The organism is Clostridium porci, from assembly GCF_009696375.1.
GTDB lineage: Bacteria > Bacillota > Clostridia > Lachnospirales > Lachnospiraceae > Enterocloster > Enterocloster porci.
On record NZ_VUMD01000021.1, the window covers coordinates 1 to 54,292 of the forward strand.

A 54,292-nucleotide genomic window follows, 5' to 3' on the forward strand; every position below is an offset into this window, starting at 1 on the left:
ACCTATCGGGTTATCAGTTGTTGCTCATCCCTGCCGAGATAAGCCCGACGCTTTTAGCATCACATGGCCATAAGTCTATGAAGTATTACCCTCATAGCGTGATGTTTGTGCGTCAACGTGTCGCACCAAAGATGTTCTCCACTTCCCGGCTGGAGAGCAGGTCCTTCACATTCTGGGTGATGCCGGTGGGGATGCCTCCCCATTTGCGGAACCGTTTCCAAATCTCCACGGAGTAGGCCGCCGTCTGCTCCTCCTTCAGGAGCAGATGGAACTCGTCCATGAAATACCGGGTGGCCTTGCCCGCGCTGCGGTTCTGGGTCACGCGCCCCCACACCTGATCCTGCACCACCAGCATCCCGATCTTCTTCATCTGCTTGCCCAGGTCCTTGATGTCAAAGCAGACGATGCGGTTGGTGATGTCCACATTAGTGCGGTGGTTGAAGATGTTCAGGGAGCCGGTGACATAAATTTCAAGGGCGGTCGCCACATGGCGGGCCTCCTTCTCCTCCTGCTTTAAGAGCGCCTCGTAGAGGTCCTGCAAGAGGGGCATATTCTCCGGCCTGGGGTCCTCGAAATACTTCTGGTATATCTGGTGGACGCAGCGGTCGATGACCGTTTTCTCCACCGGCTGGAGGCCCTCCTTGCCGCCTACCACCAGCTCGCACAGGGAGAGGATGAAGTCGGCTTTCAGGGCCACGGGGTTGTCCTCCTCGGAGTAGTTCAGGTTGATGTCCATCGGGTTGACATACTGGCTGCTGGACGGGCTGATCCTGATGATCTGCCCGCCGAACCGCTCCACCAGCGGCGCGTACTCCGCCTCCGGGTCGCAGATGATGACATCATCGTCCGACACAAGGAAGGCGTTGGCGATCTCCCGCTTGGCGGCGAAGGACTTGCCGGAGCCGGGAGTGCCAAGGATCAGCCCGTTGGGGTTTTTAAGAGCCTTCCTGTCCACCATAATGAGGTTGTTGGAAAGGGCGTTCAGGCCGTAGTAGAGGGACTCCTTCCGGTCCTGAAACAGCTCCTGCGTGGTGAACGGGATGAAGATGGCGGTGGAGCTGGTGGTAAGGCCCCGCTGTATCTCGATGAGGTTCTGCGCCAGCGGCAGGGAGGACATCAGCCCCTGCTCCTGCTGGAAGTCCAGCCGCCGCAGGACGCAGTTGTGCTTCTGGGCGATGCTCTGGGACTGGAACACATTGGTCTCCAGCTCCTGCTCGGTGCGCCCGGTGTTCATCACCAGGAACGTCACCATGAACATCCGCTCGTTCTGGCTCTGCAATTCCTTCAGCAGCGCCTTGGCGTCCCTGCCGTAGGTGGCGAGGTCGGAGGGGATGATGTCGATGTCGTACCCGGCGCGGACGGCCTTCTTCTGTTCCTCGATCTTGCTGCGGTCCAGCTCCGTGATGGTGTGCTTCACCGTCTTGATGGCCTTGTTCTGGTCGATGGACTGGATGTGCATGGTGACGATCTGGCTGGAGTCGATGTCCAGGATGTCCGCCAGCATACGGTCGCTGATGTCCGAGGCCGTGATGGACAAAAACGACATGGCCCCGTACATATCCCCCGCCTGGAAGGTGCGCCGGCCGTTGAAGGCAAAGGCGGCGGGTGCGATGAAGTCCTTCACGGAAAGCCCGGACTCCACCAGCCACTTCCACTCGAAGGCGAAGGGGTCACGGTCCCCCATGTGGAACATGGAGTGCATCAGGCGCAGGCGCTCCTTCCCGTTCAGCACAGCGGCGGTCACGCCGATGCGCTTGAAGTTGTTGAGCAGGTCCGTCTCCACATGGTCCAGCCGGGGCTTCGCCTGCCGCATGGAGGCCGCCTCGATGCCGAAGGTCAGGTACTTCGCCTTTGTCAGGCCGTTGTTGCCCCTGGCAAGCTGGCTTTTCAGCATCTGGCTGTACTCCGCCCGGACGCTGTCAAAGGCGTCCCCCGCAGGCGGGATGCGGACGGACTTCTCGAAGCTCTCCGCGTCGGTCGCCATGTTCATGAAGGACAGCTCAAAGTGGATGGAACTGTCGAAGAAGTTGAGGAAGCTGCACCACTCCTCGAAGATGGCCGTCTTGTCCTCCTGCTGGGCCAGCTGGTAGTTGATGTCGTTGAACTGGACGGTCTTGGTGTAGTAGTTGTCCGTCACACGGCAGATGCCGTCCGGGAACATCCTCTGGAACGGGATGGACTGCTGGGCGGTGCGGGGAGTGCCGTCATCCCTGCGGGCCTTCTCGATGATGGCCCTAATCTGTTTTTTCTCCGCTTTTGTCAGGCTTGCGGGGAGAGCGATCGGCTCCGCTTTCCCGCGCCCGCCTTTCTGCGTTTTGAACAATGGCCTGTACCTCCTTTTCCACTTGGTCCTGCCGCATGAGGGCAGAGTAATAGTTGTTGGTCGCATAGGGACGGACCTTCGGGCGGATGAACTTCGCCTGGATGAAATGCCGCGCCACCGCCTCCAGCGGCTGGCCGTCCTTCTCGTACATGGCGAGGAAGAACAGCGGGAGCATGAGGACGATCATCCCCATGACGGCGAGGCTGGTGTTGCCGGAGCGTTTCATCAGGAAGAACGCAGGGACGCCGATGAGCGCCGCCGCGCCGAAGCAGACGAGCTGCCGCTTCGTCAGCCCAAAGAACACCTTGGTCTTTACCCGCGTCAGGTCGCGGGGGATGGAAATATACGCTGCCATGATGACCTCCTTTCCCGGTCAATGGGCGTTCAGTACGCTTCGGGCAAGGCCCCCGGTCTTGAACAGGGTGAACACCAGCAGGACCGTGTACCCCACCACGCCCCAGAGGGAGCCGACTATATCCGAAGTGAACGAGATGGACTGTATCAGCACAGCGTAGATGCCGACACAGATGATGATGAGGAAGCCCTGGAAGCCCAGGGCGAACAGGGAGCGGAGGTAGTTCTGCCCGGTCTGGCTCTGTTCCCGGTTCCCGAAGGTAGAGAGCGGGATGGGCGCGAGGCTTGTCATCAAATACACCTCTATCATACGGCCGTAGACGATGACGAAGATCACGATGGAGAGTATCCAGAGGGTGAGCTGTATCACAAAGCTCATCAGGTAGATGCCCAAAAGCGTACCCACGCCGTAGGTCGAGAGCGTGGCCTCCATCGCGGCGATGGCCTCATCGCTGACCGATGTGGACGCGCCGATGATGCCCCCGCTCTGGGAGATCACGCTCTGGCAGACATCAAAGACCGCCATCACGATGTTGAAGCAGTTGGAGATGAGCGTGACAGCCACGAAGGTCTTGAATATCCACTTGAAGATGATCCATGTCTCGAAGTTCGAGAGGTTGTTATGCTCAATGATGAGCTGGATCAGCTCGTAACAGGCAATGAAGGTGAGGATCAGCCCCGCTATGGGGATGATGACGGTCTCCGATACGCTGCGTATCATGGAGAAGATGCCAGGGGAGAAGCTCGCCGGGGTCATGCCCACATCCATGGCGATCTCCCCCACGCGGGAGTTGACCGAATCGAAAACACCTGTGAGGTTGCCCATGATCCCGCTGATCAGAAGCTCTTTGAGCCATTCCGCGATTGCGTCAAGAATACTGCCCAAATCAAATACCTTGTCCTTTCATCTGGTGGGGCAGGGCGGCAGGGCGCCGCCCCGCCCTGGTTACAGCGGGCCTTGTCCTGCCTCCGTGTCAGGCGGTGAACAGCCCGGAGAGCAGGGGGACCAAGGTGATACCGATGAGGGCGACGCCTCCGCCCGCCATCAACTGTTTCATGCCCTGGCTCTTGGCTCCGGGGTTGTCGTTGCCGTAGCCCTCCAGAAGGTTGATCGCGCCCCACACGCCGAGGCCGGCGCCCAGCGCCACAACGAGGGTCTGCAGCACATTGATCGCACTGTTGAAAAATGCCATATTTTTGTCCTCCTTAAAGTCGGTGGGCGGGAGATGCCCCCGCCCGGAAACAGGTCTGCTTGGTTACGAAAACACGGGATTCCCCCGGTTTTATGCGGCTTTCCCAGTCTGGCCCGCTGAATGGATGCCTGCCATTGTAAGGGTGGGGGCAGCTCCATTTCCGGCAGGCCAGGGGGAGAACCGCCGCCCTTATGGGCGGGATGCCAGCGTCAGGCGGTGAACAGGCCGGAGAGCAGGGGAACGAGGGTGATGCCGATGAGGGCGACGCCTCCGCCCGCCATCAACTGCTTCATGCCCTGGCTCTTGGCTCCGGGGTTGTCGTTGCCGTAGCCCTCCAGAAGGTTGATCGCGCCCCACACGCCGAGGCCGGCGCCCAGCGCCACAACGAGGGTCTGCAAAACACCGATCGCACTGTTGAAAAATGCCATAACTTTGTCCTCCTTCAAGACAGTGGGCGGAGCCTTTGCCCCGCCCGGTTCGTGGAATGGTTTTGATGGTGCAAAAGGGCGCCCGCCGTCCCGCACAGTCAGCCCGCCTGTTGGATGCCTGCCGTAAGGTGAGTGGGGGCAGCTTCATTACAGGCGGGCGCTGTTCCGTGCAGGGAGGGAACGCCCGGACATGGAAAAAGCCCCGCAGAGGGGGCTTTACGGCGTGACGCTCATCCGTCCGCGTCGATCACTTCAAATTCGTCCTTCGCCCGCAGCTTCAGCCGGTGGTCCAGGAACTTCTCGATGTCGAAGCGGTTCTTCTCGTCACAGTCCGCCGTGTACTGGAAATTGGGGTGCTTCGTCAAGTCGTACTTGTCCGACAAAAACGGCCTCACGCCCCGGATCTGGAGGATGCACTTGCCGCCGTCCAGCACCGCCAGCTCGTCCACGCTGGCAAGCTCATGGCCCGTCCGCTGGTAGTTCACGCTGTGGGACTCCTGGCTGCCCTTGCTCACCCCGGTGTTGAACATATCTATGGTCTCCTTGCCCAGGGCGGCGGAAAGCTCCTTCAAGGTGGTCGGCTCACTGCCGCCGAGGAAGATGCGGGTGTCCATGTTGCCGATGATGGTGTCGGCGTTGTCCTTGTAGATCGCCTTTAGCTGGCTCTGCGCCTGCAAGACCAGGCAGGCCGATATTTCCCGGCTTCGGATGGTCGCCACCAGCTTCTCCAGGTTCGGTATCTGCCCGATGTTGGCGCACTCGTCAATGAGGCAGCGCACATGGACCGGGAGCCGCCCGTGGTACTGGTCGTCCGCCTTCTCGCACAGCAGGTTGAAAAGCTGGGTGTAGATCATGCTGATGAGGAAATTGAAGGTGCTGTCCGTGTCGCTCATGATGAGGAACAGGGCGGTCTTCCGGTCCCCCAGGGTGTCCAGCTCCAGCTCGTCATACCGGGTGATCTCCCGCAGTTCGGCGATGTCAAAGGGAGCCAGCCGAGCGCCGCAGGAGATGAGGATGGATTTTGCTGTCTTGCCGGCCGCCAGCTTATAGAGCCGGTATTGGCGGACAGCGAAGTGGTCCGGCTCTTTCTTTTCCAGCGCCTCAAACATCTGGTCGATAGGGTTCTGGAACGTCTCATCGTCCTCCCGGACTTCCATAGCGTTCAGGAAGGTGATGAGCGTCCCGAAGTTCTGCTCCTCCACGGGCGCGATATAGTGGATATAGGCGATGAGCGCCGTGTAAAGGAGCTTCTCGGCTTTCTCCCAGAACTGGTCCCCGCCCTTGCCCTCGCCCTGCGTGTTCACCATCAGCGTTGTCACCAGCTTCAGGATGTCCTTCTCCGAGTGGATATAGGCGAAGGGGTTGTAGTGCATCGACTTCTTGAAATTGATCGTGTTAAAAATCTTGATGCGGTACTTGTTCCGCACCAGGACGGCCCCGCATTCCTCGACGATCCCCCCTTTTGGATCAGTGATGACATACGAACTATGGCACTGTAAAAGGTTGGGCTTGAGCCAGAACCTGGTCTTGCCGCTACCGGAGCCGCCAACGATCAGCACGTTCTTGTTCCGGGCGGTCTTGGGGTCCTTGGGACGGCTGTTCATGGTGAGGCTCTCCGTCCGTGTCAGGATGACATTGTTCTCAAACACGGGGTCCGCGAACGGCTCGATGTCCTTCGGGCCGCCCCATCTGGCGCTCCCGTATTCCTCCCCGTGGCGGTATTTCTTGGCGTTCTTGCTCCGCACATACACCACCAGCCGGAACGCCGCGCCGATGGCAAGCCCGATGCACAGGTCGAAGGGGTGGAAGCTGGGCATGGGGTTCCCCCACGCCGTACCCATCGAGGTGAAAAAGCCGAGGAGCTTTGTGGAGATGTCCGTACCCTCCGCGATACGCCACGCTTCCCCGATATTGGAGCAGAACAGCCCGATGATGGCATAGGGGATGTTCAGGATGATGAGTTTCTTTGTTTTCTGGTTCATCGCTCACGCTCCTGGTTCTTCTCCCGCACCTTGGAGGGGATGGACTTGGCAAGCTCCTTCAGGTGCGCCAGGGCTTTCAGGACGCTGGGCCGCTTCTCTTTCTGGGACAGCTTCACGGAATACTCCTTGAAGGCGGCGGTCAGCACATCGGCGTCCTTTGCCTTGAAGAACACCATAAAGCGGGGCGGCTCCTGGGACACATCCTTTCGGATGGCATAGTCCACGCCGTACTTGTTCAGCACCCGCTCAAAGTCCTTGATGCCGCTCTTTGCGATGTCGATCTGCTGCGCCCCCTGGTCCTTGCGGATCAGCTTCTCCACGGTCATCTTTCCGTGGTCGCCCTCCGCCGCCCTGCCGGCCTTCACCCGCGCCCGGTGCTGGCAGTATTTTCGGAACGCCGCCACCAGTGTCCGCCCGGTCAGCTTGCTGGTGCTTATCATCAGGTTTACGGTCCTGTTCTCTACTTCCTCCTGCAAATCTCATTCCCCCTTTCTGCGGAAACGGCACTGGCACTGGAGGTATGCGCCGGGGTCTCAGATGTGGAACGCCGGGAAGTCCTTCCCATCGGCGTAGAGGGTCACGGTATGGTCGGCAAAGTAGACCACGGCGGCGATCACATCCTCCGCAGAGAGGGAAACGCCGTCCCCGTCCTCATCGTACTTGTAGACGATCACGGGGCCGAGCAGATACCGCTCCCTGCCCAGGTTCAGGACGCGACGCCCGTCAAAGACGATAGCCAGCCCCGCCACATCCAGGGCATCGTCCGACACGACCTCCAGGCAGTCGTACTTGCCTTTGCTCTCGATCTCGTCCCAGCACTGGGTCTCCTGCATGACCTCCGGGGTCTTGTCCGGGCGCATCACCATCACGATGGAGTCCGCCTCGGCCTCCGTGACGGCGGCCTCCTCCGCCGCGTCGTGCAGATAGTCCTCCAGGGAGTCCACCAGCTTTTTGTAGCCGGGCCTGTCCGCCCTGTCGGGCATGGACAGGTTGATGTTCACATCACCGTTGAAGTGAAAGTGGATACTGTTCATAAGCGTAAAACTCCTTTTTTTCATAAAAAATGCGCCCCGCAAAAGGGGGCGTGTCACCGCTGCTGGTCCCGCTGCCGCCGCCTCTGCCACTGCTCCAGCAGGCGGAGGATGGTATCGCTCATCTGCCTGGGCGTGTAGGACTTGGGGAAGAACTTCTGGAGGTCGCTGGTCCTGAAAGCGATCTGCCCCAGGTCGTCCTTCTTCACCTCGTCCATGATGCTGCACATATCGTCCAGGGTGCAGCCGCTCTCCTGGCTCTTTTTCTTCATGCGCTGGGCCTGCGACACAGAGGGTGCGGCCTGGGCGTAGTCCATCGCCTCCAGGAAGTTCCGCTGTTCCTCCGGCTTCAGGTAGGACAGCTCCACGGCGGGCGTCATGGAGATTTTCTTCTCGTCCACCATATCCAGGATTTCGGGGATCAGTTCTGTCAGGCGGATAAAGCGGCGCACAGAGTCCTTGCTCGTACCGGCTTGTTCCGCGATGATGTCCCTGGATTTTTTCCCGTCCAACTTGTGCGCGTCTTGCTCACAAGTTAGGTCGGTCCGGCTCCCCTGATGCTTCAAAGCCTCCAGCTTCATCTTGTAGGCTTTTGCCCTCTCGCTGGGCAGGATGTTCTCCCGCTGGAGGTTGGAGTCCACCATCATGATGACGGCGGCGTCATCGTCCAGTTCCCGGACAATGACGGGGATGGTGTCCAGCCCTGCCAGTTCTGCGGCGTGGTGGCGGCGGTGGCCGGAGATGATCTCATACCCGCCGTCCTGGTCCGGGCGCACGATGAGGGGATTGGCAACGCCCATCTGCCGGATGCTCTCTACGGTCTCCGTCATAGCATCGTCATCCAGCACCTTGAAGGGATGCCCTTCAAAGGGGTGCAGTTGGGAGAGGGGCATCCGCTGGACGGTCTCCGTCACGGCCTCAGCCGGTGCCTCCGCCTCTTTTTTCTTTGCTCTTGGCATTTGTGTTCACCTCGCTTTCTCAATGTGGGTTTATGGGAAAAAGAAAAAAGGCGTGTACCCCAGCCCCCCAGCGGGGCAGGATACACGCCTATGTACCAGTCTGCGGACGCAAAAAAAGAGCGGATACCGACCGCTGGATTTCTCCAACGGCGATACCCGCTCTATGAAGTCTTGCTTTGTTTGATTGTGGGCGTTCTACCCTCCTTGCGCCGCCCTGCGCTCTTGTTATCCTCTGTTTTGGGTCAAAAAACAGAACCAACACCACAAAACCCGCATTTTTAGGGGCTTTCTGCGTTTAGTTCTAAAATAACACAATCATCCTTGACAATGACTGTGCCGACAAGCCCCGCTTCAATGTCTGCAAGCGTAGACTGAAAGCCAGGTCTTTGGAAATTTGCCCCAGAATAACCGTTGTCCGTGTACCAGCGCAGGTTCGTAAAGCCATTCTGTTTTGCGTAGGTTTCAAGGATACGCTTCTGAGATGAGATTTGTCAAGGGTGTTTTCTCTTTAGAAATACAGCTATTTTTTCGAATTATATTACAGCGATAGCAAACACAATATTTGAGTTTTTATAACAATAGTGCTATACTGTGGGTAGTTATGATTTTCCTTGAATGGAGGCATAGGAATGAAAGTAAGCTATAAAAAACTCTGGAAAATGCTAATTGATCAAGATATGAAAAAAAGAGATTTAGAAAAAGCTGCTGGAATTAGTCATTATACTATCAATAAATTAAATCACGGCGACAATGTAACCACGGATGTTTTAGGAAAAATTTGCATGGCATTGAATTGCACAATAGATGACATCATGGAATTTGTTGACGAATAAGTTTGAAAATAAAAATGGGCTTTCTTAAAAAGCAATCTGTTTTGTAAAAGAATCCTCAAGTATAGGAGTTGAAGATATGTCATACCAAAGCGAAGCAGCTCTTGAACAGCAATTTATAGAGCAACTAAATAAACAGGGATACAATCCTGTGTCTATTCCTGATTACGATGCACTACTCGAAAATTTCAAAATACAATTTGCAACCTTCAATGCGGCAAAGCTCGACCATCCTTTAACAGACAAAGAATGGGAGCGTGTATTCAACATCATGCTTGGAAAATCTGTTTTCCAGAGCGCAAAAATACTTCGAGATAAGTTCGTGCTGGAGCGTGAGGACGGAACGAAAGTGTACCTCTCCTTCTTCGATGCCGACCACACAAAGAACATTTTTCAAGTAACCAACCAGACAACCGTTGTTGGGAAGTATGTCAATCGTTATGATGTGACGATCCTTGTCAATGGACTTCCTCTCATTCAAGTGGAGTTGAAGCGGCGTGGCATAGATATTCGAGAAGCTGTCAACCAAGTGATGCGCTATAAAAAGCATTCCTACAATGGACTGTACCACTTCATTCAGCTTTTCGTTGTGTCCAATGGCGTTGATACAAAATACTTTGCCAACTCCGACAGAGATATGCTTCACAGTCTTGCCTTCTTCTGGACGGACTTCAACAATGTGCGTATCACCAATCTGAAAGAGTTCTCTATCTCCTTCCTTGCCAGAGACCATATTATCAAGATGCTGACGAGATACACCATCCTGAATGACACGGACAAGCTGCTCATGGTGATGCGTCCCTATCAGGTGTATGCAGTAGAGGCTCTTGTCCGGCAAGCCACTCTCACTAACCGCAACGCCTATGTTTGGCATACAACCGGCGCAGGAAAGACGCTGACTTCCTTTAAGACAGCACAAATCCTCGCAGCCAACCCCAATATCAAAAAGGTTATCTTCCTTGTTGACCGGAAGGATTTGGACTCCCAAACCACAGAAGAGTTCAACAAATTTGAAGCTGGTTCTGTTGATGCCACCGATAGAACTGATGTCCTTGTAAAACAGATGCAGGACAAAAACCGACAGCTCATCGTCACAACGATGCAGAAGATGGCGAACGCTGTGAAGCGTCCTCAATACGCAAAAGTTATGGATTCCTATAAGGACGAGAAAGTTGTCTTCATCATCGATGAGTGCCACCGCAGTCAGTTCGGAGATATGCACAAGGACATCGTGCGGCATTTCCAGAAGGCACAATTCTTCGGCTTTACCGGCACACCCCGTTTCGAAGTGAACGGGAAAACAGAGGGAAAAATCACACAGACCACAGAAATGCTGTTTGGGGAATGCGTACATAATTATCTCATCAAGGATGCTATCTTCGACAACAATGTTCTTGGTTTCCATATTGAGTATATCAAGACGATGGAGGGTGATTTCGACTGGGACGATCCCACAATGGCAGATGGGATTGATGTAGGCGAACTCTATATGTCCGAGGAACGGATGTCGATGATCGCAAACCACATTGTCCAAAACCATAAGGCGAAGACAAGAAACGGTCAATACACCGCCATCTTTGCTGTCTCTTCGATTGAAGCTCTGGTTAAATACTATGACATCTTCAAGAAGATCAATCATGACCTGAATATCAGCGGTATCTTCTCCTATGGACAGAACGAAGAAGCAGAAGGTAAAGATGAGCATAGTCGGGACGCTCTGGAACGGATCATCAAAGACTATAACGAGATGTACAGCACCAATTTCTCGACGGACACCTTCTCAGCCTATCATAAGGACATTTCAGACCGTGTGAAGGGAAAGAAAACCAAGTCTCTGGACATCCTTCTTGTAGTAAATATGTTCCTGACCGGCTTTGACAGCAAGCAGTTATCCGTTCTTTATGTGGACAAGGATTTGAAATACCATGACCTACTGCAAGCCTATTCACGAACCAACCGTGTTGAAAAGGAAACGAAACCCTTTGGTATTATCATCTGCTACCGCAATCTGAAAAAGAGGACAGATGACGCTCTTACCCTATTTTCTCAGAGCCATGATACTTCTGGTATTGTTGTTCCCGACTATCCCTATTTCGTCGAGAAGTACAATGAAATGGTTACCCGTTTGAAAGAAATAGCGAAAACTCCAGCGGATATTGACACCATGCAGAACGAGGATGACCAGAAACTTTTCGTTGAGACATTCCGGGAGCTGACCAAGTATTTGCAATCACTTCAAACCTTCATTGAGTTCAGCTTCGACCATGACTCTCTCATCATGAGTGAGCAGGAATATCAGGACTATAAGAGCAAGTATCTGATGCTTTACGCAAAGCAAAAGAAAGATCGTGAAGTTGTTTCCGTCCTGAACGATGTGGATTTCTGTATTGAGCTGATGGAAAGTGACCGAATCAATGTTGCCTATATCATGAACCTTATCCGCAACATTCACTTCGATGATGCCAAACAGAAGGACTATGATATTAAGCACATCAAGGAAGAACTGGGAAGAACCGATAATCCGCAGTTACTCCGCAAGGTGGAGATTCTGCAAGCTTTCTTGGATCGTGTTGTCGTTGGGCTGGAAAGTGCAGATGAGATCGACGCTGCCTACAATGACTTTGAAAATGAGGCAAAGCGTGAAGAAATTGTCGCCTTTGCTCATACAGAAGAAATTGATCCAACTATGCTGACCGACTTCATCTCGGAATATGAGTTTTCCGGCACGATGGATGCCGGTAACATCCGTGACCGTATCGAAAAACCAATGCCGCTGCTGAAAAAACGCTCTCTGGTGAACAGAATTGTAGACTTTATCCGGCAGCACACCGAAAAATTTCAATAAGGAGAATGTAAAATGGACAACAGTATTCAGGCGCACCAAAAAGAGCTTTGCAATAAGCTTTGGGCGATGGCAAACGCACTCCGGGGTAATATGGAGGCGTATGAGTTTAAGAACTACATCTTGGGCATGATTTTCTACTATTATCTGTCTGACCGTACAGAGAAGTACATGGCGAATCTTCTGAAAGACGATGGCATCAGCTATGAAGACGCATGGGCTGATGAGGAATACAAGGAAGCCGTTGTAGAAGAAGCTCTTCGTGACTTGGGCTTCATCATTGAGCCGCAATTCCTGTTCCGCAAGATGGTCAAGATGGTTGAGAACCGTTCTTTTGACATTGAGTTTTTGCAAAAAGCAATCAATGCCCTTATGGAGTCCACACTTGGCAATGATTCTCAAGAGGACTTCGACGGGCTGTTTTCTGATATGCAGCTCGACTCTACTAAACTGGGGCATACCGTCAAAGACAGAAGTGCTGTCATGGCAAAAATCATTGCCTCTCTGGACGAAATCAACTTCGGAGTAGAAGACACAAAGATTGATGTTCTTGGCAATGCCTATGAGTATCTGATCGGGCAATTCGCTGCAACAGCCGGTAAGAAGGCTGGCGAATTCTACACTCCTTCAGGTCCTGCCGAGTTGCTGTGCCGTCTGGCTTGTCTTGGACTAACGGATGTCAAGGACGCAGCCGATCCCACTTGTGGCTCGGGCTCTCTTCTGCTGCGCCTCAAAAACTATGCAAATGTGCGTAACTACTATGGTCAGGAGCTTACTTCCACCACCTACAACCTTGCCCGAATGAATATGATCCTTCGTGGCATTCCTTACCGCAATTTCAATATCTACAACGGTGACACTTTGGAGCATGACTACTTCGGTGACATGAAGTTCCGTGTTCAGGTTGCCAATCCTCCGTATTCTGCAAAATGGTCTGGCGATCTGAGTTTCATGGAAGATCCCCGGTTCAACGAATACGGCAAGCTTGCCCCGAAGAGCAAGGCTGACTTTGCTTTTGTGCAGCACATGGTACATCACATGGACGAGGACGGACGAGCTGTTGTGCTGCTGCCTCATGGTGTCTTGTTCCGTGGAGCTGCCGAGGAAGTAATTCGCAAGCATCTCATTCAGAAATTGAATGTGCTGGATGCCGTGATCGGTCTCCCTGCGAACCTCTTCTTCGGCACAGGTATTCCGGTGTGTGTCCTTGTTCTCAAGAGAGAGCGCAACGGAAATTCCGACAACATTCTGTTCATTGATGCTTCCAATGATTTTGAAGCTGGCAAGAACCAGAATATTCTCCGTGAGTGCGACATTGATAAGATTGTCGAGACCTATGAGCGCCGTGAAGATGTGGACAAGTATGCTCATGTTGCAACCATGCAGGAGATTGAAGAGAACGGTTTCAACCTCAATATTCCCCGATATGTTGATACCTTTGAGCCGGAAGAAGAAATTGACCTGAACGAAGTAGCTGCAGAGATCCGCAAACTGCAAAGTGAAATCAAGGAGATTGATGCAAAGCTGAAACCGTTTTTTGACGAACTGGGACTTGATTTCCCGTTTGAAGTGGAGGGCAAATAATTATGGCAAATGTATCCTCAAGTAACGGTCTCGAAAAGCGTCCGAAGCTCAGGTTTCCGGGCTTTGATGAGCCGTGGATGACACGGAAATTGGGTGAAATGGGTACATTCATAAAAGGTGCGCCATTATCCAAAGCTGACATTTCTGATGAAGGGACTCCCTTTATTTTGTACGGGGAACTATATACAACTTATTCAGAAGTCACTAATTCTGTAAAAAGAAAAACAGATAAAACCGTTGAACATCAGTTTTATAGTAAAATAGGAGATGTAATAATGCCTACCTCCGGCGAAACGCCGGAAGATATAGCAACTGCGTCATGTATTATGATACCTGATGTAATCCTCGCAGGGGATCTTCTTATTTACAGAACCGAGCAGATTGATGGTAGATTTGTTAGTTTTTGTGTAAAAAACAAAGTAAACAAACAAATTTCAAGTGTCGCTCAGGGAAAGTCTGTTGTTCATGTTCGGGCAGAAGAATTATCAAAAATTAGCGTTACATTTCCGGCTTTAGATGAACAACAAAAAATACTAAGCCTTCTTGAAAGTATTGACAGGCGAATTGCAACACAACAGAAACTAATCGAAACTCTCAAGAAGTATAAAAGAGGACTAAATCGAAGGCTTCTTTCTCAGATTGAAGAAAGCTATAACTGCAAACTCGGATCGGTTTGCAAAATTATAGGAGGCGGAACACCCGACACCTTACACGGCGAATATTGGGGAAACTCCGTAGAGTGGTTTACACCTTCGGAAATCGGAAAAACGAAATATGTAAATAGCAGTGTTCGCAAATTAAGCAACGAGGGTCTAAGTAATTCATCTGCAAAACTTCTCCCTGCCGGAACAGTGCTATTAACAACTCGTGCGACATTAGGCGAGATGTCTATTGCAGAAAAAGAGTGTTCTACCAATCAGGGCTTTCAGTCGCTGATACCCCTCACGAGCCGAGTTTCTTCCGAGTACCTGTATTATATGCAAATCATTATTAAGCCTTGGTGTGAGAAATACTCATCAGGAAACACATTTCGTGAAATAAGCAAGTCGGCTTTGTCAGAGTGTATTATTCCTGTCCCAGAAAAGCCACAGCAGGACAAGATTGTAAAGTTACTAAGCACAGTTGATACACTAATTGCTTCCGAGGAAAAAGAGGCTTCTCTCTTGGTTCAACTGAAGAGCAGCCTCTTACAGCAGCTCTTCATATAAAGAGCTGCTGAATAATGCCTCTGCGCTGCTCAAAAAGCAAATTGAGTTCTTTCTGCGTATGCTCAATTCTTCTGTCCATTGATGCCAAATGGCTACTTATTTTCAGTTGGACATCAAGAACAGGGGCTTTAATTATTAGCTTCTCAAACTCCGATTTACTCAGAATAGGAAGGGTTTGCATTGAGACCTTGCTTCGGTATTCTGGAAAGAAGTTCTCAAAAGCATAATAAATGAACTCATGATCGAAGCCTTCCGAAACAACAAGAGCGTTGATTTGCTGATTTGTAATCATACCGGTTGTTGCAATACCAAGTTTTCCAATAAGTCCGATACAAGTTACGATAACAGAATTGGGTGGTAGTGGTCTACCTAAAGCAAATCCCTTCGGTGATACTCTCTTTTCGGTGGACGAGATATACTTTTCTTCTCCAACATCCCCCGGTGAACAGAATAAGAGTTCACCGTCATAATTACTTCTATCATTAGTTGGGGGCGTACTTCCGGTTATGACTTTGCCTATTTGTGATATGGAGTAGTGCGTCCATTGCTGTGTTCTATCATCGGAAAAATAGTGCATTAACAGTCCTCTTTTATACTTCTTGAGGGCTTCTATTATCTTACTTTGAATTGCAGCCCTTTGATCCAGCAGATACAAGAGAGAACTGATTTTTTCCTGTTCTTCAAGGGAGTTTGGTGCTGAGATTTCGGTTTTTGAAATGTTCCCTTTACTCACGGATAAAACCTTAATACCCTGCATAAGTGGTATAAGCTGCTTATGATAGCATGGTGTGTTCATGTAATATCCGAGATACTTCGGAGCAAATGGAATTATAGGTCTGCATGGAATTGTATGAAGTCCAGCCTCAATCTTGCTTCCCAAAACATTATATATCTCGGTGGTTTTCCCAACGGTCTCATCTTCGGCTGTGTCTGCAATAACAACATCTCCATCTTGAAGATGGACATAGTTTGGACTCTCGTTTCCGGGTACAATGTAAGGAATTGTTTGGTCAGAAGCATCAAGAACGCTTCCGTATTTTATTAGAACATCGCCGTAATGGATATTTAATACCTTCCCGGCTGTATCAAGTTCAGATCGTGAAAGAGTATTGTTTTGCAAAAAAGAGAATACAGCGCTAAACTTGCGGTTCTCCCACGGCTCATCAAAGCCCGGAAACCTGAGCTTCGGACGCTTTTCGAGACCGTTACTTGAGGTCTTTTTTCCAACTGAATAGTGGCAAGAACATAAAGCAAAATCCCTTGCAGTAGCAGAGCGTTTCCGCTATTGCAAGGGATTTTCGTCTTTCATATAGCTTTTCTGCGTACTTAGTCAGAAGTATAAAAGAGGTGTCATGAGAGCTATTTTTAGAGATAAGGCCATCCTTTTTTCTGAAACAACAAAATGGAAATCTGTTCGCTTAGGTGACGAATGCACCTTCTTTTCGGGAGGTACACCAAAATCAACCGACAGCAGTTTTTATGGTGGTGCAATTCCGTTTATTCGTTCCGGCGAGATTCACAGTGATAAAACAGAACTCTTTTTGACCGATGACGGTTTGAAGTATTCCTCTGCGAAGATGGTTTCAAAAGGTGATTTGATAATTGCCTTATATGGTGCAACAAGTGGAGAAGTCGATATATCGAAGATTGATGGAGCGATCAATCAAGCGATTTTATGTATTCGCCCTTCTTGGATAAACAAGGTTTATCTAAAGTACCTTCTCGAAGACAGAAAGGACGATATACTAAACACCTATTTGCAAGGTGGACAAGGCAACCTATCAGCCGAAATAATTAAAAATCTGATTTTTGATATACCAGATGAAGGCTCACAATTAGTGGTTGTCGATTTCCTTAACACAATGGATCGGCGTATCAACAGTTCAATCATGCTAATGGAGAATCTTATTACACTCCGTTCCGGTCTGATGCAGCAGCTCTTCATATAAAGAGCTGTTGCAACAATGCCTTCTTCATAGTAAGAAAAATATCCAGCTCATAAACTGCTCGCTTGATATAAGAGTCAAAAGCAGTGAGCATGTCCGCAATCTTTTTCTGCTCTTCTAAAGGGGGAATGTCCACCCCCATTGACTTTATTGTATCGGCTGTAACCCCTTTGATGGATGTTCCTTGTGTTTTCATGGCTTCAAGTTTCATCCTAAATGCAATTTGATATGCCATGTAGTGTGTGTTCCCTGTGATAGAAGTTATGTTGGTAAAATCTTGACTTGTACAGAGACTTTCAGGTATTATTGCAACTTTTCCCACGCCTACTCGTGAGACAATAGCTATTGTTCCTTCGGGGCATAGTTTTGTGGCTGAATTATCAATCGCCTTTTTTGTTATTCTTCGAGTCACGGAAATATCGTCTATCCACTCTTCTTGTATGTCAGATGATGAAATCCAGCCGATCTCACCATCCCAATAAGAAGAAACATCCTTTGAGGGTGTTCCCCCTCCGCAAAACGAAGCAATATCATGAAGAGCTGACTTTTCCCAAGAAGGCTTCCGGTTTTTGATAAAAACAAGCTTATGCAATCCTCTTTTATACTTCTTGAGGTTATCTACGAGGGACTGCTGCGTCTCGATGCGACGATCCAATGCGATAAGGAAGTCTGCAATCTTTCTTTGCTCATCGGTGTTTTCTGGCAGATAATGTTTTGTGTCAAAGAACTCTTCGGTTGGAACATTCAACAGACCATGATTTCTTGCACCTTCGGCAGAGATCATGTATATTTCCCTATACCATTTCAGAGAGTCGAAATAGGCTTTGATGAAGTCGCTTTCGTGCCTTTTGAGTGCAAAACAGATGTAAAGCGTTGATAAAGCCCCCATCGGATAACGATCCAGCCGTTTGATAGAGCCAAAGTCATACCCCACGGAATAGCTCTTGTTGTAAGCAAACTCGCCATTTTTGAGCAGATAGTACCCACTCATGTCTTTACTCGCAACCGTCTTATTGAAGTAGCTTACCTGATCAACAAGACCATCTTTTGAGGAAATAGTTAAAGGAAGATCAGTTTCGTTTTTGCTGTTCTTCCGTGTTACACGATCTGCGAAGTCAGATAATCTCTCGGCTCTCCACGGCTCGTCAAAGCCCGGAAAGCGAAGCTTCGGACGCTTTTCGAGACCGTTACTTGAGGTTTATAATGCCCTGATTATTTCTCCATCAGATAATATCTGTGGAGGTGGTCAATATGACTAATAATACACAATTTAAGACGCTGTTGAACACTTGGCTAAATCAAAAGAAGCCGATGATCACACCGTCAACCCATGCCAGCTTCACGCTAATAGCCGAAAACCACTTGATACCGCACTTCGGCAAACGGAAGATTGGCAGCATCACCGAGCAGGACATTCAAAGCTACATATCGTATCTCTATGAATCCGGGCGGTTGGACAAGTCTGGTGGTCTCACAGTGAAGACCATTCGAGATGTAATTCTGGTATTTCGTCTCGCTATGGAGTATGCCTACAAGGAACGGGCGATACCACTGCTCAACTGGGACTTGATAGAGTACCCAAAAGAACTGGGTGTCAAGAAAGTGGTATCGCTCTCCAAAGATCAGGAGCAAGCTCTTATTCAGTGTATCTACATGAACCTGAATAGGAAGACTGCTGGCATTCTCATTGCACTGTTTACTGGGGTGCGAATCGGTGAACTTTGCGGCTTGCAAATGAAGGACATTTCGCTGACGGATAAAACCATCAGCATCAACAAAACCGTCCAGCGCATCTATGACAAGAAAAAGGGTGAATCCTATCTGCACATAGGACCGCCGAAGACCAAGACATCAGCTCGAACAATTCCCGTACCGTCATTGCTGATGAACATTATCAAGAAGTTCTATACTGAGAACCCCAACCATTACTTCTTGACCGGTAAGACCAAGCCAACCGAACCTCGCACATACAGGCAGTTCTTTTCCCGTTTTCTTAAACGAAATAGGCTGCAAAAGGTAAAGTTCCACGAGATCCGGCACACTTTCGCAGTACGGGCAATCGAAATACCGGAGTTTGACATCAAATCTCTCTCCGAGATTTTGGGGCATAAGAATGTGTCCTTTACGCTGAATGTCTATGGCAGCGCAAATCTCCAACAGAAAGTCAAGTGCATGAACTTATTAAATGATCTTCTGTAAAAATCAGCGGGCGGGAACGGGATTTTACCGTTCCTGCTCGTGTTTCTTTGAAGTTTTTTTACGCTCTGCTGTCTGCTTCTGTTTTTTCTGCAAATGCTCACGAACAGATTGTACCTCTGTTTTTTCTTCCAATAATTCAGAAACATCACGTTTGCTGTCAAACAGGATAAGCGGATCAAATTTTTCTCCATATGCCGCTTTGATCTTGGAAGTGGCAGATTGAATCTTCTCCCCCTGTAAGGCGATCCGCTGTTCTGCGAGTTCCATTGAATCCACATTTTTTGCCTGCTCCCTTAATTCCGAGAACTGCTTTAAGGCATCTTCCAACTCGGCAGCATATTTTTCTTCCTGCTTTGTCAGCCGCTTCAAATTTTCCTCCATAGCCGCAACACTCTTTTTGACTTCGGCGATTCCAGTATCCTCACTACAATCAAATGAGCTGAGGAGCATCGTCTTTTCGGATTTCAGTTCTTCCAAGTCTTCTGTCAGTTCGGCAATCTGTTTTGCCAAATCATTATGAGCAACAAACTGATAAAATGGTGTCGCTTTCTTTTCTGCAAGCAGCGTTTTCCGTTCTTTAGTCTTATTTTTAATCTGCTGTACCAGTAAGGCATATCGCTCCAGATCGGGCTTCAACACATTCAGGCTTTCCGATAATTTGTGTTTTCCAAAACCGGCATAGCGGATTTGATAGCGGAAAATAACCATGTTCGCCCGTAAGGACTCCATTGCTTCCGCAAGCGCAGGAACAGATACTTTGACTGCCTGAATCAGCTTCTTGACCGTTGCTTTCAGCTCACGGAGTAGCGCATTGTCTGCCTTAATCTGACGGTTCAACTCACAGCGATCAGAAACAATACCCTTTTTCTCCAATGCTCTTGCAACCACACCCTCGTGAATGGTGGGCTGCTCGGTCAAGCCCCGATCTGCATGACTGCGGTGGTCGATGCGTTCTTCGTGTCCAGCAGTCTCCAAATGGTGATTCGTCACATCAGCCCATGCTGCTCTCCATAAAACAAGTTGTTCTTCGCTATTCCAACGCTCGGCAATGGGATTCTGTCTGCCGAACTTGGTGCTTTTCGGATGCTTGCTGGCTCGTTCATAGCCGTGATTCTCCGCTTCGGAGGGTGGCAGATATACCTTCTTGCGACCGACCTTATACTGGTATTGCTTTTCCCATCCCTCTGTCTGTGCTATCTTAAACTCATCCGCAGTAAAACCTTGTTCCTCTCCATTTTTCACACAGAGATATTCTTTCTGCGTCTTATATTGCCAGTTCCCTTTTTCATCTAACGGGCGCACTGTCAGCATGATATGGGCATGGGGATTGTGACCGGGAGGGTGTGGATCGTGAATTGCCACATCTGCACACATCCCATCAGCTACAAAGGTGCCAGAAATAAAATCGGACAGTAGCTTTTCCCACTGTGCTTCGCTCAACTCAATCGGTAGAGCAACCACAAATTCACGGGCAAGGCGGCTGTCTTTTGTTTTTTCATTTTCTTCTACGGCGTTCCAAAGCACGCCCCGCTCTTTCCATTCTGACGGAGCGAACTCTGGTAGGAATACTTCCTGCCAGACCAGTCCTTTCTTGCGGGTGTAGTCATGCTGCACCCCATCATAATCATTGAGGATTTTAGAACAACTCAGATAAGCGGAAGCTGCAACAGCACTTCTTCCTGTACCACGGCTGACTACTTTTGCTTCCAGATGATAGATTGCCATTTGTTTTCACCGTCCTTTCTTTCTGTTTCTCTGTCGAAAAGAGAAAAGGGGTATCGCCGAAAATGCGATACCCATAACTGCGTAAAAGCTGCCGGTGGCAGGTTTTCGCAGGCCGGCGGCGGGATGGGGTGGCAATATGCCACCTCATCGTTTTGCTGATAGCGCAAAATATAGAGCCGACTGCACAGGGAATGTTCGCTTGCGACATTGCCTGCCCCCTCTGGAGAACTGTCTGGAAGACAGTTCGTGAGGAGCGCACGAGCCTGACCAATGGGAGGGATACCACCGCCTGCTTTGCAGGTGGTGAGTAAGTGCGCCCCTTCGGGAAAAAGAAAAAGCGACCGATAGCTGGTCGCTCATAAAAATCATCGGATTGGTTTGAATACTTCGCATAAAAAATCCTCCAACTGTTCCAAAGTCATCTGTGTTGTCTGCGGTAATGCTTTCTCTAAAATCGCACCTTCCTGAATCAGCCGCCGTGTCCGTGCTTTTCGCTCTTTCTGCCGGTCACGCATCTCGGCTTCTTCCAATCGGTGCTTCGCCTGCAAAAGCTTCTTTTCATTTTCTGTCATAAATTTTATTGCTTTCTGCCGTATCCGGCTGAAAACGCAAAAAAGGCGGCTCATGAGATTTTATTCTCACAAGTCGCCTTCAGCGTCATTTATTATGCTGTTTTCTGTTTTTGCTCATTTTCTTTAACAGGCGGGGTATCAAGCAATACAGGTTCTTTCTTTTTTATTTGCTTCGCAGCATTGCGTTCTTTCTGCATCCTGCGGTTTGCGTTTGCTCTGCAATCATCACAGCAGTATTTTACATCTTTCCGTGTAGCGGTAAAAGTTTTTCCGCAGTTCTCACAGACACATTCCCGCTTTCGTTTTTCCGTCGCTTCCTGCCGATAAAATTTAGTACGGCACTTCGGACTGCAAAACAGAGTATTTGACCGCTTGGATTCAAATTCTTCACCGCAGCATTTACAGATTAGCTTAAATGGATGACCAACTGTGTGTTCACCAGCCTTGATTTTTTGGTAGCGTTCCCGACTCTTGATGCGGTGTCTGCGAAGCTGTTCCTGCCGCTTGATCTCCTCCGGTGTCAGCTCCGGTTCGGGCAGTTCAAACCGTCCGATAAATTTCAAATAAATCTCAACCTCCTGCACCCGATCCCCGTCAATCTTTTCCGGGGCGTGGACAATGATTTTTTCAATAAACTCATTGATCATTGGAGTAGTCAGTTCGGAAAAATCGGTGTACTTCTTTGCCAGTGAAAGGAACTGCGCCGCACGGTCAGTATCTTCCTCAAAAGAGGACAGATGCGATTCTGCATCCGATACAGATGTGACAAGAGTTTTCTGCTCCGCTTCGTATTCTGCAAGCAGAGTATCAAAGCGTTCATCGGTAATGCGCCCAATGGCAAAAGATTCGTAGAGCTTTTTGATAATGGTATCAAGCTCGGCAATACGCTTACGGTCTTTGTTCAACTTGCGTTTGGTATCCTTTGCGACTTCCGCCTGTCTGATTTGAGAAGCAGAACGCACCTTTTTCATAAACTCATCCTGATTGGCGATGGCAAAGGTGCTGGCTGTTCGGATGGTTTCCAAAACAAGCTCTCTGACCGCTTTTGTCCGAATATAGTGACCGCTGCAAGCATGAGTGCGCTTTTGATGTGCCAGCGTGTAGGTGGAGCAATCGTAAAAATCAGAGGGATAGGGATTGTTCTCCGTACCGCCTTTGGAACGGTGATTGGTCATTTTCGCTCCGCAGTCAGCACAGAACAGAAGTCCAGTCAGCGGATTGGTTTCGCCAAGCGTATCGTGGCGTCTCGGTGTCTTTCGCAGTTTCTGTGCAAGCTCCCACGTTTCCTTATCTACAATCGCTTCATGGGTGTTCTCAAAGATCAGCCAGTCCTCCTGCGGATTCATAACTGGATTTTTGTCCTTGTAGGACTGCTTGTGAGAACGGAAGTTGACCGTATGCCCCATATATTCGGGCTTGGAGAGAATCTGCCCAACGATATAACCACTCCAGTTATAAGGGTTGGGAAATTCCTCTTTGCTTTTCCAAACGCCACGCCCCTGCTTTGCGGCGTAGACCGCAGGAGTTTCCACCTTATCGTCATAGAGGATACGGGCGATGTCATAAGGACCGTTTCCCTCGATGGTCAGCCGGAAAATACGGCGGACAACCGCAGCGGCTTCCTCGTCGATATACCAACTGTACTTATCTCCCGGCATTTTCTTGTAGCCATAAATGGCACAGTTGGTGGTAGGCTTGCCGGATTCGCCTTTCACACGGATTGCTGTTTTCTGCTTGCGGCTCAAATCACGAAGATACCACTCGTTCATAATGTTGAGGAACGGGGCAAACTCATTGCTGTTCTGATCGTCGCTGTCCACGCTGTTGGCAATCGCCACAAAGTGAACATGATGCTGACGGAAGAATACCTCCGTGTAAAAGCCTGTTTGCAGATAATCACGCCCCGCCCTGCTCATATCTTTTACAATGACATGAGCAACTTTGCCTGCTTCAATGTCTGCAATAAGCTGTTTCCAAGCGGGACGCTCAAAATTCCCTCCACTCCAACCGTCATCGGTATAGTGCTGACAGTTCGTATAACCTTTCTGATGGGCATAGCTTTCAAGGTATTTTTTCTGATTGACAATACTGTTGCTATCACCAGTCTGGTCATCATCACGGGACAGCCTTTCATATAAAGCTGTGATTTTTCCTTCAGTCTGTTTTACGCTCATGATGCGCTCCTTTTAGACTGTCGGCTCATTTGTGGTGAATCTATTATACCACAAGTTCCGCCAGTTGTAACCGTTTCATTGTGAATCATCCGTAAAATTTTATCCTCCATTGTTTCTTTCTCTGTATCGCTGAATACTACTTTAACTTTATAGGTGGTGCCGCCAATGCGGCGAGTCATATAAGAAAAATTACTGTTCTCGTTTTTTGCCATAGGCAGTTACCTCCGTGTTGAAATGTTCATTGTTTTTTCGTATAATAGGTTTAGTTCCGGCATGGTGTAACCATTTGCGTGGTTAAAATCGAGCAAAAGGTATTAACACTCTGCCAATACAGAAATGCCCTCAAAAAAGTCTTGCGGCACAAGGCTTTCCGAGGGCAAAAGCGTTACATCTGTTGTTGTTTTTCTCGGTACTTACGCACCCTTGCTGCGGTCTGCTTACGGCGAGCTTCTTCGGCGCAGTGCTGTGAGCAGTACACCCGTTTTCCGTCAGTTTGGAACGGCTTGCCGCATTGTTTGCAATGAGTGGTCGGTGTTTGCGTGAATACGGCTTCCAACCCTGCATCTTCCGGCAGGACAGACTTGCGGAAATATCTGCATAGTGCGCTGTTGGTAAAGCAGATTCCCAACATTGGACAGTCACAGTCCAATGGCAGGCAGCCGTACTCTTTGTCGTAGTTGGCGCAGAGAGAAGTAACCAGCTTCTTGATCCGCTGCTTCTCCCTGCCCGTCAGCTCACGATAATTGTTTGACATAGGCGGTTTCCTCCTTTCATTCAGTGTCGAAAGTAATCTATTAACAGACAAAATAGATTACCTCCTCACTTATAGGAGAAATACAGGGTACTTAGCGGAACTGTTTTTACGGAGAATCCAAGAAATTTTCAAAAATATTTTTGAAGGGAGGTGTCTGCGGTGTTCGACGATCCCGAACGATATGAACATGACGGCTTTTATGAAGAAGATACTGACTATGAAGATGAATATGAAACGGACGACTCCGATTACATAGTCGATGACGAAGAAGATGAAAATGCCCTTTGGGACGATGAGGAAGAAGCCGAATTATCCGAACAAGCCCTGCGACAGATTGCAAAAGAAGAACAGCTCATCGAAGAACTGGAAGCTGACGCTGAGGAACATCCCTTTGAGGATGGTACCGACGAGGAAGAACCAGAGCGTAAGAAACTCAAACGAGAGCTGCGGGCAGAAGCCCTGGCACGATTGGAGGATTCCGCCAGAACACAGCGGGAGTTTGAAAATGTGATTGCATGGTGGGACAGGCTGGATGCCAACCGGGAGCGTAGGGAACGCTATCATGAACTCAGCAGAAGCGGTGATGATGTTCCGCTTGACTATGGTGCATCTGCCAATGAACTCTTTTTCCCGGATATGCTAAACGACGTACTGGAAAAGCAGTTACGAAAGGGAGATTTCATTGACGCCATTTTCTACTGTCCTTACGACATCCATGAACTTGTAACGGAAGAATACCTATCCAAAATCCTCTGGGAATTGAATGAGGAACACAAGGAGCTGCTCTTTCTCTGCGCTGTCCGGCTGTTTAGCTCAACAAGGATCGCTAAAATACGGAAGCAAAGCGACCGGAACATCCGCAAGGTGCGTGGCACAATGCTCAAAAAGATACGAAAAAAGCTGCTTCCTGCACTTTTGGATAAGGCAGAAAAGCAGCAGCCAATGACCTTATTGGAAAAAGATTTTTTAGAAGAAAATATGACGGAGATTGATTCTGAAGAAAAGAAATCGTATAATTGGTAATATAAATTGAAGTTATTTGGATTACAATACATGACGGAGGGTTTTATATATGAAGAACCTTTTTGAACGCACCAGTTCTAACTGGGTGCGGTATAGTGAATATGAATGGAGGGCGGCAGAGGACGGAACTCTGTATCTCACGCCCACCAAGACGGCGCAACCGAGTATTTATGATCCACTGGCAGAGTATCAGAAAATTGTATTGGATGCCATCAACATAGGACGCATGGGTATGAGCAAAAAGCCGGATGCCGAAATTCAGAAGGTTATCCAGCAATTTGCGGTGAAATACGGCTTGTTTGGACTGATGACTGCGCTGCCTACCACACCAAACTTTATGGAATATGAGGCGGTGTACCTGCCGAAAAATCACTTCATCAAAGAAGAAACTATGTCCACTGAAAAATATCTGGCACTGTTCTTTCCATTTGACAAATTGGATGTGATCAAGCGTGGGATCGAGTCCATGTGGAACATCCAGAATGACCGTGTTATGATGGCACTGGCTTTGACCATGACAGATAAGCCGATGGCTGTCAACATGAGCTTTCAGCGGGAATATGCGGAGCGATATGAATGGATGAAACAGCAGTTCATTGACTGGGCGTTTACCTATATCAACAGTTTCCTTTATTATGAGGATTATGATACGCTGAACGATGAAACCCGGCAGATGATGCAGCAGAGCATGGCAGCTTTTGGCGGCATCGCTCCAACCTATCATATAGCTCTTTTGGATAAGCCGACCATCGTTTGGGATTTTCATTCCCTGCTGCTGGGCGTACAGATGATGTTCAGTTTTATGCTGACAGACAGCGAAAACCCGATCAAGCTTTGCAGACATTGTACCAAAGCTTTTGTCGCAAGCAGACCAAGTGCTGTATTTTGCAGCCCCCAGTGCAAGAATAAGCATAATGTTTACAAAAGCAGAGCGAGAAACAAAAGTGAAGAATAGGAAGGGAATGGATATGAACGAAGAATATGGGCTAACTCCTTATGAAACAAGGGAAATCCTGTTTTATAAAACTGATAATGGTGAAGTTCGGGTTGAAATTCTTTTATATCAGGAAAACTTGTGGCTGACGCAGGCAAAGATGGCAGAATTATTTGAAGTGCAAAAGGCGGCTATTTCAAAACATTTGAAAAATATTTTTGCATCCGGTGAATTGCAGGAAGAAGCAGTTGTTTCCAAAATGGAAACAACTGCGGCAGACGGCAAGCGGTACAATACAAGCTATTACAATCTGGATGCCATTATTGCTGTCGGATACCGTGTTAATTCTAAAAAGGCTACGATGTTCCGCATTTGGGCAAATCGAGTATTAAAAGAATTTATTATTAAAGGCTATGTGATGGACGATGCACGACTGCGAGAACCAGAAAACCTCTTTGGTAAGGACTATTTTGAGGAACAGTTGGAGCGTATTCGTGATATTCGCTCCAGCGAACGCCGTTTTTATCAAAAAATCACGGACATTTACTCTCAGTGCAGTGCTGACTATGATATGAACAGTCCTGTTACAAAAGAGTTTTTTGCCACAGTACAGAATAAGCTTCATTACGCTGTCACTCATCATACGGCGGCTGAGATTGTTTATGGACGAGCCGATAGCACAAAACCAAACATGGGCTTGACAACTTGGAAAAATGCTCCGCAGGGGCGTATTCGCAAGTCGGATGTTTCAATCGCCAAAAACTACTTAAACGAAGAAGAAATGATAAATCTGAATGAGATCGTGACAATGTATCTGGACTATGCCGAAAGACAGGCACGGCGGGGAAATATCATGTATATGCAGGATTGGGTTAATCGTTTGGATGCGTTCCTCCAGTTCAACGAAGAAGATATTTTACATGACAAAGGCAAAGTGACCGCTGCCATCGCAAAGGCGTTTGCAGAAATTGAATTTGAAAAATTCCGTGTTTTGCAGGACAGGACATATCAGAGTGATTTCGACCGTCTTGTGGCAAATATCGAAGAAAACAGTAAACAAACAAAATAAATCAGGAAACCCCACGCTTCCGATTTTATTGTCAGAAGTGTGGGGCTTTTGTATCAGGTTTACAGAACATATACCAATTCGTGCAGAACGATTTCTTCCGCACGGTTACGGATACTGTTCATACGGCGCACCCATTCTATTTGATCAGCCGCTTTGAGCGCTTCAGTTACGCCTTCCTGCTTTGCCATAGCGGAAACGATGTTTTCAATGCGCTCGTTGCAGGCTTGATCGATTTCAGCTAAATGCTTGAACAGTGTTCCCTCCAGCACATAGTTGTTGTAGAGGATTTTACGGTACTCTTTCAGATAGCTGCGGCGCATACGCCCGTATTTGCCTATCTGATATTCGCCGTCATCCGGCAAAGTAATGTTGGGAATGAAATAATCGCCCACTTGACGGTATGTACCGCCCATTTCTTCAAAGATAGTTTTCATAAAATTCAGCTCCTTTTGTGTTGATTTCCAGCGGTTATAAGGCTTTTTGACTCCTTTCTTACAACTGCTTTTCAATTTACCACAAATGAGCCGCAGTCATATGTATTAGATGGCAGAAACCACCCTTTACATATTAACTCTTGATTGGAAATGGAATTGCTCTCGCCTTGCAGCTCGTCCTCGTGGGAAAGTCTAGGGTAAAGGGCTGTGATTTTTGGGGTGGTCTGTCTCAACATAAAATCCTCCGTTTCCGACAGCCAGTCCACTATTCCGTACTTCGGTTGCACCACATGGGCGGCTGTCTGTATAGCGGTTTTTGCTTCTTTACGTCCCGTCAAAATGACGGTTTTTCTGACAGGTTTATCGTTCCTGTTTGGGATAGAAAATTTTATAAATCCGTGTTATACTCCATGTATCAGATAAAATTGAGAGTAGGGATAGCACATGGAAATCAAAAAAATAAATTATGACTTCTCCGTATGCAAGGTGACAGATTTTTCATTAGTTGACTTTGAAAGCGAATATTGTTTTGCCGGAAAAACGGACGAAGAAAATTCCTTAGTCTGTATCACGGAAAATATACCTGATAATGTGATTGAGCATGAGGACGGTTGGAAAGCGTTCCGTATTCAAGGCATTTTAGACTTTTCACTAATCGGGATTCTTTCAAAGCTGTCAACACTATTAGCGGAAAACTGTATAGGCGTTTTTGCAATATCAACCTTCAACACCGACTATATTCTGACGAAAAAGGACAATTACGAAAAGGCAATCAATGTTCTTTCATCTGCTGGCTACAAAATAGTCTGATATGGAATATGCCTGTTTCCAGCGGTCACACTCCCCGGCATGACCGCTTTTCCATGCCCCGGCTCATGCGCTGAACGGGGGCAGGTGTCCGGCGGCGGCTTCCGCTTCCAGCATTTTCATCATCTTGTCGGCGGCGGTGTCGGTTGAGTCCTGCTTGAAAAAAACGGAAACCACAAGGACAGTGTTACCTATCCTCGTTCCGGTCACGCAATCCGGGCGGCGGGCTGCCCGGTTTTTCTTCTAGGTGTCGGTCATAGGTAAATCTCCTTTCCGTTCAGCAGCGTTTTAAGGCGTTTCATTTTCGCCTGTGCAGTGGCTTTCCTGAAATTCTCCCCGGTCACGCACACGGGGTAGCACATTTCAAGCAGGCGGTCATAAATGCGGGCGTGGGCGGTGTCCTCCGGGTGCTGCAAGTCCTCCAGCGTCAAATTCGTTGTGACAATTAGCGGCTTCTTGCTGCGGTATCGGCTGTCAATCACGTTGTAAACCTGTTCCAGCCCGTACTCCGTCCCCCGCTCCATTCCAAAATCGTCCAGAATGAGCAGCGGGAAGCTGCAAAGGCGGGAAATGTATTCGTTGCGGTCTTTGAAGCTGGCGGCAAGGTCATTGAGTATCAGTGCAAAGTTCGTCATGCACACGGGGATTTCCCGCTCCATGAGGGCGTTTGCTATGCACCCGGCAAGGTAGCTCTTGCCTGTGCCTACCTGTCCCCACAAAAGCAATCCATAGTTCCCGCCGCTCATCTGCTCCCAACGCTCCACATAGTTTTTCGCTTTCATCATCTGCGGGCATTTTCCGTTGTCGTTGGCAAATGTCCATTCCCGCATGGCGAGGTCTGTAAATCCCCGGCGTTTCAATCGCTCCGCTTCCTCCCGGTGTCTGCGGTTTTCCTCGGCGGCTTCCCGTTCCTTGCGGGCTGCCCGCTGGCAGTCACATTCCCTTGGGTGTCGGTCACGCCCAAAAAGACGCTTACCCTCCGGGAAATAGGCTTCTTTTGGCTAGCGGCACTTCCCGCAGTATAAAAGCCCGTCCTCCCCGGTGTAGTCCTCCGGCGTGGCGGCGGTGTCGGTCATGTTCAAAATCCTATCGGTAAAAGTATCAGTCATAAGCTCTCGCCCTCCTTGAACGAATAGTCTGGTATGCCTTTCTTCGGCGGTTTCTTGTCTGCGTCCTCCTGAGCCCACTTGTAAATCGTGGCTGCGTGGCTCTGGTAGTTCTTCCCGCTGGAAGCGATATGGCAGGATAGGCGGTCAATGTAATACTCCCACCTGTCGGGGTATTCCGCTTTCAGTTCCGCAAGCTCCGTGTCGGAAAGAAATACGTTTTTGTATCTGCCAAAGGCGGCGGGCGGCAGCACTTTCACATAAAGGCGGCTCGGTGCGGAAAAGCCCCGGCGTTCCCTCTCCAAAAGCCCCGCCCGCCTGTCCGCTGGTCTGTCCATGTGGGAAAGTAGCGGCACTTCCGCAATCCGCAAGGAATTGATAATGACATGCACATGAATGTTGCCGCTCCCGTTATGCCCGTCCGGGTGGGTGTAGACAAGGGCCTGGCGTCCGGGGAAATGCTCGGCACAAAATTTCTCGCCTAACTCCTGCGCCCAGCCAACGGTCAATCCGTTGTCGGGGCCGTCACGGGGGTCAAAGCTGATGATGTAGTGGTGGCTCTTTACGTCCTCCCGTTTCTAGTTTTTCCCGTATCGGAGATTTGCCCGCATACAGGCGATTGCAAAGTCCTCCCCCTCGCAATTCAGAGAAGAAATGCGGTAGTCTGCCCTCAGTATTAGCCGCCCGTCTGCGTCAAGGGTGGGCTTCATGGTAAACTTGTCATGCTCGGATAAGAGGTACTTTTCAGCGTCCCCGTAGTTCGCATTTTTAGAGCTGATATGTTTGAGTATCGCCAATGGCTTCACCTACTTTCTGCAAGACTTCAAACTTGAGAGCGGCAAACTCGGCGTATTCCTCGTCCGTCATGCGGGTTTTGATTACCCAGCTGCGGTGGGGCGTGTTGTATTTCTTTCGCATGGTCGCTGACCTCCTTTCTATTTCCCACACAAAAGTAGCATTCCGGCGGGCGCGGTTTTTAGCGGCGCCAGCCGCCATAGCAGGGTTTGGAGAAGGTACTCCCCAACAAGTTTCCCGCAGGGGCAAAATGAGCGGATAAGCGAATTTTGGTACTGTGATAGAAACTTGCTCTTAGAAACTGCCGGACTGCGCTGTGTGGGGCTGCTTTCAATGCCTTTAATGCCGCAAGCGGGGATTTTGCCAACTTTGCGGCAGCTTTTTCACACACTATCCGCCGAAAAAGGGGCGTTTTGTTGCGTCCTGCTTCCTCTTTCCCAACAATAGAGCGCATGTAAAAGGGATTTTTGTCCGCTTATGAAAAATATTTTTCCTTTCACTTCCTACAAAACCGGAAAAGCGGAAATTGGCGATAATTTTCAAAATTTTTTCTCTTTGTTCTATGATACAGGCAGAAAAGGGAAACTCAAAAAATGGGCGCAAAAAAAGCAGCAAATCTTCTTCAGACTTACTGCTTTTCATGCCACTGTGATGGAAGATAGGTATTTAATTTTTAACCCCCAGAAATGGTTTTACTCCATATAATCTCATATTAAGGTATTAGCAATATTTTAAATCATCCATTATTCTTAAGAAACAATCCTTCATGGTTTACTAATTGCTCAAATAATATAATCCTATCTTTAGGTAGGTTATAAATAGTAACAGAAAATCCGCCACCAATACTCACCAAAAATTCAGGATTAGAAAATAAAATTTGTACAGATGAAAAATCTTTTAAAATTACTTGTCGTATTGCATTTGCTATTTTTTCTGGTGTACTATTTCTAATATCTACATCAAAAGAAAATTCTTCTTGATCTGATATTATTTTGTCTGGTGCAGTTAGATATATTTGACACGGATACAAATATATAACTTTCAAAGTAATTCTAACAATTTTTTCGGCAAATTCTGAAAGATATTTATATTCAAAGTAGTCTTCTAATTCTAAAAAATTAGGATTATTGGTGTTATACGGAACATAATCTATGAAGTAATAGCTTTTACTTTCTTGCAATAAATCTATCAATTCATACATAGTTTAATTCCTACTTTCCCAAAATCTCTCCATTTTCTCCTAAAGAGGCAACTCTGTTACCAGATTTATCTTTTAATTTCCATTTTCTTCCACCATGTCCCGCATTATCTTTATCAATCATCCAACCACCTTTTTCTTTATAGGCAGTTTTTCCACTAACTTTCTGGTCAAATTGCCCTAAATCAACATCTCCATTTTCATCACGAATTCTTGAAGGAATTTTAGCTCGTACTTCTGCGATTTCTCTTGCTGTAGAATCACTAAGCCAATTTGTAATAGTATCATATAGCCATGAACCAGCTGCAACTGCTACACCTGCAACTACAATCGCTCCCGTAGCAGCAATCGCAATTTGACCGATTCCAGGAATAAAATATATACCTGCTGCGATTGCAGCCCTCGTCTGCGGTGTTTCAATTTTAACGGCTTTATTAAGTAATGATTCAAATTCAGCTTTAGTATAATAAACACCATTTATTGTTACACCATCATTAGTAATAATGACATTTCCAGCAACATCACTTGCATTCTCTACATTTGTATATTTAGAATTACTTTCTGCAAAAGCAGTAGCACTTGTACTTGCTACCATTACACAAACTAATATACCCGCAAGATACTTTTTGTAATTTTTCTTTTTCATAGACAAATCCCCTTTCATAAGAAATGTCTGGTATAAACATAAGCATTAAATGTTTTGCTACATTTTACTATATTTCAAAAAATATTTCAATATTTTTCGTCCTTTTTGTTAGCACTTTTGACTATAGTAAACTTGCCGTTTTATTATCATTTGGGGAATAGTAGGCGGCTGTCTGTCAAATTCTTATGTAATACTTTACCGCACATGAGCATTAGCCCCAGGGTTATCATTTCCGTATCCCTCCATGAGGTTGATACCGCCCCAGATACCAAGACCGGCTCCCAGAGCCACAACAAGGGTCTGCAATACATCTACTGCGCTGTTGAAAAATTCCATAAATTTAATCCTCCTAATTTTTTTCGTTATCGTTGTCAGGTTCTATTTTCAGTTCGTACATCTCAAAAGGTTCCTCCGGCTTTACCACCGCAGGGCGCCGTTTCATGTACCGTTCCACATCAAATTCATTCTTCTTGTCGGCGTCGGCAAGGTACTTGTAATTCTTATGGGCTGTAATATCGAACTTGTCCGATAAAAACGGCCGGGTGCCCCGCACCTGCAGGATACACTTGCCTCCGTCCATGACCGCGATCTCGTCCTGGCTCATCAACTCCTTTCCTAATTTCTGATAATTGAGGCCGTGGGAAACCTGCGTCCCCCGGTTCTCTGAGGTGTTGAAACTGTCAATGGTCTCTTTCCCCAGGATTTCCGAGAGCTCTTTGAGCGTGGATTTCTCCTTGCCTCCCAAAAACAAGGTAGTGTCGCAGTTGCCGACAATGGTATCTGCGGCGTCCTTGTAAATGGTCTTTAGCTGTGACTGCGATTGTAAAATAATAGAAGCCGAGATTTCCCGGCTCCTGATGGTGGCGATCAGTTTATCAAAGTTGGGTATCTGCCCAATGTTGGCGAACTCGTCCAGGATACACCGCACATGGACCGGCAGTCTACCTCCATATTCATCATCTGCCTTATCGCAGAGCAGATTGAAAAGCTGGCTCTGGAGCATGGCGATCACGAAGTTAAAGGTGGTGTCCGTATCGCTCATAATGAGGAACAGGGCAGTTTTGCGGTCGCCCAGGGTGTCAAGCTCCAGGTCGTCATACTCCATCAAATCCCGTAGTTCCTTAATATCGAATGGGGCGAGCCGGGCTCCGCAGCTTATCAGGATGGACTTTGCCGTTTTGCCTGCCGCCAGTTTGTATTTCTTATACTGTTTGACAGCGAAATGGTCCGGTTCCTTTTCCTCCAGCCGGGAGAACATCAGGTCAACGGGGCTCTGAAATTCCTCGTCGTCCTCCCTGGCCTCGCTTGCGTTTATCATCTCCAATAGGGTGATGAAGTTCTTTTCTTCCTCTGGTGCTTCGTACCAGATATAGCCGATCAGGGCACAGTATAAGAGGCGTTCTGCCTTGACCCAGAAATCCTCGGAAGATTTTTCACCATCGCCTTTGGTGTTGGCTATGATGGTGTTGGTAAGTTTCAAAATATCCTTTTCACTCCGCAGATAGGCGAATGGGTTATAGTGCATGGACTTCTTAAAGTTGATCGTGTTCAGCACCTTGACCTTGTAACCTGCCCGCACCAGGAGAGAGCCTGTTTCCAGAATGAGGGTTCCTTTCGGGTCCGTGACCACATATGAGGAATGGAGCTGCATGAGATTGGGCTTGACAAAGAACCTGGTCTTGCCGCTGCCGGAGCCGCCGATCACCAGGATATTTTTATTCCTGGCATACTTTGGGTTCTTTGGACGGTTCGACATCATCAGCCGTTCTGTCTGGGTTAGCAGTACATTGTTTTCAAATACCGGGTCTATGTAAGGCTTTATATCCTCCGCCGTACCCCATCTTGCAGAACCGTACTCCATACCTTTGCGGTACTTCTTTGCGTTTTTCCCTTTGGTGTAGATAATCAGCCGGATTACCACCGCACCGATTAGCCCCACAAGCAGGTCTGTCGGATGGAAACTGGGAGCAATGCTCTCTATAGCCTGGGAAAATCCGCTGCCCAGGTTCAGCAGTTTGCCGGAGAGGTCAGTTCCGGGAGAGAAACGCACCGCCTGGGCTGCCTTATCGAACAGCCACATAAAGAGCAGATAGGGGAGGTTTAAGATTAGCAGCTTTTTCACATTTACCTGTTTCATAGCTCCATCCCCCTGTCCTTGTGCTTTGTGCGGTCCAGGACCTTATCCTTTTTCTGCACCAGCTCTTTCATGCTGGACAAGAGTTTTCGGATAGAGGGCTTTTTCTCCTGGGAGAACTGTTTTGCGGAAAACTCCTTAAAAGCCGCCGTCATAACATCAGCGTCCCTCCCCTTGAAGAAAACCAGATACCGGGGCGGCGTGGTGCTGCTGTCTTTTTTCAGGGCAAAGTCAATGCCGTACTTCTTAGCGGTGGCCGAGAATGCCCGGATGTTGTCGTTGGTGATCTCCAGGTTGGAGACTCCTGTGTTGTGTTTCATCAGCTCCTTTAGGGTCTGTTTCCCTTTGGGGAGCTGGTGGCTTTTGTTTTTCTGTGCCTCCAGGAACTTCTGCATGGCCTTAGCCAGGACGGAGGCGGTCATTCTGGAAGTGGTGATGGCAAGTGCCATTGTTTTCTGGGTTACTTCTTCCTGCATGGGTTACCTCCTGTTACTATATATTTGCCCCTTGTCCATGGCAGCCAGCCATAGGCATGGGACATCTCGTTGCCTAAACTGTTAGAATGGGAGAACAATGGTCTGTCTTTAACCTCCAAGGGCTCTCACGCCCGTGGGAAAGTCAGTCAGCCATCCTCCCGTTCGCGGTGTTCGATTTGTGCAGGTAGAGCCATAAGAGCGTTCGTGTCAGCAAACAGATGGAATCGGCAATGGGTAAAGATGGCGTTGTCCATTGCAAAAATCATTGACAGGAGTTTGAACATGAACGCAGCAGGTATTGATGTTTCCAGCAAAAAGAGCACCGTCGCCGTTCTCCGTCCCTTCGGAGAGGTCGTTAAGCTCCCATTTGACGTAAACCACAGTGCCGAAGGGTTGGCATCCCTTGCCCAGCAGTTGAAATCACTTGACGGAGAAACCCGTGTTGTCATGGAGCACACAGGCCGTTACTACGAATCGGTCGCCAATGTGCTACACGAGGCCGGGCTGTACGTCAGCGCCGTCAATCCGCTTCTCATCAAGGAATACGGCGGCAATTCCCTCCGCCGGGTCAAGACCGACAAGGCTGACGCTGTGAAAATTGCTCGCTATGCTCTTGACAACTGGACCGATCTGCGGGACTATACTCCCATGGATACGATTCGTTATGACTTGAAAACGCTCAACCGCCAGTTCCAACTGGCAAGCAAACAAAGAACGGCAACTGCCAACAACCTAATTGCTTTGCAGGAGCAATCTTTTCCTGGCATCCGCAAATGCTTTGACAGTCCGGTTCGCAAGGATGGTACGCAGAAGTGGGTGGACTTCACCTACACCTTCTGGCATGTGAACTGTGTCCGAAAACACAGCCTGAATGCTTTCGCAGAGCGATACCGGAAATGGTGCTCACGGCACGGATACATCTTCAAGCAGAGTAACGCTGAAGAGGTCTACGCACTTGCTAAAGCTGCTGTAGTACTGGTTCCTGAGTCTGAAGTGACGAAGCTGTTGGTGCAGGAGGCTGCAAACCAACTTACCAGCATTTCACGTTCCGTGGAAACCTACCGGGCTGAAATGAATCGCCTTGCCTCCATGCTGCCGGAATATCCCGTCGTCATGGAGATGTACGGCATTGGGGAGTCCTTCGGGCCGCAGCTGATGGCTGAAATCGGGGATATCCGCCGCTTTGAGCACAAGAAATCCCTTGTGGCCTTTGCCGGTGTTGACCCGATGCCGAACCAGTCCGGTGAAAAGAATGTGCGCAGTAACCGTTCCTCGAAGCGTGGCTCGCCGTATCTTCGCAGGACGCTGTTCAACATTATGGGGATTTACCTCAAATGCTCACCAGCTAATGAGCCGGTGTACCAGTTCATTGACCGAAAGCGTGCCGAAGGAAAGCCCTTCTACGTCTACATGACCGCCGGTTCAAACAAGTTCCTGCGGCGCTATTACGCCAAGGTACGGGATTATCTTTCCATGCTGGATGATCTGCCGTCTGTAGACTTAGATTCTACTGGCCTCAAGCAACAGGACTGATAACCGAACAACCGGACATTTCAGACCGGCGTTTTTACGGCGGTCATTTTGTTGCGCTCTTTTTGCTTTACCCACCGCCTGTAAATTTTCCTCCTGTCAAGCTCACTTTGGGGCTTGACTTTTTATTTGCAGGCTTTCCCCTCCGCCGTACAGGTCATGGTTCACCAGGGAAGTGTAGTAGCTGCTGATGGTGGATGGTGCATTATACAGGGCCGCCAGCAGATATTTCTTGATATTGCGGACATAGGTGGTATTCTCCTGCATACTGGAAAGCACATACTCAATATGCGAACTGTCCAGTTTCATAAAGCGGGATTTTACCACCTCCGCCGGATAATCGTCTCCGGCGATACGGATGGTCTTTCTTGCAGAACAGACCGTGTCTACGATCAGCTCCACCAGTTCGTCAAGCCGCTCTCTGTCGATCTGGTTATTCTGGACCAGATGGCGGTACTCGATATTTTCCAGGATGATCTCCTGATAAATCTCTCTGGCAGACCTCGTATCCGTCCCCATCCCATCCGCCGCTTGCGGCTCATCCTCATACAGATTTGATAGGATAGGATTTGATACCTCCGTATTTGATAAATCAGTTTTTAATCCCTGGTTACTTGATTTCTTAGTATTTAATTGTGCGGGGTTTCCCTGTTCAGGTTCTTCCTGTTCAGGACTTCCCAAGACTGGATTACCCAAAATTGGATTTTCCCGTTCAGGTTTTCCCTGTCCTGGTTGAGGTGGTATTGGCTGCTCTAAGATGGTGTACTGAATATCCGTAAGCTGCCCTTTGGCATTTCGGATACGCTCCCGTATCACATAGCCATGTTCCTCCAGTTCATTCACCGTTGAGCAAATGCTGTCCACACCGTCCTTGCATATCTTCGCAAGCCCTTTGGTGGTATAGTCCCAGTCCTCCGGGAGGGAGAGCATAAGGGAGAGAAGCCCCTTTGCTTTGAGAGAAAGTTTCGTGTTCCGCAGATGGTGGTTGGCCATCACGGTATAATCACGGGTTTTCTCTATGCGGAAAACTGCCATAGTCAGACACCTCCTTTCCGTTTCTTATAAAAGGTCATTTTTCTTATGAATTTTCCTCTGTGCCGTTTCTGTCAGGGTAAGGGGATAAATCCTCCTGTCTGTTATCAGAGGGAGGCTTACAGAGAGGAAAAGGGATGATTTTCGTCCCAAAAGCGGGTACTTTTCAGAGATCACGGTCTTTTGCGTCATAGCGGAGGTTTCCCGCTGTCACTTTGGCGTGGTTCCTGATTTTGATAAATCCCTTATCCTGGTTCTCCCTGGCTTTCTGGTATCCCTGCTCGGTGAGGAACAGCCGCATACGCTCACCCTTATATCCCATAGGGGACTCATGTGAGAGAACATCAAAGACGATCATGTGGCGGGTGTCAGGGTCAAAACGCTCCAGAGCCATAATGTCATGGCCGGCCAGTTTCTCTGCCCCGGACTTCTGCCTTGCCTCTGCAAGCATTTCCCCGATGGTCCGGGCTTTCCCCGGCAGGCGGTAATTCTTCTGAACATCATTTACCAGAGCCATGCACTCCTTGTCAGAGAGCAGCCGCAGCTTTGACAGAAGACTTTCTGCGGTTTGCCGGATTTCTGGGTTTGGTGCGTATCGCTTATTCATGGCAATCTCGTTCAGAATGGCTGCCTGGCAGGTGCTTTCTACCTGATAAACCATTCTCTTTTCGTTTTCAGTCAAATTCATGGGATGAGCTCCTTTCTGAAAATAGGTATAAAAAAACGCCATAGGAATTTAATAGCCTATGGCGTTTTTTTATAAAGTTTATAATTCGACAAAAATCTGATTTTCTACTTTTATATTGATTGGTACAAGATTTCGATATTGAGCTAAAATATCGTCATACAAAATTCCAGGATATTTTGGAATCTCTACTGTAATGGCAACAAAATATTTCATGGGGGTAGTTCCAGCAATATCTCTGTTCATTCCATGAAGTATGAAAAATGGATTGTTCAAAGAAGACGTTCTCATAGTAATAGTCTTTTTGGTTACAGTATCCCATTTCAAATGTTGTGATCGCAGTTCATCTTCACTCAAAAATTGCTTTGGCGGTTTGGAGATTGGAAGATCGGAACGACTATATCCTAAATCATATAGTTCTTTTTCTGCATCAGTCCCAGCAAAGGCTGCTTTTTGCTTTCTACCCTGTATTGTGTTTTTGAAATAATTATAATGTTTATCATGCGGATAAAAATAATCTTCTACACAATTACAAGTATAAGAGTCAACATCATTTGGGTTTAATTCAGATAAAGTTGAAAGAGTCCATGTTATATTAGCGTTACATTTAAGTCCATTTATATCTGGGAGAAGAATAGGGAGTTGTATATTTTGTTTAGGGGCTATATTTCCTTCATATAAAACAACAACTTTATTGTCTTCACAGTTTAGGATATTTGTAACATCATCAACACAGAATCCGAATCCTATTTCTTCAATGCTATATTCATCTGAATCTTCTGCTGTGTGAATAAGTAGTGTTTTAGCCATATGCTGAGAGATTTCAGAAGATAATGCCATCATTTTTCCTAGCTTACCAGTAACAATAGGAGAGGAAAAACTGGTTCCACATTCTACAGTTGCTTTATTTGGTATAGTGCTAATTAAAACAGCTGGATTTTCTGGTGATCCTCCAAATTCCAAGACATCAGGCTTTACTTTACATCCTTCGCGTCCAGGGCCAATGCAACTATAACTAGCCCTTACTTTTTCTCCATTTCTGTCAAATGTATAAGCACCAATTCCTAACCCATTAACTAAGTCTGCGGGTGCTTGTATCCTATTAAAAGGATAGGGTAAATCCCCATCATTTCCAACAGCAACACAAAATAGTGGATGATGAGGAAGCATGGAAAGCCTATCCAATGCATAGGTAAAACGGCTAATATCATCATCAACAATTGCACCTCGAGGACCGAAAGATAAATTATATAATGCAGTTTCTGTATGGTTATGCACGATTTGTTCTATTTGATCGATTGCAGGATACAGTCCGCTATCTTCTATAGGATTTCCAGTTTGCTGTTGTGGCAATACTCTATATGAGTCAACAGAAACAATCGGCGTTTCAAGCTGTTCAGTTGATGATTTATAATTTAACAACCCATATAAAACAGCACCGCAAACTGCAGTTCCGTGTGCAATAAGTGCTGGATGTCCAGTGATAGGTGTCAGTTCATGTGCGGTGACAAAATCTTTTAAGTGAGGTAATGTCGAGTCAGCACCACCATCAAAAACACCTATTCGCATTTGAGGAGTTCCTTTGTATAATGGTGGAACTGGTGCGTCAAAAAAAGAGCTGCCACGCATATTTGGTATGTTGAGTTCCCCTAAAGGATGAATGGTTCTTAATGGGTTAAACTTTGCCAATCGTTCTAATGTTTCGTGATCACATACGGCTACACAAAATAAAGGACCATTTTCATAACCAGATATTTTGTATTTATCTGCTTCTAAATCTAAAAGGGTTAAGAATTGTTGCATAGCAAAAGCGTCATTCCATATAAATGGATGTAAAACAATTTCAACTAATCCGCTATCCCAAGTACCTGAGAAACCTGAAATTTTTTCTGTAGAATCGAGCAAATCAATTGTTCGAATAGTTGAAATTTGATTTTGCCAGGTAACAGTGTTATCTTTTTGACCAGACTCCAATATGTATTTTAGGTTTTCTAATCCCCGATCACTGGTTTTTGCAAAATATAATTTCGATTTAACCAGACCTTCTTCAGACTTTGAAATTACATATTTACGTCCTCCGATAGGAGTAATACCATCCACCGATAAAAGCATATCAGGTGAATAAGATTTAGCTTCAAATTTAGGTTCCATACGGATACAGACGACTTTTTCTTGTAAAAAAATCTCGTCATTTCTTTGGACTTCTTCTTGAATAGAAGTAATATCCTTGATTAAAGCTAGCTTATTTTCGTGATAAGTATGGGGGAGTTTTTGCGGTCCTCCATAGTAACGCTTTTCAATATCTTTTACATATAGTTCTCCGCGTCCTAAAATTGGATGTTTGTTACTCATTTGATGCACCTCCATTCTGCAAATAACGACTTACAGATGTTGCTGGAATCTTTGTTATTTTTGATATATCACGTATGCTTAAAGAAGGATCCACCTCTCGAAGCAAGTTGCAAAGTTCTATCTTTTGCGTTTTGCTGTCGCAAGAATTCAAACAAAATTCTTCAAAAACAATTAAATCTGAATTACTCCCAGCTAAAACAATTTTTCTTTTAACGTGTGTACATAGTTTGCCAATATCAGCAGCACTAATATGGGCAGTTTGTTGTAGTGCAAAAGAAAGGGCTTTGGGCGATAGCATATCATAATACTTGCCTAAGTATCTTTGTAATAATAGTTTGCGTTCACCTATTTCTGGAGTTTTAAATGTGATTGTTCGATCAAAACGTCTCCATATAGCTTTGTCTAATAAATCGGGATGGTTGGTTGCTGCAATAATTATGCTTTGACTTGGCCATGTTTCTAATTCTTTTAGTAAGACATTAACTAATCGTTTTAATTCTCCTAAGTCTGAAGCGTCATCTCTGCGTTTGGCAATTGCGTCAATCTCATCTAAAAGTAAAATTGATGGAAACGACTTTGCATAATCAAAAATATGTTTAATATTTTGACCTGAGCGACCAAGATAACTTGAAATAGAAGTAGCTAAGTCCATTGTTATTAAGGGTAAATTTAATTTGTAAGAAAGCCATTTTGCAGAATAAGTTTTTCCTACGCCCGGCTCGCCAATAAAAAGTAAACTATTGGGTGGAGTAATGTCTTCAATAAGCAGTTTCTCGATTTCTGTTCTTTCGAGTATGAAATTGTTTAGTTCCTCCATGGTTTCTGTTGATAATATCGGAGGGTCAATTTCTAAAGGTTCTTCTGCTTTGCAAAGAGTAAAGCGAGTTTCTCTATCGATTGGAACTGGTTGTACATCGACAGATCTTATAGCAGAAGCACCATTTCGGGAGTAAGTTAAAGATTGAGAAATTTCCTGAGCAATATTGGGTTGCTTTTTTTTATATAACTTAACCAACATAGTAGAAATTTCTTCAACTAATCTTCGGTCATTATCTAAACATGCCCGTACTAGTTTTGGTACTAATTCATCACTGTTCATCATTTCACCTCATAAATGCTATTTTGGTACAGATAAATTATACTACAAATACAATGCAAATTCAATTAAAATGTTCCAAAATAAAAAATATATTAAAAATGGAACACGAAAACAATGGAAAATAAAACGCCATAGGAATTTAATAGCCTATGGCGTTGAGGGACTGTATTCTGTTATATATCTAATTTATCTAACCATTCGTCAAAGGACTTCTTTGAAATCCTGATTGTATTGCCTATGCGAACAATTTTGAAGTGCCCCTCTTTCGTAAGGTTGTAAGCGGATGTTCTGCCGATATTCAGCATTTTGGCAATATCTTCAACGGTATAAGTTCTGTCTTCACAATTTGACATACTACCTCCTACGGGGTAAAATATCTATAAACAGATATTACCCTTGCTATTTGGGATATGGTTTGGTTACTATATTCTTGCTAAGAATTTGCTAATTGTACATTACATAATGGGGGCAAAAATCGTAGAATGAGATGTAGTGCCATGTCAAACATGACGACCGGAAAGACCCATAAAATCAAGGTTTTTCTTGCATGAGAAGTTATGTAGTCGGTAACCGCACGAGGTGGTAAGCCATACTCCTAAGCGGAAGGCCAGCGGTTCGAATCCGCTCAGGAACACCAGTACGCAATGCCGAAAGCCTTGATTTATCAGGTTTTCGGCTTTCCTTATTCCTGCGGCTTTCTTGGCTTTTTTGCAAAAAACCTCGGTTTGCTAACATTTGCTAACGAGATTTTGCCTTTTGCTAAGAAAGGCGGTAAGTCAGAGGTTCGAGTTTTTCCAAAAGAGCTTGCAAACATTTGTTAGCAGAAATCAGAGGGATTTGCAAACAAAATCGTGAATTTGCTAACATCGCTCAAAAATGCCTTCAGAACCTTGCTAACAAAAAAAGTGTTTGGTCACTGTGCTATGTGGTTCAAAAGAAGAAAACCTCTCACAAAGTGAGAGGCGTTCTTCTGAGGGAGGGACTTTATAAAGCCTTTGCCAGCTGCTTGAGCAGTGCGGCAGTTTCGGGATTTTTAAGCAGTTCCAGTATCTTCGCTGCATCACTTTCATTACTTTCAGTGACGGCAGTATCCGCAGTTTCTGGCTCTGTATTTTCAACAGGATCAGGAGTCTTGGAGGAATAAAAAGCTTCCTCCAATCGTTGAGCATTTATGCACCGATCCTCGTCGATGATGTGAGAATAGACATCCGCAACCATTTTTACCTGAGCATGACCGGAGTCGCCCTGGACTGATTTCATATCGCCGCCATTGAGTTTCAGCTTGTAGGTGATGCTGGAGTGGCGGAGAGAATGGAACACAACATGAGGCAGTCCGTTTTCTTTGATAAGTTTATTGAAAGCACGGTTAATCACCTGGCTTTCCATCGGACGGCCATTGCTGGAGCAAAAGGCCAGGTTATTGTCGATGTATTCATCTCCAAACAGATCCATCAGCTCATCAATTTCTTTTTTTCTCTCTACCAGCATATAGGCAACTGTTTTCGGCAAGTACACGCGGCGAATACTGGTTTTAGTTTTAGGCTCTTTCAGAACCAGAGCAGTATGGGTACTGGCTATGCAAGGTGGAAACTTCTTGATAACACCTTGTTTTTTAGTTCGATATAGGTTTTCTGATATTCTGTTATTTGAGTATCCTTCCATCAATCCCACCAGAAATACCAGACGGTGGATTGGTGTATAGTATCAGCCAAAGTGCCAATACTTGCATTTTGGTCCAAATCAGGACAAAAACCGTATTGTTCCACCGCTACATCCATGGTCTTCTTCTTGGGGACAGGAGCGGGGAGCAGGAACTCCAGCTCATCGTGGCTCATGGCGGCAGGTACCGCGCCATACTGCTCGAACCAGTATTTCGCCACTGCCATTAGCTCCAGCGTGTCAGGACATTCATTCCAGTTTCCGAAGGGCAGGTAGGCGAAGATCTCCCAGGGGTTCTTTACCGGAATTTTAGCCAGAATTAGCGGAACGGTCATATTGGTATCAGAATCCCAATAACTTGCGAAGCGGTCGTTGTTGATACCGCCGTCTATCTCACCAATAATTTCTTCCTCCCAGTCCATATCATCATCCTCGGCTTCTTCTTTGCTCTGCCCGGTCAATTCCTCCAGAGCCGCCTTTCCGTCCTTGACGGGAGCGGAGAGCATCTTCTTCCGGTACTCCTCCACAGCTTTGGGGTCAAATTCATAGCAGTCTGCATCGTTTTCCGGGTCGGCATTCATCACCAGACACTCCAACAGAGTTTCATCCGGCTTGATGAGAACAGGAATAAAGTCCTCCCGCACTCCCAGCCGCCGGGCGTAGCTGTATGCTGACATGATGGGATCATCATCTGCCATAGACGGGAAATAGGTACACTCACAGTCCAGATACTCCATGATGGTCTGGGCTACCTCGGAAGGCTCCAGCGTATCCTCGTCAAAGTCCTGCCCCTGCCAGTTGATAAAGCGTTTTTCGATGACCTTGGCCATGGTCTGATAGTATTTCTCATCAAATGGGATAAATAAATATGCCTCCTGTTGAAATTCATTGGAGTGATACCGAGACGGACCAAAATATTTCAGGGCATAGTCATCAATGCCGGCAGGATAATAGGGCGCATCATTTTCTCCATAGTAATGATGGGCAAAGGCACGGCCTTTCTGGTTGAACAGAGCCGAAAATAGACAGCCGAATAATTCCTCCCGGATGAATGTTCGTAGGTCTGTGTTGCCTGGATCGGCTTTGACCTGGTTTACCACCTCGCCATGCTCCGCCAGGAATTTCCCGCCCATCAAGTCATGCTCCATGCACCAGCGCAAATAAATCGCCATGTGATTGTAGGCGTTGATGGGGTCAATGGGAAACTCCTTCTCCTCAATGCTCTCAATATGATAGGAAACATCATCCATTCCTATACTATCCTCATCATTCTCTGTCTCTTCTTCAGTAGACTCATAGGAAATCTTCAGCGTCATCTGCTCCTCCGGCAGAGAGACGCCGGGGTTACGGGTGATAGTGTGCTTATCGTCCGCAGAAAAGCTGATAGTCTCGCCATCCTTCAGCGTAACATCGCACGCCAGCACATAGGAGGCAAGGCTTGCCAAGAAGTCCCGCAGTTCTTCCGGCTCGGCGTCAGCGTTCAACACTTCCATTTCGTCCTTGCCAAACACATCCATGCCGTAGGTGTAACCGTTCAAGCCACCCTCGCTCCGGTACAGGCCGAACCATACCCAGTTGAAGATGGGAAGTTCGTCCTCTTTCATCATATCGGCGAATCCCTCGTAGAAGCGGGGCTCAAATACCACGCCGCTGGTGTAGACACCGGTAGCATATTTTTGCTTGCAGCACACTGCCATCGCCTTAGTGAACAGCTTGCCCCGCTCCAGCAGTTTTTTCTCCACGTCCAACACAGCCACCATGATATGTGCCTTGTGCGTTTTGGCCGCCTCTACGGCCTCTGGCCACATATAGTTGTTTTCGGCGTTGCTCTCCGCTTCATTGTCCGGGATGTGACCGTGAAAGAGTGTCACAATCAGCATACATTTTAGTGACAGCAGGTCACCGCCTTCAATTATAAAACGGCGCCCGGTAAATAATTACCGGACGCCGCAGACTGTAGACAAAGCGGCTCTGGGATGCAAATCCCAGAGCCGTTTATCAAAACATTACTTTCTGAACTGGTCAATAATGACAGCAACCAGGATGATAGCGCCCATTGCCACCGTCTGCCAGTATGAAGAAACGCCCAGTAAGCTGAGGGCATTGTTGATAATACCGATTACAAACAGACCGACCACGGTCTGAGGGATTCCGCCGCGTCCGCCGGACATGCTGGTTCCGCCCATGGCTACGGCCGCAATGGCATTTAGCTCATAGCCTGTTGCCGCTGTCGCCTGTCCGTTTTGAAGCTTGGAGGCCAGCACAAGTCCTGCTAAGGCTGCCAAAATACCGGAAATCACGTAAACAGAAAACCGGGTCATGGTTACATTGATACCGGTCAGCTTCGCAACCTCCTTATTGCTTCCCACTGCATAGATATAACGGCCGAAGCATGTTTTAGAGAGCACCAGATAGGAGAGCCCAATTACAATAACCATTAATACAATTGATACGGGAATAACTCCGATGCTGCGAAGTCCCACCCATCCGAAGCTGTCCGGCAGGCCAAACACTGGTTTGGCATCGGTAAATACGTAAGCAAGTCCCCTGGCTGCATTCATCATGGCCAGTGTGGCAATAAAAGGCGGAACGTTCAACTTGGCAATACAAAAACCGTTGATAGAACCGCAGATTGTTCCGACCACAACTGCTGTTACCAGTATCACAGCAATACATGCCGCAATACCGGCATCCGGCATCTGCTTAATCAGGCTGGCTCCGGCCACACCTGCGATTGCTGCCACAGAGCCTACGGAAAGGTCAATTCCGTCTGAGAGGATGACAAATGTCATACCGCAGGCAATCAGGGCATTAATTGACACCTGAATCAAAATATTCATCAGATTGCCGCCCGTGGCGAACCGAGGCACCCCGATCATACAGGCAGCAAACAGAATTACTGCAAAAAATAACATTGTATTATTAACAGCAAACGCTTTCACTTTGCTTTGTGTTACTTGACTGCTCATTTACTTTTCCTCCTGATTCGTTCCCTTGCTGGCAAACTGCATAACCCGTTCTTCCGTAGCTTCATCCTGGTCGAGGAATCCGGTTACCACTCCTTCCCGCATAACCATAATGCGGTTTGAGCATCCAATGATTTCAGGAAGCTCCGAGGATACAAGAATGATACTTCCCCCGTTTTCAACAAACTCCTTCATCAAAGCGTAAATCTCCGATTTTGCATTGACATCAATTCCCCTGGTCGGCTCATCCATGATTAGAATCCGTGACTTGGCCAGCAGCCATTTGGCAATGACCACCTTCTGCTGGTTTCCTCCCGAAAGATTCTTAAGCAGCGCCAGCTCCGACGGTGTCTTAATCCTCAGCTTTTCTATATATGACACTGACTCCTGCTTTTCCCAGCCAAAGTTGATAAACCCATGGTTGGAGTTGGCAAAAAGCGATGCCAGTGATGTGTTTTCCTTTACATTTTTCTCCAGTAAAAGGCCCTGCCCCCTTCTGTCTTCAGGGATTAGGCCAAGTCCTTTTTTAATTGTATCCTTGGGCGTTTTCGCCTTGTATGGCTTTCCATCCATCAGGCACTCCCCGCTGTCATAAGGATCCGCTCCAAAGGCAGCCCGCATGACCTCTGTGCGCCCTGCGCCAATCAGACCGGCCACTCCCAGGATTTCTCCCTTATAGAGCTTAAATGACACATTGTTAAACATTCCGGCTCTCGTTAAGTTCCGGACTTCAAATACGATTTCCTTTGTTTTTGGCGGCTCCGGTTTAAAATAATAGTTGGAAATCTCGCGTCCCACCATCATTGCCACCATTTTATCCTCTGTCACCTCACTGACCGGTACGGTATCCACCAGCGTTCCGTCGCGAAGAACCGTCAGCGTGTCTCCCATCTCCAAAATTTCTTTTAACCGGTGGGAAATATAAATGATAGCTACATTCTCGCTTTTCAGCTTTCTCATTACCTTGAAAAGCGCCTGTACCTCATGATCGGAGAGGGAACTGGTCGGCTCGTCCATAATAACCATCCTGCTGTTCTGGGATACCGCCCGGACGATTTCCACCATCTGCTTTGCCCCGTTATTTAAGTCCCTGATATACGCCTTTGGATCAATATCAATTTCAATAGCTTCCATCAGTTCCTTTGTCTCACGGATCATACGGGCTGCATCGACAAACCCGCCGCTCTTTAATTCCCGTCCCAAAAAGACATTTTCATAAACCCTCAGATCATCAATCACGCTTAATTCCTGATGGATGACGCTGATTCCGAACTTCCGGGCCTGCCTGATATTGGTCAGATGCTCGTTTTTCCCCTCTATTAATACCTCGCCCTCATCCGGCTGGTAAATTCCTGAAATCATTTTAATGATCGTTGATTTTCCTGCTCCGTTTTCTCCAAGCAGGACATGAACCTTCCCGCGGTAAAAAGGGATGGAAATATCCTCCAGAACCTTCACACCCGGAAATGATTTGCTGATATGTTTTAATTCAACAAACGGTGTTTCCTGGACTCCCTGCATCATTCGTTCCCCTTTCTTATCAGAGGGCGCCTCCATGGCTGTCACCAGTCAAAGTCGGCGCCCCCCGGCAATCAGACAATGCTTTCTGTCTGTTTTAATTATTGTGCATTCTCAGCATCGATCATATAAGGGGAGATGAGGATTTCTGCCTCTGGTGTTGCTCCTTCCAGATATGATTTTACAGTGCTCAGTGTGGTCTTTCCAATTGCTACCGGATCCTGAGCAACATCAGCCACCCAGCTGCCGCCTTTTTTGATTTCAGCAATGCCTTCCGGATTTCCGTCGTAACCAATGATCTTTGTATCTGCGCCTGCTGCCGTGATGGAAGATAATGCGCCGATGGCTGCCGGATCGCCTACACAGAAAACAACATCAAGCTGATCATGCTTTAACAGCATATTCTGCATTACGTCAGCCGCTTTCTGCTGGTCGCCGGAATAATTCTGAATATCCACTACCTGGATATCCGGTGCATTGGCCTCCAGATAACCGGTAAATCCTGTTTCACGATCCACACAGCTCTCAATCTCAGAATAAGTAATGACTGCTGCTGTTCCTTTTTTCTCTGTCAGAATCTTTTCAACCAGGTACTGTGCTGCCAACTCGCCGCCCTTTTTATTATCGGTTGCAATATGGCTTACTGCCTGACCGTCAGATTTAATATCCATGGTAAATACAGGAATGTTCTGAGCCTCTGCCAGCTCAATCATGGATTTGGAACCGGCTGAATTGGTTGGCGCAATTACAATGGCATCAACACTCTTGGTAATAAAGTCCTGAACCTGGCTTAACTGTTTGTTGGCATCTCCGGCAGCATCCTGCACATCCAGAGTCCATCCGTACTCAGCCGCCTGCTCTTCCATGGCTGCCTGGATATTGTTAAAAAATACATGTGTGCTGTTTAACAGGCTGACACCAACTGTGATATCTTCTGCCGTCTTTGCTTCAGCCCCGCCTGTAGCTTCTGCTGCCTCTGCTTCTGCTGCTTTGGTTGTTTCTGCTGCCTTCGTTGTTTCTGCTGTCTTACTTCCGCTGGAGCAGGCTGTCAGCGATACCGCCATCATAGCTGCCATAGCAAGCGCCATCATTTTTCTCATTGTTTTTTTCCTCCTTGATTGCATTAATATAGTTATTATGTGAACCCGGAGCTTTTCCCCAGGATTACGCCCACTGCTCTTACCCTTCTCTTCCCTGGCAGTTTAACACCTCAAGCTTGTGAAGCACCAGCTTCTTTACAGCCTCTCTGCCGGCTGCCCCATATTTCTTTGGATCATAGGTATCCGGATTCTCCTTTAAGTACGCCTTTACGCCTTTGGAGAAAGCGTCTCTCAGCTCTGTTGCAAAATTCACCTTGCAAATTCCAAGTCCTGTTGCCCTCTTTACGTCTTCGTCCGGAATACCGGATGCCCCGTGAAGCACGATGGGAATTGAAACTCTTTTTCTTGTCTCTTCCAATATATCAAACCGCAGTTTTGGATCACCTTTATAAAATCCATGGGCATTACCGATCCCCACCGCCAATGAATCCACACCTGTCCGCTCTGCAAATTCTCCGGCCTGTTCAGGATCTGTATATGCCTTTTCGCTGTCCTTTACCTCGTGGTTATCTTCCTTGCCGCCCACGGTTCCCAACTCTCCCTCTACCGGGATTCCCATAGCATGGGCCATCTCGGCCACTCTTCGGGAAAGTGTTACATTGGTTTCAAATTCCTCTTTAGAGCCATCGATCATGACAGAGGTGTATCCGGCTTTTAATGCCCTTGCTGCCATTTCAAAGCTGTTGCCGTGATCCAGGTGAAGTGCAACCGGGACAGAAACCTTTTGGGCCGCTGCGGCGCACATCCCATAGAACATCTCGGGATCTGCATAATTTAAAGTCCCTGGCGTGGTCTGGATGATAACAGGCGCCTTCATCTCCTCAGCCGCCTCAATCACAGCCTGAACCATCTCCATATTTTCTGCATTAAAGGCGCCCACTGCATAACCTTCCCGCTGCGCCTTCAGAAGCATTTCTTTCGTTGTCATCAATGCCATTTTTATTTCCTCCTGTCAAACCTCTACAATACGGACTTTGGAAAGCATGGCCTCCATATCCTCTTTTTCACAAAGCTGTGTCCCCGGATGCAAAAGGGAACCTGTGGCGCAGGCCACTGCATGGCGCAAAAGATCTGTCTCATTCATTCCCTTTTCAATTGCATAACAAAAGCCTGCCACCATAGAATCTCCGGCTCCCTGTATTCCTTTAATATCTACTGTGAGCGGTTCTGCCACATAGACATGCTCTTTGCTTACAAGCACTGCGCCTTGGCTGCCTCTTGAGACACAGACATAGGTTACTCCTTCCTCTATCACCTTCCTTGCCGTCCGGATAATGTCATCCAGATTCTGTACCGCCACCCCGTAGGTGGCGCCCAGCTCGTCCTGATTAGGTTTGATCAGGAACGGCTTTGCCTTAATCCCCTTTTTAAGAAGCTCTCCGGACGCATCCAGAATAGTTTTCAGTCCCTTTTTTCCTGCCTCTTCTATGATTCTTTCATAGATATCTTCTGGAACGCCCGGAGGAACAGAACCATCTACCACAATAACTGACGCCAGATCCATCTGGGTATATAAAAGCTTCAAAAAGCTGTCCACATTCCCCGCTGTTACTGCCGAGCCCCGCTCATTAAACTCGCTCATAACAGAGGTGGCGCAATCAAAGATTTTAACATTGACTCTTAAGCTTCCCTCCACTGGCTCCAGCTTATAACGGCAGCCAAGCCGGTCTAAAAATCCGGTCAGCTTCTTTGTGTCCTCCTGATAATCAAAGCCGGTAGCCAGATTTTCAATTCCCAGGCGCTGTAAAACAAGATTTACGTTGATTCCCTTGCCGGAAATATCGTTTCTCGTCATCAGTACCTTATTAGTCCCGCCATATTGAAATTTTTCAACTTCAATGGTTCTGTCCACACAAGGGTTTAAAGTTACAGTTATAACCATTCTTTCCTCCTGCAGCGTTCGGAAAACGCTGTCGCCGGTTGTTCCGGCTTTTATATATTTTATTTATTCTCACAAATCCACTCATGCATAGAGCGGAATATGATCCAGACGGAGGTTGCCCCCGCATCCTGTAAGCCTATGGCTTTTTCTCCAAAATATCTGGCTCTGCCGAACCGGGCCTTTACTGTCTTTGTATATTCAACACCGTCCCTGGCTCCCTGCTCCGCCTTCCTAAGTCCCTCTTTCATCGTATCCCCGGCTTCTGCCGCTGCCTTTAGTCCATTTACCGCCGGCTCTAATGCATCCACCATGGTCTTGTCTCCGACCCTGGCGCGGCCTCTCTGTTTCAGCGCCTCTAACGCTTGGGAAAAGATCTCATAAAAATCAGTTATTCCGACTGCTTCATGATGCTCCCGCCTGGTCAGTCCGCTGAGAAATACCGTTCCAAACAGAACTCCCGACGCACCGCCCATGGTATCCAGCAGCGTAGTTCCCACGAACTGCAGCACATCCTCTGCAAAAACCGGTTCAAACCCGGGAAGCGCTTTTGCCACCTCGCAGAATCCGCGCTTCATGCCTGTTCCATGATCCCCATCTCCGATTTTTAAATCGATCTCCGTCAAATACGGCTCATTCTCTACAATTTTTTCTGCTACATAGAGCATCATGGATTTTAACTCTTCTCTATTTAAGGTACGGCTGTCCGTCTTCTGTCCTTCCACATTTTGGTTCTCCCGGCGCTGCACTGCCGGCTTCCCTTCAGCCTCTGCCGCATCCGGCCTCTTTGTGCTGCCATAAAAGCTCTTTGTGCCTGTCCGGCCAGCTTCTGTTTTATGTACTACCTTTCCCTTCTTAAAAAGCGGAGAATCAGCCGGCTGGTCATAATACCTTCTGTATGCTTCATCCATTCTTAAAAAGGTCAGTGAAAAACCGCCCGCCCCCTGGGTCGGAAAGAGAGAATCCACATAGGAATCATAGACCTTTATTCCCTTTTCCTCTAATAGTTCAAGGCATTTTCTCATTAATGTGTAGGATTCCAGGACTGTAGTGGCCTTATACGGATTTAAAAATACGGCTATCTCCTCTCCTGGTTCCAGATTCATATCTTCCTGAAGCATCTGAACCATCCGCTCCATTACCTCATCCGCTGTGGAGAGAGCAGTTCGTTCTATTCCTTTCTCCCCGTTAAAGCCCATACCATACTCCATTTCGCCGTCTGGAAGCTCGTAAGCCGGCTGTCCTGTCTCCAGAATATAGGCCGGTGAGGTTGTGACGCTGACCGTATAAATATTCTTGTTTGCCATACTGGCGATTTCATACACTTCTTCAAGGCTAAGACCTGCCTCAGAAGCGGCGGCGGCGATCTTCACTATCAGGGAGACGCCTGCGATTCCCCTGCGCTCTTCCCGCTGTGTTTTTTCTGCCGATGTGATGTCATCTGATACGTAAATCTGTCTCGTATGGATTCCCTCCATCTCTGCCAAACCTGCAACAAGCTCAAAATTCAGCACATCTCCGGCATGGTTTGTGGCAATACATAAAACACCTTTTTCATTCGGAACATAACGGATTGCATTCAAAATTGATTTTGCCGTGGGAGCAGCAAAAACATTTCCCAGGGAGCATGCATCTGCCAGTCCTTCTCCCACGTATCCGATGGGCCACGGCTCGTTTCCTCCTCCTGCTCCGATGACGATTGAAACCTTATCCTTCTCATTTTTATTGAGAAGCACATGATATCCGTCCAGCTTGCAAAAACGATCCGGATAGCTTGCAATATAGCCTGCCAGCATCTCGTCTACTACCTGTTCCGGGTTATTAAGCAATCGGTTCATTTTCATGCTCCCTCCTATTTATTAACATGCTCCGTACTAATCTCTTCTGAAAATGCCCTGTAATGGGATAAATTTTCCTTCTCATGCTTTGTGGCCACCATCATATAAAGACAATCCACCAAAACAAGCTGTGCCACATTTTCGCTGGATGGCTCGTAAAGCTTCCCCATCTTGTCCGAGGCGTAATCATAGGCACTGAACAACACATAATCAGAATATTGAGCCAGCGGTGAATCCTTTACACTGGTAATTCCCACCACGGTAACGCCTCTGCGTTTGGCGCGCTTTACGCCCTCCACTACAGACTTGCTTTGTCCAAAATTGCTGACTGCGATTAAAAGATCCCCTTCCTTTAAAATAGAAGTGATATTCACAATCTCATGGGAATCGCAAAAATCCACAATATAATAGCCAATACGGTACAATCTCGACACCAGAGCCTCCGTTGTGATCTTGGAGCGGCCTACTCCGATGGCCACGATCCGGTTTGCTTTGTCAATTAAATTTGCAACCGGCTCCAAAATGTCAAAATCCATCATATTCCAGGTGTCTTCCAATTCCCGGATGCTTTTTGAAAAAATTGTTTTGCTGACTTCGTAGGGTGATTTTCCTATCGCTTCACCGTTATATACCAGCCTGTCCTTTTCTTCCGGTTTTTCATTCACATTCTTTTCTTCCGTCACTGCCATTTTCAAACGGAATTCATTAAAATTCTTATATCCCAGAAGTTTTACGAAACGGCTGACCGATGCAGTGCTGACTCCGCTTTTTTCTGCAAAATCGCTGGCTTTCAGATAGATAATATCATTCTCTGATGATATTACATAATCGGCAATTCTGCGCATAGCTTCGTTCATTTGGGGATAGCGGCTTTTAATCTCAATTAATACTGGTGATGACATATACATTTCCTCTTCTTTTGTAATATAAATGGATTCGATATTTAACCGCTTCATTATACCATGTTTCTGGCGGAATTTAACACACAACTTTTCTGCGGTGAACGCAGAACCTGTTCATTTCCGCCATACTTACAGTCCTCATTTTTGTTTTGTATTTTTATTTCGTGTTTTTTTGTTTCAAAAAATTAAATTTCACAAAATTTAGTTTTAGTATAAATCGGAGCAATCCTTTTGTCAATATCAAATTATATTTTCTATTTTAAGTTTATTGTATACATTTACTCATCTCAAGCTATTTTCTCTTATCCTCCCTCTCTGTTTTCCCTACTTTTTTCTATTTGTTTAAAACTATTTCAGCACTTTAACAGACAGAAATCAAATAATAATATGTATTTACCTATCATTGGAGATTTAGTTAAGCAGGTGAGGACGCCGCCGGTACGGACCATGTCCGGTGTGCGAAAACCTCCGCTTGAGTTTTCCGTCCCCGGCGAAAATCTGCCCCGGGGAAGTAGGCGGAATCAATTCTGGAGGGGACATGGAAGCCCATCCGTGCTTAATGAGGTTTTTTCGAATTTAGCACGGCTATGCGCTTCGAAGAGTGCAAACGGTCCCCGTAAGAATTCATTCCGGCCGGATTTCCCCCTCACAACAACCTCCAATCGGGGACGGAAGACTTAGACAGCCCCCCCTCACCACACCGGACATGGTCCGTTCCGGACGCGTCCTCCTAACCTCCGTTAAATCTCCATCATACCGCCAACCCGCATCACCACAGCGTCGCCGCTGTTCTCATTCTTCTGGCTTTAGCCAGTTGAGCACGTCACCGTTCCTGAGGCCAGGAACGGTGACGTGCGAAACAGAAAACCACCTGCTTTGTGAAGTTGTAAGATAAATGTAGACACATGGGAAACCACCATGTTGTCTACATTTTCTTTGTGCTAAAATAAGAGATGAGCAAAACGTTATGATTTATAGTTGAACATTGGCAGTTATCTTTGCAATT

Annotated in this window: 50 protein-coding genes and 8 pseudogenes; 15 read left to right on the forward strand and 43 right to left on the reverse strand. The window is 47.3% G+C overall.

Annotated elements, in window-relative coordinates:
* Positions 1 to 127: 127 nt before the first annotated feature.
* The 5 genes and pseudogenes from FYJ39_RS17390 to FYJ39_RS17410 all read right to left on the reverse strand — a co-directional run.
* Positions 128 to 2,263 (reverse strand): annotated as a pseudogene (locus FYJ39_RS17390) (VirB4-like conjugal transfer ATPase, CD1110 family); the annotation flags it as partial.
* Positions 2,235 to 2,678 carry a PrgI family protein gene (locus FYJ39_RS17395; RefSeq protein ID WP_074661750.1) on the reverse strand — a complete coding sequence of 148 codons (444 nt, stop codon included), beginning with the start codon at positions 2,676 to 2,678 and terminating at the stop codon, positions 2,235 to 2,237. The gene FYJ39_RS17395 and the pseudogene FYJ39_RS17390, both read right to left, overlap by 29 nt.
* Before the next feature lie 18 nt (positions 2,679 to 2,696).
* Complete coding sequence (locus FYJ39_RS17400) at positions 2,697 to 3,563, reverse strand: VirB6/TrbL-like conjugal transfer protein, CD1112 family (RefSeq protein WP_074661567.1); 867 nt, start codon at positions 3,561 to 3,563, stop codon at positions 2,697 to 2,699.
* Between the two features lie 88 nt (positions 3,564 to 3,651).
* Positions 3,652 to 3,870: a Maff2 family mobile element protein gene (locus tag FYJ39_RS17405; protein WP_074661564.1), complete on the reverse strand. Its 219-nt coding sequence runs from the start codon at positions 3,868 to 3,870 to the stop codon at positions 3,652 to 3,654.
* 209 nt (positions 3,871 to 4,079) lie between these two features.
* Positions 4,080 to 4,298 carry a Maff2 family mobile element protein gene (locus FYJ39_RS17410; protein WP_074661559.1) on the reverse strand — a complete coding sequence of 73 codons (219 nt, stop codon included), beginning with the start codon at positions 4,296 to 4,298 and terminating at the stop codon, positions 4,080 to 4,082.
* 65 nt (positions 4,299 to 4,363) lie between these two features.
* Here FYJ39_RS17410 and FYJ39_RS17415 point away from each other — a divergent pair, with 65 nt between their 5' ends.
* Positions 4,364 to 4,525 carry a hypothetical protein gene (locus FYJ39_RS17415; RefSeq protein ID WP_207708709.1) on the forward strand — a complete coding sequence of 54 codons (162 nt, stop codon included), beginning with the start codon at positions 4,364 to 4,366 and terminating at the stop codon, positions 4,523 to 4,525.
* 3 nt (positions 4,526 to 4,528) lie between these two features.
* On the opposite strand, the gene FYJ39_RS17420 is transcribed toward FYJ39_RS17415, so the two are convergent.
* The 5 genes and pseudogenes from FYJ39_RS17420 to FYJ39_RS17440 all read right to left on the reverse strand — a co-directional run.
* Entirely contained in the window at positions 4,529 to 6,280 is a 1,752-nt protein-coding gene (locus tag FYJ39_RS17420) for a VirD4-like conjugal transfer protein, CD1115 family (RefSeq protein WP_154467154.1), read from the reverse strand.
* Positions 6,277 to 6,756: a PcfB family protein gene (locus FYJ39_RS17425; RefSeq protein WP_154467155.1), complete on the reverse strand. Its 480-nt coding sequence runs from the start codon at positions 6,754 to 6,756 to the stop codon at positions 6,277 to 6,279. The genes FYJ39_RS17420 and FYJ39_RS17425 overlap by 4 nt, the downstream gene beginning before the upstream one ends.
* A gap of 57 nt (positions 6,757 to 6,813) precedes the next feature.
* Positions 6,814 to 7,314, reverse strand: a complete 501-nt coding sequence (locus FYJ39_RS17430; protein ID WP_074663215.1) for a hypothetical protein — start codon at positions 7,312 to 7,314, stop codon at positions 6,814 to 6,816.
* 53 nt (positions 7,315 to 7,367) lie between these two features.
* On the reverse strand, positions 7,368 to 8,270 hold the full coding sequence (locus FYJ39_RS17435; RefSeq protein ID WP_074663217.1) for a ParB/RepB/Spo0J family partition protein: 903 nt from the start codon (positions 8,268 to 8,270) through the stop codon (positions 7,368 to 7,370).
* A gap of 317 nt (positions 8,271 to 8,587) precedes the next feature.
* Positions 8,588 to 8,758 (reverse strand): annotated as a pseudogene (locus FYJ39_RS17440) (recombinase family protein); the annotation flags it as partial.
* Between the two features lie 141 nt (positions 8,759 to 8,899).
* On the opposite strand from FYJ39_RS17440, the gene FYJ39_RS17445 reads away from it, so the two are divergent.
* The 4 genes from FYJ39_RS17445 to FYJ39_RS17460 all read left to right on the forward strand — a co-directional run bounded on the left by FYJ39_RS17445 (position 8,900) and on the right by FYJ39_RS17460 (position 14,734).
* A complete protein-coding gene (locus tag FYJ39_RS17445) occupies positions 8,900 to 9,103 on the forward strand; it encodes a helix-turn-helix domain-containing protein (RefSeq protein WP_004070719.1) in 204 nt (67 codons plus the stop codon).
* 76 nt (positions 9,104 to 9,179) lie between these two features.
* On the forward strand, positions 9,180 to 11,945 hold the full coding sequence (locus tag FYJ39_RS17450) for a type I restriction endonuclease subunit R (RefSeq protein ID WP_154473694.1): 2,766 nt from the start codon (positions 9,180 to 9,182) through the stop codon (positions 11,943 to 11,945).
* A gap of 12 nt (positions 11,946 to 11,957) precedes the next feature.
* Entirely contained in the window at positions 11,958 to 13,526 is a 1,569-nt protein-coding gene (locus FYJ39_RS17455) for a type I restriction-modification system subunit M (RefSeq protein WP_154473695.1), read from the forward strand.
* Between the two features lie 2 nt (positions 13,527 to 13,528).
* A complete protein-coding gene (locus FYJ39_RS17460) occupies positions 13,529 to 14,734 on the forward strand; it encodes a restriction endonuclease subunit S (RefSeq protein ID WP_154473696.1) in 1,206 nt (401 codons plus the stop codon).
* On the opposite strand, the gene FYJ39_RS17465 is transcribed toward FYJ39_RS17460, so the two are convergent.
* Complete coding sequence (locus tag FYJ39_RS17465; RefSeq protein ID WP_154473697.1) at positions 14,727 to 15,854, reverse strand: restriction endonuclease subunit S; 1,128 nt, start codon at positions 15,852 to 15,854, stop codon at positions 14,727 to 14,729. The genes FYJ39_RS17460 and FYJ39_RS17465 overlap by 8 nt on opposite strands.
* Before the next feature lie 232 nt (positions 15,855 to 16,086).
* On the opposite strand from FYJ39_RS17465, the gene FYJ39_RS17470 reads away from it, so the two are divergent.
* Positions 16,087 to 16,683, forward strand: coding sequence for a restriction endonuclease subunit S (locus tag FYJ39_RS17470; protein WP_154473698.1), 597 nt, complete (start codon positions 16,087 to 16,089; stop codon positions 16,681 to 16,683).
* Here the strand turns inward: FYJ39_RS17470 and FYJ39_RS17475 are convergent.
* Positions 16,676 to 17,671 carry a restriction endonuclease subunit S gene (locus FYJ39_RS17475; RefSeq protein WP_154473699.1) on the reverse strand — a complete coding sequence of 332 codons (996 nt, stop codon included), beginning with the start codon at positions 17,669 to 17,671 and terminating at the stop codon, positions 16,676 to 16,678. The genes FYJ39_RS17470 and FYJ39_RS17475 overlap by 8 nt on opposite strands.
* Positions 17,672 to 17,931: 260 nt before the next feature.
* Here FYJ39_RS17475 and FYJ39_RS17480 point away from each other — a divergent pair, with 260 nt between their 5' ends.
* On the forward strand, positions 17,932 to 18,879 hold the full coding sequence (locus FYJ39_RS17480; RefSeq protein WP_154473700.1) for a site-specific integrase: 948 nt from the start codon (positions 17,932 to 17,934) through the stop codon (positions 18,877 to 18,879).
* A gap of 24 nt (positions 18,880 to 18,903) precedes the next feature.
* Here FYJ39_RS17480 and mobQ read toward each other — a convergent pair whose 3' ends face one another.
* Positions 18,904 to 20,604: a MobQ family relaxase gene (mobQ, locus tag FYJ39_RS17485; RefSeq protein WP_154473701.1), complete on the reverse strand. Its 1,701-nt coding sequence runs from the start codon at positions 20,602 to 20,604 to the stop codon at positions 18,904 to 18,906.
* 128 nt (positions 20,605 to 20,732) lie between these two features.
* Between mobQ and FYJ39_RS20590 the strand changes: the two genes are divergently transcribed.
* Complete coding sequence (locus tag FYJ39_RS20590) at positions 20,733 to 20,915, forward strand: hypothetical protein (protein ID WP_195840471.1); 183 nt, start codon at positions 20,733 to 20,735, stop codon at positions 20,913 to 20,915.
* 54 nt (positions 20,916 to 20,969) lie between these two features.
* On the opposite strand, the gene FYJ39_RS17495 is transcribed toward FYJ39_RS20590, so the two are convergent.
* The 4 genes from FYJ39_RS17495 to FYJ39_RS17510 form a co-directional block, all read right to left on the reverse strand.
* Positions 20,970 to 21,176, reverse strand: a complete 207-nt coding sequence (locus FYJ39_RS17495) for a DUF3847 domain-containing protein (RefSeq protein WP_004070695.1) — start codon at positions 21,174 to 21,176, stop codon at positions 20,970 to 20,972.
* Between the two features lie 92 nt (positions 21,177 to 21,268).
* Positions 21,269 to 23,350, reverse strand: coding sequence for a recombinase family protein (locus FYJ39_RS17500; protein ID WP_154473702.1), 2,082 nt, complete (start codon positions 23,348 to 23,350; stop codon positions 21,269 to 21,271).
* Positions 23,347 to 23,562, reverse strand: a complete 216-nt coding sequence (locus tag FYJ39_RS17505; RefSeq protein WP_154473703.1) for a transposon-encoded TnpW family protein — start codon at positions 23,560 to 23,562, stop codon at positions 23,347 to 23,349. The genes FYJ39_RS17500 and FYJ39_RS17505 overlap by 4 nt, the downstream gene beginning before the upstream one ends.
* 173 nt (positions 23,563 to 23,735) lie before the next feature.
* On the reverse strand, positions 23,736 to 24,104 hold the full coding sequence (locus tag FYJ39_RS17510; RefSeq protein ID WP_154473704.1) for a cysteine-rich VLP domain-containing protein: 369 nt from the start codon (positions 24,102 to 24,104) through the stop codon (positions 23,736 to 23,738).
* Positions 24,105 to 24,263: 159 nt separating this feature from the next.
* Here FYJ39_RS17510 and FYJ39_RS17515 point away from each other — a divergent pair, with 159 nt between their 5' ends.
* From FYJ39_RS17515 to FYJ39_RS17525, 3 genes are read left to right on the forward strand one after another with little or no spacing between them, the layout of a single operon-like run.
* The gene (locus FYJ39_RS17515) at positions 24,264 to 25,127 is read left to right on the forward strand and encodes a hypothetical protein (protein WP_235919879.1); all 864 of its coding nucleotides are present in this window, start codon (positions 24,264 to 24,266) and stop codon (positions 25,125 to 25,127) included.
* Positions 25,128 to 25,176: 49 nt separating this feature from the next.
* The gene (locus FYJ39_RS17520) at positions 25,177 to 26,082 is read left to right on the forward strand and encodes a hypothetical protein (protein WP_154473705.1); all 906 of its coding nucleotides are present in this window, start codon (positions 25,177 to 25,179) and stop codon (positions 26,080 to 26,082) included.
* Between the two features lie 13 nt (positions 26,083 to 26,095).
* Positions 26,096 to 27,130, forward strand: a complete 1,035-nt coding sequence (locus FYJ39_RS17525; protein WP_154473706.1) for a virulence RhuM family protein — start codon at positions 26,096 to 26,098, stop codon at positions 27,128 to 27,130.
* Positions 27,131 to 27,189: 59 nt separating this feature from the next.
* Here the strand turns inward: FYJ39_RS17525 and FYJ39_RS17530 are convergent, their stop codons facing one another.
* Both FYJ39_RS17530 and FYJ39_RS21730 read right to left on the reverse strand, forming a co-directional pair.
* On the reverse strand, positions 27,190 to 27,564 hold the full coding sequence (locus tag FYJ39_RS17530) for a TnpV protein (RefSeq protein WP_154473707.1): 375 nt from the start codon (positions 27,562 to 27,564) through the stop codon (positions 27,190 to 27,192).
* Positions 27,565 to 27,695: 131 nt separating this feature from the next.
* Positions 27,696 to 27,800: pseudogene (locus tag FYJ39_RS21730) on the reverse strand (recombinase family protein); the annotation flags it as partial.
* A gap of 208 nt (positions 27,801 to 28,008) precedes the next feature.
* On the opposite strand from FYJ39_RS21730, the gene FYJ39_RS17540 reads away from it, so the two are divergent.
* A complete protein-coding gene (locus FYJ39_RS17540) occupies positions 28,009 to 28,374 on the forward strand; it encodes an ACT domain-containing protein (protein ID WP_154473709.1) in 366 nt (121 codons plus the stop codon).
* A 63-nt stretch (positions 28,375 to 28,437) separates the two neighbouring features.
* Here the strand turns inward: FYJ39_RS17540 and FYJ39_RS17545 are convergent, their stop codons facing one another.
* The 5 genes and pseudogenes from FYJ39_RS17545 to FYJ39_RS20600 form a co-directional block, all read right to left on the reverse strand.
* A complete protein-coding gene (locus tag FYJ39_RS17545; protein ID WP_328597571.1) occupies positions 28,438 to 28,581 on the reverse strand; it encodes a transposon-encoded TnpW family protein in 144 nt (47 codons plus the stop codon).
* Positions 28,582 to 28,625: 44 nt separating this feature from the next.
* A pseudogene (locus FYJ39_RS17550) lies at positions 28,626 to 29,480 on the reverse strand (ATP-binding protein).
* Positions 29,477 to 29,782: pseudogene (locus FYJ39_RS20595) on the reverse strand (phage replisome organizer N-terminal domain-containing protein); the annotation flags it as partial. The pseudogenes FYJ39_RS17550 and FYJ39_RS20595, both read right to left, overlap by 4 nt.
* Positions 29,774 to 30,274 (reverse strand): annotated as a pseudogene (locus tag FYJ39_RS17555) (relaxase/mobilization nuclease domain-containing protein); the annotation flags it as partial. The pseudogenes FYJ39_RS17555 and FYJ39_RS20595, both read right to left, overlap by 9 nt.
* Positions 30,246 to 30,395, reverse strand: a complete 150-nt coding sequence (locus tag FYJ39_RS20600; RefSeq protein ID WP_195840472.1) for a hypothetical protein — start codon at positions 30,393 to 30,395, stop codon at positions 30,246 to 30,248. The pseudogene FYJ39_RS17555 and the gene FYJ39_RS20600, both read right to left, overlap by 29 nt.
* A 354-nt stretch (positions 30,396 to 30,749) precedes the next feature.
* Here FYJ39_RS20600 and FYJ39_RS17565 point away from each other — a divergent pair, with 354 nt between their 5' ends.
* Positions 30,750 to 30,977 carry a hypothetical protein gene (locus FYJ39_RS17565; protein WP_154473711.1) on the forward strand — a complete coding sequence of 76 codons (228 nt, stop codon included), beginning with the start codon at positions 30,750 to 30,752 and terminating at the stop codon, positions 30,975 to 30,977.
* Positions 30,978 to 31,008: 31 nt separating this feature from the next.
* Here FYJ39_RS17565 and FYJ39_RS17570 read toward each other — a convergent pair whose 3' ends face one another.
* From FYJ39_RS17570 to FYJ39_RS17590, 5 genes and pseudogenes are all read right to left on the reverse strand, one after another.
* Positions 31,009 to 31,473 (reverse strand): hypothetical protein, encoded by a 465-nt coding sequence (locus FYJ39_RS17570; protein ID WP_154473712.1) that lies wholly within the window; start codon positions 31,471 to 31,473, stop codon positions 31,009 to 31,011.
* A gap of 10 nt (positions 31,474 to 31,483) precedes the next feature.
* Positions 31,484 to 32,116: a hypothetical protein gene (locus tag FYJ39_RS17575; protein ID WP_154473713.1), complete on the reverse strand. Its 633-nt coding sequence runs from the start codon at positions 32,114 to 32,116 to the stop codon at positions 31,484 to 31,486.
* A 207-nt stretch (positions 32,117 to 32,323) separates the two neighbouring features.
* Positions 32,324 to 32,452: pseudogene (locus FYJ39_RS17580) on the reverse strand (Maff2 family mobile element protein); the annotation flags it as partial.
* A 13-nt stretch (positions 32,453 to 32,465) separates the two neighbouring features.
* Positions 32,466 to 34,253 (reverse strand): VirD4-like conjugal transfer protein, CD1115 family, encoded by a 1,788-nt coding sequence (locus FYJ39_RS17585; RefSeq protein WP_154473714.1) that lies wholly within the window; start codon positions 34,251 to 34,253, stop codon positions 32,466 to 32,468.
* Positions 34,250 to 34,726: a PcfB family protein gene (locus tag FYJ39_RS17590; protein ID WP_154473715.1), complete on the reverse strand. Its 477-nt coding sequence runs from the start codon at positions 34,724 to 34,726 to the stop codon at positions 34,250 to 34,252. Before FYJ39_RS17590 ends, FYJ39_RS17585 begins: the two co-directional genes overlap by 4 nt.
* A gap of 282 nt (positions 34,727 to 35,008) precedes the next feature.
* On the opposite strand from FYJ39_RS17590, the gene FYJ39_RS17595 reads away from it, so the two are divergent.
* Positions 35,009 to 36,259, forward strand: coding sequence for an IS110 family RNA-guided transposase (locus tag FYJ39_RS17595; protein WP_154473716.1), 1,251 nt, complete (start codon positions 35,009 to 35,011; stop codon positions 36,257 to 36,259).
* Between the two features lie 102 nt (positions 36,260 to 36,361).
* Here FYJ39_RS17595 and FYJ39_RS17600 read toward each other — a convergent pair whose 3' ends face one another.
* The 5 genes from FYJ39_RS17600 to FYJ39_RS17620 form a co-directional block, all read right to left on the reverse strand.
* A complete protein-coding gene (locus tag FYJ39_RS17600; protein ID WP_154473717.1) occupies positions 36,362 to 37,291 on the reverse strand; it encodes a DUF6017 domain-containing protein in 930 nt (309 codons plus the stop codon).
* 163 nt (positions 37,292 to 37,454) lie between these two features.
* Positions 37,455 to 37,805 carry a DUF5720 family protein gene (locus FYJ39_RS17605; RefSeq protein ID WP_456236696.1) on the reverse strand — a complete coding sequence of 117 codons (351 nt, stop codon included), beginning with the start codon at positions 37,803 to 37,805 and terminating at the stop codon, positions 37,455 to 37,457.
* A gap of 249 nt (positions 37,806 to 38,054) precedes the next feature.
* On the reverse strand, positions 38,055 to 40,325 hold the full coding sequence (locus FYJ39_RS17610; protein WP_195840473.1) for a S8 family peptidase: 2,271 nt from the start codon (positions 40,323 to 40,325) through the stop codon (positions 38,055 to 38,057).
* Positions 40,318 to 41,427 carry an AAA family ATPase gene (locus FYJ39_RS17615; RefSeq protein ID WP_118035138.1) on the reverse strand — a complete coding sequence of 370 codons (1,110 nt, stop codon included), beginning with the start codon at positions 41,425 to 41,427 and terminating at the stop codon, positions 40,318 to 40,320. Before FYJ39_RS17615 ends, FYJ39_RS17610 begins: the two co-directional genes overlap by 8 nt.
* A gap of 170 nt (positions 41,428 to 41,597) precedes the next feature.
* On the reverse strand, positions 41,598 to 41,777 hold the full coding sequence (locus FYJ39_RS17620) for a helix-turn-helix domain-containing protein (protein WP_154473720.1): 180 nt from the start codon (positions 41,775 to 41,777) through the stop codon (positions 41,598 to 41,600).
* A 291-nt stretch (positions 41,778 to 42,068) separates the two neighbouring features.
* Here FYJ39_RS17620 and FYJ39_RS17625 point away from each other — a divergent pair, with 291 nt between their 5' ends.
* Positions 42,069 to 42,245 carry a hypothetical protein gene (locus tag FYJ39_RS17625; protein WP_154473721.1) on the forward strand — a complete coding sequence of 59 codons (177 nt, stop codon included), beginning with the start codon at positions 42,069 to 42,071 and terminating at the stop codon, positions 42,243 to 42,245.
* 163 nt (positions 42,246 to 42,408) lie between these two features.
* Here FYJ39_RS17625 and FYJ39_RS17630 read toward each other — a convergent pair whose 3' ends face one another.
* The 9 genes and pseudogenes from FYJ39_RS17630 to FYJ39_RS17670 all read right to left on the reverse strand — a co-directional run bounded on the left by FYJ39_RS17630 (position 42,409) and on the right by FYJ39_RS17670 (position 53,286).
* Entirely contained in the window at positions 42,409 to 43,086 is a 678-nt protein-coding gene (locus FYJ39_RS17630) for a site-specific integrase (RefSeq protein ID WP_456236697.1), read from the reverse strand.
* Positions 43,086 to 44,819: pseudogene (locus FYJ39_RS17635) on the reverse strand (DUF7832 domain-containing protein); the annotation flags it as partial. The pseudogene FYJ39_RS17635 and the gene FYJ39_RS17630, both read right to left, overlap by 1 nt.
* A 270-nt stretch (positions 44,820 to 45,089) precedes the next feature.
* On the reverse strand, positions 45,090 to 46,052 hold the full coding sequence (locus tag FYJ39_RS17640; protein WP_003498296.1) for an ABC transporter permease: 963 nt from the start codon (positions 46,050 to 46,052) through the stop codon (positions 45,090 to 45,092).
* On the reverse strand, positions 46,053 to 47,573 hold the full coding sequence (locus FYJ39_RS17645; protein WP_330362892.1) for a sugar ABC transporter ATP-binding protein: 1,521 nt from the start codon (positions 47,571 to 47,573) through the stop codon (positions 46,053 to 46,055).
* Positions 47,574 to 47,668: 95 nt separating this feature from the next.
* Positions 47,669 to 48,667: a substrate-binding domain-containing protein gene (locus FYJ39_RS17650; protein WP_154473722.1), complete on the reverse strand. Its 999-nt coding sequence runs from the start codon at positions 48,665 to 48,667 to the stop codon at positions 47,669 to 47,671.
* A gap of 79 nt (positions 48,668 to 48,746) precedes the next feature.
* Positions 48,747 to 49,604 (reverse strand): class II fructose-1,6-bisphosphate aldolase, encoded by an 858-nt coding sequence (gene fba / locus FYJ39_RS17655; RefSeq protein ID WP_154473723.1) that lies wholly within the window; start codon positions 49,602 to 49,604, stop codon positions 48,747 to 48,749.
* 15 nt (positions 49,605 to 49,619) lie between these two features.
* Positions 49,620 to 50,549 (reverse strand): 1-phosphofructokinase, encoded by a 930-nt coding sequence (pfkB, locus tag FYJ39_RS17660; RefSeq protein WP_154473724.1) that lies wholly within the window; start codon positions 50,547 to 50,549, stop codon positions 49,620 to 49,622.
* 59 nt (positions 50,550 to 50,608) lie between these two features.
* Positions 50,609 to 52,384, reverse strand: a complete 1,776-nt coding sequence (dhaL, locus tag FYJ39_RS17665; RefSeq protein ID WP_235919880.1) for a dihydroxyacetone kinase subunit DhaL — start codon at positions 52,382 to 52,384, stop codon at positions 50,609 to 50,611.
* A gap of 14 nt (positions 52,385 to 52,398) precedes the next feature.
* The gene (locus FYJ39_RS17670; protein WP_235919881.1) at positions 52,399 to 53,286 is read right to left on the reverse strand and encodes a MurR/RpiR family transcriptional regulator; all 888 of its coding nucleotides are present in this window, start codon (positions 53,284 to 53,286) and stop codon (positions 52,399 to 52,401) included.
* Between the last annotated feature and the right edge of the window lie 1,006 nt (positions 53,287 to 54,292).

Coding starts and splice junctions, on each gene's coding strand:
- dhaL (WP_235919880.1), bottom strand. CDS start 52,384: ATGAACCGATTGCTTAATAACCCGGAACAGGTAGTAGACGAGATGCTG.
- FYJ39_RS17475 (WP_154473699.1), bottom strand. CDS start 17,671: ATGAGTGGGTACTATCTGCTCAAAAATGGCGAGTTTGCTTACAACAAG.
- FYJ39_RS17480 (WP_154473700.1), top strand. CDS start 17,932: ATGACTAATAATACACAATTTAAGACGCTGTTGAACACTTGGCTAAAT.
- FYJ39_RS17625 (WP_154473721.1), top strand. CDS start 42,069: ATGCCGAAAGCCTTGATTTATCAGGTTTTCGGCTTTCCTTATTCCTGC.
- FYJ39_RS17415 (WP_207708709.1), top strand. CDS start 4,364: ATGGTGCAAAAGGGCGCCCGCCGTCCCGCACAGTCAGCCCGCCTGTTG.
- FYJ39_RS17455 (WP_154473695.1), top strand. CDS start 11,958: ATGGACAACAGTATTCAGGCGCACCAAAAAGAGCTTTGCAATAAGCTT.
- FYJ39_RS17585 (WP_154473714.1), bottom strand. CDS start 34,253: ATGAAACAGGTAAATGTGAAAAAGCTGCTAATCTTAAACCTCCCCTAT.
- FYJ39_RS17575 (WP_154473713.1), bottom strand. CDS start 32,116: ATGAAAAAGAAAAATTACAAAAAGTATCTTGCGGGTATATTAGTTTGT.
- FYJ39_RS17640 (WP_003498296.1), bottom strand. CDS start 46,052: ATGAGCAGTCAAGTAACACAAAGCAAAGTGAAAGCGTTTGCTGTTAAT.
- FYJ39_RS20600 (WP_195840472.1), bottom strand. CDS start 30,395: ATGCGAAAGAAATACAACACGCCCCACCGCAGCTGGGTAATCAAAACC.
- FYJ39_RS17645 (WP_330362892.1), bottom strand. CDS start 47,573: ATGATGCAGGGAGTCCAGGAAACACCGTTTGTTGAATTAAAACATATC.
- mobQ (WP_154473701.1), bottom strand. CDS start 20,604: ATGGCAATCTATCATCTGGAAGCAAAAGTAGTCAGCCGTGGTACAGGA.
- FYJ39_RS17410 (WP_074661559.1), bottom strand. CDS start 4,298: ATGGCATTTTTCAACAGTGCGATCGGTGTTTTGCAGACCCTCGTTGTG.
- FYJ39_RS17650 (WP_154473722.1), bottom strand. CDS start 48,667: ATGAGAAAAATGATGGCGCTTGCTATGGCAGCTATGATGGCGGTATCG.
- FYJ39_RS17420 (WP_154467154.1), bottom strand. CDS start 6,280: ATGAACCAGAAAACAAAGAAACTCATCATCCTGAACATCCCCTATGCC.
- FYJ39_RS17595 (WP_154473716.1), top strand. CDS start 35,009: ATGAACGCAGCAGGTATTGATGTTTCCAGCAAAAAGAGCACCGTCGCC.
- FYJ39_RS17470 (WP_154473698.1), top strand. CDS start 16,087: ATGAGAGCTATTTTTAGAGATAAGGCCATCCTTTTTTCTGAAACAACA.
- FYJ39_RS17445 (WP_004070719.1), top strand. CDS start 8,900: ATGAAAGTAAGCTATAAAAAACTCTGGAAAATGCTAATTGATCAAGAT.
- FYJ39_RS17605 (WP_456236696.1), bottom strand. CDS start 37,805: ATGGCTCTGGTAAATGATGTTCAGAAGAATTACCGCCTGCCGGGGAAA.
- FYJ39_RS17570 (WP_154473712.1), bottom strand. CDS start 31,473: ATGTATGAATTGATAGATTTATTGCAAGAAAGTAAAAGCTATTACTTC.
- FYJ39_RS17430 (WP_074663215.1), bottom strand. CDS start 7,314: ATGAACAGTATCCACTTTCACTTCAACGGTGATGTGAACATCAACCTG.
- FYJ39_RS17500 (WP_154473702.1), bottom strand. CDS start 23,350: ATGAGCGTAAAACAGACTGAAGGAAAAATCACAGCTTTATATGAAAGG.
- FYJ39_RS17670 (WP_235919881.1), bottom strand. CDS start 53,286: ATGTCATCACCAGTATTAATTGAGATTAAAAGCCGCTATCCCCAAATG.
- FYJ39_RS17610 (WP_195840473.1), bottom strand. CDS start 40,325: ATGAGTAACAAACATCCAATTTTAGGACGCGGAGAACTATATGTAAAA.
- FYJ39_RS17620 (WP_154473720.1), bottom strand. CDS start 41,777: ATGTCAAATTGTGAAGACAGAACTTATACCGTTGAAGATATTGCCAAA.
- FYJ39_RS17405 (WP_074661564.1), bottom strand. CDS start 3,870: ATGGCATTTTTCAACAGTGCGATCAATGTGCTGCAGACCCTCGTTGTG.
- FYJ39_RS17395 (WP_074661750.1), bottom strand. CDS start 2,678: ATGGCAGCGTATATTTCCATCCCCCGCGACCTGACGCGGGTAAAGACC.
- FYJ39_RS17520 (WP_154473705.1), top strand. CDS start 25,177: ATGAAGAACCTTTTTGAACGCACCAGTTCTAACTGGGTGCGGTATAGT.
- FYJ39_RS17505 (WP_154473703.1), bottom strand. CDS start 23,562: ATGGCAAAAAACGAGAACAGTAATTTTTCTTATATGACTCGCCGCATT.
- FYJ39_RS17530 (WP_154473707.1), bottom strand. CDS start 27,564: ATGAAAACTATCTTTGAAGAAATGGGCGGTACATACCGTCAAGTGGGC.
- FYJ39_RS17460 (WP_154473696.1), top strand. CDS start 13,529: ATGGCAAATGTATCCTCAAGTAACGGTCTCGAAAAGCGTCCGAAGCTC.
- FYJ39_RS17495 (WP_004070695.1), bottom strand. CDS start 21,176: ATGACAGAAAATGAAAAGAAGCTTTTGCAGGCGAAGCACCGATTGGAA.
- FYJ39_RS17525 (WP_154473706.1), top strand. CDS start 26,096: ATGAACGAAGAATATGGGCTAACTCCTTATGAAACAAGGGAAATCCTG.
- fba (WP_154473723.1), bottom strand. CDS start 49,604: ATGGCATTGATGACAACGAAAGAAATGCTTCTGAAGGCGCAGCGGGAA.
- FYJ39_RS17450 (WP_154473694.1), top strand. CDS start 9,180: ATGTCATACCAAAGCGAAGCAGCTCTTGAACAGCAATTTATAGAGCAA.
- FYJ39_RS17590 (WP_154473715.1), bottom strand. CDS start 34,726: ATGCAGGAAGAAGTAACCCAGAAAACAATGGCACTTGCCATCACCACT.
- FYJ39_RS17565 (WP_154473711.1), top strand. CDS start 30,750: ATGAAAAATATTTTTCCTTTCACTTCCTACAAAACCGGAAAAGCGGAA.
- FYJ39_RS17510 (WP_154473704.1), bottom strand. CDS start 24,104: ATGTCAAACAATTATCGTGAGCTGACGGGCAGGGAGAAGCAGCGGATC.
- FYJ39_RS17435 (WP_074663217.1), bottom strand. CDS start 8,270: ATGCCAAGAGCAAAGAAAAAAGAGGCGGAGGCACCGGCTGAGGCCGTG.
- FYJ39_RS17600 (WP_154473717.1), bottom strand. CDS start 37,291: ATGGCAGTTTTCCGCATAGAGAAAACCCGTGATTATACCGTGATGGCC.
- FYJ39_RS17615 (WP_118035138.1), bottom strand. CDS start 41,427: ATGATGAACAGTGATGAATTAGTACCAAAACTAGTACGGGCATGTTTA.
- FYJ39_RS17630 (WP_456236697.1), bottom strand. CDS start 43,086: ATGGAAGGATACTCAAATAACAGAATATCAGAAAACCTATATCGAACT.
- pfkB (WP_154473724.1), bottom strand. CDS start 50,549: ATGGTTATAACTGTAACTTTAAACCCTTGTGTGGACAGAACCATTGAA.
- FYJ39_RS17540 (WP_154473709.1), top strand. CDS start 28,009: ATGGAAATCAAAAAAATAAATTATGACTTCTCCGTATGCAAGGTGACA.